At 72.5% G+C, this 49,653-nt stretch carries 41 protein-coding genes and 1 pseudogene; 25 read left to right on the plus strand and 17 right to left on the minus strand.

What is annotated here, in order from left to right:
- The first annotated feature begins 212 nt into the window (after positions 1-212).
- Positions 213-3,482 carry a molecular chaperone Hsp90 gene (locus tag ABZ851_RS36010; protein ID WP_361136726.1) on the plus strand — a complete coding sequence of 1,090 codons (3,270 nt, stop codon included), beginning with the start codon at positions 213-215 and terminating at the stop codon, positions 3,480-3,482.
- 161 nt (positions 3,483-3,643) lie between these two features.
- Positions 3,644-5,137: an FAD-dependent monooxygenase gene (locus tag ABZ851_RS36015; protein WP_361136728.1), complete on the plus strand. Its 1,494-nt coding sequence runs from the start codon at positions 3,644-3,646 to the stop codon at positions 5,135-5,137.
- Positions 5,138-5,209: 72 nt separating this feature from the next.
- On the opposite strand, the gene ABZ851_RS36020 is transcribed toward ABZ851_RS36015, so the two are convergent.
- The 5 genes from ABZ851_RS36020 to ABZ851_RS36040 form a co-directional block, all read right to left on the minus strand.
- Positions 5,210-5,392: a hypothetical protein gene (locus tag ABZ851_RS36020; RefSeq protein ID WP_361136730.1), complete on the minus strand. Its 183-nt coding sequence runs from the start codon at positions 5,390-5,392 to the stop codon at positions 5,210-5,212.
- Positions 5,393-5,475: 83 nt separating this feature from the next.
- Positions 5,476-5,622 carry an SDR family oxidoreductase gene (locus ABZ851_RS36025; RefSeq protein WP_361136732.1) on the minus strand — a complete coding sequence of 49 codons (147 nt, stop codon included), beginning with the start codon at positions 5,620-5,622 and terminating at the stop codon, positions 5,476-5,478.
- Complete coding sequence (locus ABZ851_RS36030; protein ID WP_361136734.1) at positions 5,619-5,822, minus strand: hypothetical protein; 204 nt, start codon at positions 5,820-5,822, stop codon at positions 5,619-5,621. Before ABZ851_RS36030 ends, ABZ851_RS36025 begins: the two co-directional genes overlap by 4 nt.
- 74 nt (positions 5,823-5,896) lie before the next feature.
- Positions 5,897-8,311, minus strand: coding sequence for an HAD-IC family P-type ATPase (locus ABZ851_RS36035; RefSeq protein ID WP_361136736.1), 2,415 nt, complete (start codon positions 8,309-8,311; stop codon positions 5,897-5,899).
- A gap of 68 nt (positions 8,312-8,379) precedes the next feature.
- Positions 8,380-8,652 carry a DUF2530 domain-containing protein gene (locus ABZ851_RS36040; RefSeq protein WP_336050531.1) on the minus strand — a complete coding sequence of 91 codons (273 nt, stop codon included), beginning with the start codon at positions 8,650-8,652 and terminating at the stop codon, positions 8,380-8,382.
- Between the two features lie 271 nt (positions 8,653-8,923).
- Here ABZ851_RS36040 and ABZ851_RS36045 point away from each other — a divergent pair, with 271 nt between their 5' ends.
- Positions 8,924-10,396, plus strand: coding sequence for an NCS2 family permease (locus ABZ851_RS36045; protein ID WP_361136738.1), 1,473 nt, complete (start codon positions 8,924-8,926; stop codon positions 10,394-10,396).
- On the opposite strand, the gene ABZ851_RS36050 is transcribed toward ABZ851_RS36045, so the two are convergent.
- Positions 10,389-10,592 (minus strand): hypothetical protein, encoded by a 204-nt coding sequence (locus ABZ851_RS36050; RefSeq protein WP_361136740.1) that lies wholly within the window; start codon positions 10,590-10,592, stop codon positions 10,389-10,391. The two genes, ABZ851_RS36045 and ABZ851_RS36050, sit on opposite strands and share 8 nt — an antisense overlap.
- Before the next feature lie 130 nt (positions 10,593-10,722).
- Here ABZ851_RS36050 and ABZ851_RS36055 point away from each other — a divergent pair, with 130 nt between their 5' ends.
- The 3 genes from ABZ851_RS36055 (at position 10,723) to thpR (ending at position 13,370) form a co-directional block, all read left to right on the plus strand.
- Entirely contained in the window at positions 10,723-11,187 is a 465-nt protein-coding gene (locus tag ABZ851_RS36055) for a MarR family transcriptional regulator (RefSeq protein ID WP_336050528.1), read from the plus strand.
- A 28-nt stretch (positions 11,188-11,215) separates the two neighbouring features.
- Positions 11,216-12,664, plus strand: a complete 1,449-nt coding sequence (locus ABZ851_RS36060; RefSeq protein WP_361136742.1) for an MFS transporter — start codon at positions 11,216-11,218, stop codon at positions 12,662-12,664.
- Positions 12,665-12,800: 136 nt separating this feature from the next.
- Positions 12,801-13,370, plus strand: a complete 570-nt coding sequence (thpR, locus tag ABZ851_RS36065; RefSeq protein WP_361136744.1) for an RNA 2',3'-cyclic phosphodiesterase — start codon at positions 12,801-12,803, stop codon at positions 13,368-13,370.
- A gap of 324 nt (positions 13,371-13,694) precedes the next feature.
- Here the strand turns inward: thpR and ABZ851_RS36070 are convergent, their stop codons facing one another.
- Together ABZ851_RS36070 and ABZ851_RS36075 are read right to left on the minus strand one after the other, a co-directional pair.
- Positions 13,695-14,693 (minus strand): aldo/keto reductase, encoded by a 999-nt coding sequence (locus ABZ851_RS36070; protein WP_361136746.1) that lies wholly within the window; start codon positions 14,691-14,693, stop codon positions 13,695-13,697.
- 134 nt (positions 14,694-14,827) lie between these two features.
- Positions 14,828-15,520, minus strand: a complete 693-nt coding sequence (locus tag ABZ851_RS36075; protein ID WP_361136748.1) for a GDSL-type esterase/lipase family protein — start codon at positions 15,518-15,520, stop codon at positions 14,828-14,830.
- 158 nt (positions 15,521-15,678) lie between these two features.
- Between ABZ851_RS36075 and ABZ851_RS36080 the strand changes: the two genes are divergently transcribed.
- Both ABZ851_RS36080 and ABZ851_RS36085 read left to right on the plus strand, forming a co-directional pair.
- Positions 15,679-16,674 (plus strand): hypothetical protein, encoded by a 996-nt coding sequence (locus ABZ851_RS36080; RefSeq protein ID WP_361136750.1) that lies wholly within the window; start codon positions 15,679-15,681, stop codon positions 16,672-16,674.
- 101 nt (positions 16,675-16,775) lie between these two features.
- The gene (locus ABZ851_RS36085) at positions 16,776-17,420 is read left to right on the plus strand and encodes a dihydrofolate reductase family protein (RefSeq protein WP_361136752.1); all 645 of its coding nucleotides are present in this window, start codon (positions 16,776-16,778) and stop codon (positions 17,418-17,420) included.
- A 44-nt stretch (positions 17,421-17,464) separates the two neighbouring features.
- Here the strand turns inward: ABZ851_RS36085 and ABZ851_RS36090 are convergent, their stop codons facing one another.
- On the minus strand, positions 17,465-17,911 hold the full coding sequence (locus ABZ851_RS36090) for a PPOX class F420-dependent oxidoreductase (protein ID WP_361136754.1): 447 nt from the start codon (positions 17,909-17,911) through the stop codon (positions 17,465-17,467).
- Positions 17,912-18,165: 254 nt separating this feature from the next.
- The gene (gene serC / locus ABZ851_RS36095; RefSeq protein WP_361136756.1) at positions 18,166-19,284 is read right to left on the minus strand and encodes a phosphoserine transaminase; all 1,119 of its coding nucleotides are present in this window, start codon (positions 19,282-19,284) and stop codon (positions 18,166-18,168) included.
- 553 nt (positions 19,285-19,837) lie between these two features.
- On the opposite strand from serC, the gene ABZ851_RS36100 reads away from it, so the two are divergent.
- The 3 genes from ABZ851_RS36100 to ABZ851_RS36110 all read left to right on the plus strand — a co-directional run bounded on the left by ABZ851_RS36100 (position 19,838) and on the right by ABZ851_RS36110 (position 25,854).
- Positions 19,838-21,238: an FAD-dependent oxidoreductase gene (locus ABZ851_RS36100; protein ID WP_361136758.1), complete on the plus strand. Its 1,401-nt coding sequence runs from the start codon at positions 19,838-19,840 to the stop codon at positions 21,236-21,238.
- A 162-nt stretch (positions 21,239-21,400) separates the two neighbouring features.
- The gene (locus ABZ851_RS36105) at positions 21,401-24,355 is read left to right on the plus strand and encodes an FAD-binding and (Fe-S)-binding domain-containing protein (protein WP_361136760.1); all 2,955 of its coding nucleotides are present in this window, start codon (positions 21,401-21,403) and stop codon (positions 24,353-24,355) included.
- A gap of 515 nt (positions 24,356-24,870) precedes the next feature.
- On the plus strand, positions 24,871-25,854 hold the full coding sequence (locus ABZ851_RS36110) for a LysR family transcriptional regulator (protein ID WP_361136762.1): 984 nt from the start codon (positions 24,871-24,873) through the stop codon (positions 25,852-25,854).
- Positions 25,855-25,971: 117 nt separating this feature from the next.
- Here the strand turns inward: ABZ851_RS36110 and ABZ851_RS36115 are convergent, their stop codons facing one another.
- Entirely contained in the window at positions 25,972-26,415 is a 444-nt protein-coding gene (locus ABZ851_RS36115) for a hypothetical protein (protein WP_361136764.1), read from the minus strand.
- Between the two features lie 272 nt (positions 26,416-26,687).
- The gene (locus tag ABZ851_RS36120; RefSeq protein ID WP_361136766.1) at positions 26,688-28,250 is read right to left on the minus strand and encodes an FAD-dependent oxidoreductase; all 1,563 of its coding nucleotides are present in this window, start codon (positions 28,248-28,250) and stop codon (positions 26,688-26,690) included.
- Between the two features lie 76 nt (positions 28,251-28,326).
- Between ABZ851_RS36120 and ABZ851_RS36125 the strand changes: the two genes are divergently transcribed.
- The gene (locus ABZ851_RS36125) at positions 28,327-29,055 is read left to right on the plus strand and encodes a TetR/AcrR family transcriptional regulator (RefSeq protein ID WP_361136768.1); all 729 of its coding nucleotides are present in this window, start codon (positions 28,327-28,329) and stop codon (positions 29,053-29,055) included.
- A 209-nt stretch (positions 29,056-29,264) separates the two neighbouring features.
- Here ABZ851_RS36125 and ABZ851_RS36130 read toward each other — a convergent pair.
- The 3 genes and pseudogenes from ABZ851_RS36130 to ABZ851_RS36140 all read right to left on the minus strand — a co-directional run.
- Positions 29,265-29,897, minus strand: a pseudogene (locus tag ABZ851_RS36130) (DUF5753 domain-containing protein); the annotation flags it as partial.
- An 88-nt stretch (positions 29,898-29,985) separates the two neighbouring features.
- Positions 29,986-30,837 carry a helix-turn-helix transcriptional regulator gene (locus ABZ851_RS36135; RefSeq protein WP_361136770.1) on the minus strand — a complete coding sequence of 284 codons (852 nt, stop codon included), beginning with the start codon at positions 30,835-30,837 and terminating at the stop codon, positions 29,986-29,988.
- A gap of 10 nt (positions 30,838-30,847) precedes the next feature.
- On the minus strand, positions 30,848-31,606 hold the full coding sequence (locus tag ABZ851_RS36140) for a DUF6879 family protein (protein WP_361136798.1): 759 nt from the start codon (positions 31,604-31,606) through the stop codon (positions 30,848-30,850).
- 958 nt (positions 31,607-32,564) lie between these two features.
- Here ABZ851_RS36140 and ABZ851_RS36145 point away from each other — a divergent pair.
- Positions 32,565-32,972 (plus strand): hypothetical protein, encoded by a 408-nt coding sequence (locus tag ABZ851_RS36145; RefSeq protein WP_361136772.1) that lies wholly within the window; start codon positions 32,565-32,567, stop codon positions 32,970-32,972.
- 34 nt (positions 32,973-33,006) lie between these two features.
- Here the strand turns inward: ABZ851_RS36145 and ABZ851_RS36150 are convergent, their stop codons facing one another.
- Together ABZ851_RS36150 and ABZ851_RS36155 are read right to left on the minus strand one after the other, a co-directional pair.
- Positions 33,007-33,630 carry a GPP34 family phosphoprotein gene (locus ABZ851_RS36150; protein ID WP_361136774.1) on the minus strand — a complete coding sequence of 208 codons (624 nt, stop codon included), beginning with the start codon at positions 33,628-33,630 and terminating at the stop codon, positions 33,007-33,009.
- A gap of 150 nt (positions 33,631-33,780) precedes the next feature.
- The gene (locus ABZ851_RS36155; protein WP_361136776.1) at positions 33,781-34,665 is read right to left on the minus strand and encodes a LysR family transcriptional regulator; all 885 of its coding nucleotides are present in this window, start codon (positions 34,663-34,665) and stop codon (positions 33,781-33,783) included.
- Positions 34,666-34,845: 180 nt separating this feature from the next.
- Between ABZ851_RS36155 and ABZ851_RS36160 the strand changes: the two genes are divergently transcribed.
- The 12 genes from ABZ851_RS36160 to ABZ851_RS36215 all read left to right on the plus strand — a co-directional run bounded on the left by ABZ851_RS36160 (position 34,846) and on the right by ABZ851_RS36215 (position 49,443).
- A complete protein-coding gene (locus tag ABZ851_RS36160) occupies positions 34,846-35,730 on the plus strand; it encodes an EamA family transporter (protein WP_361136800.1) in 885 nt (294 codons plus the stop codon).
- A 266-nt stretch (positions 35,731-35,996) separates the two neighbouring features.
- A complete protein-coding gene (locus ABZ851_RS36165; protein WP_361136778.1) occupies positions 35,997-36,575 on the plus strand; it encodes a Uma2 family endonuclease in 579 nt (192 codons plus the stop codon).
- Between the two features lie 185 nt (positions 36,576-36,760).
- Positions 36,761-37,663, plus strand: coding sequence for a DUF3626 domain-containing protein (locus ABZ851_RS36170; RefSeq protein WP_361136780.1), 903 nt, complete (start codon positions 36,761-36,763; stop codon positions 37,661-37,663).
- A gap of 90 nt (positions 37,664-37,753) precedes the next feature.
- Positions 37,754-38,434, plus strand: coding sequence for a DUF5701 family protein (locus ABZ851_RS36175; protein ID WP_361136782.1), 681 nt, complete (start codon positions 37,754-37,756; stop codon positions 38,432-38,434).
- Positions 38,435-38,803: 369 nt separating this feature from the next.
- The gene (locus tag ABZ851_RS36180; RefSeq protein ID WP_361136784.1) at positions 38,804-39,679 is read left to right on the plus strand and encodes a TIGR03084 family metal-binding protein; all 876 of its coding nucleotides are present in this window, start codon (positions 38,804-38,806) and stop codon (positions 39,677-39,679) included.
- Between the two features lie 119 nt (positions 39,680-39,798).
- Positions 39,799-41,484 carry an acyclic terpene utilization AtuA family protein gene (locus tag ABZ851_RS36185; protein WP_361136802.1) on the plus strand — a complete coding sequence of 562 codons (1,686 nt, stop codon included), beginning with the start codon at positions 39,799-39,801 and terminating at the stop codon, positions 41,482-41,484.
- Positions 41,481-43,079 carry a carboxyl transferase domain-containing protein gene (locus ABZ851_RS36190; RefSeq protein ID WP_361136786.1) on the plus strand — a complete coding sequence of 533 codons (1,599 nt, stop codon included), beginning with the start codon at positions 41,481-41,483 and terminating at the stop codon, positions 43,077-43,079. The genes ABZ851_RS36185 and ABZ851_RS36190 overlap by 4 nt, the downstream gene beginning before the upstream one ends.
- Before the next feature lie 7 nt (positions 43,080-43,086).
- Entirely contained in the window at positions 43,087-45,066 is a 1,980-nt protein-coding gene (locus ABZ851_RS36195) for a biotin carboxylase N-terminal domain-containing protein (RefSeq protein WP_361136788.1), read from the plus strand.
- 79 nt (positions 45,067-45,145) lie between these two features.
- Positions 45,146-46,321 (plus strand): acyl-CoA dehydrogenase family protein, encoded by a 1,176-nt coding sequence (locus ABZ851_RS36200; protein ID WP_361136790.1) that lies wholly within the window; start codon positions 45,146-45,148, stop codon positions 46,319-46,321.
- A gap of 112 nt (positions 46,322-46,433) precedes the next feature.
- Positions 46,434-48,059, plus strand: coding sequence for a 4-coumarate--CoA ligase family protein (locus ABZ851_RS36205; RefSeq protein WP_361136792.1), 1,626 nt, complete (start codon positions 46,434-46,436; stop codon positions 48,057-48,059).
- On the plus strand, positions 48,056-48,826 hold the full coding sequence (locus tag ABZ851_RS36210) for an enoyl-CoA hydratase family protein (RefSeq protein WP_361136794.1): 771 nt from the start codon (positions 48,056-48,058) through the stop codon (positions 48,824-48,826). The genes ABZ851_RS36205 and ABZ851_RS36210 overlap by 4 nt, the downstream gene beginning before the upstream one ends.
- Positions 48,814-49,443 carry a TetR/AcrR family transcriptional regulator gene (locus ABZ851_RS36215; protein ID WP_361136796.1) on the plus strand — a complete coding sequence of 210 codons (630 nt, stop codon included), beginning with the start codon at positions 48,814-48,816 and terminating at the stop codon, positions 49,441-49,443. The genes ABZ851_RS36210 and ABZ851_RS36215 overlap by 13 nt, the downstream gene beginning before the upstream one ends.
- Positions 49,444-49,653: the final 210 nt, after the last annotated feature.

Raw genomic sequence — 49,653 nt, forward strand, 5'->3', positions numbered from 1 at the left:
GGGGTGGGTGTTCGGACGTAAAGCGAAGCAGTCCGAACACCCACCCCGGAGGCCCCGAACCCGGCACCCAACGCCCAGCCGGGACCCCACCCCACACAACCCCTCCCGCCGAAGGCGAGGCCCCGCCGAAGGCGGGAAACAGGCACGGCGGGGCACCCGACAACGTGGGGCGATACCGTCGGGCCACCGACACACGCTTAGGGAGACGGACAGTGATCGCTACGTCCTTGGTGCGAGGCGCAGCCGGAGACCCGTTCGGGACGGCCCGGCTGCGGCGTGGCGTGCTGGATGCCTGGGCCACCTCGCCGGCCCGGTTCCGGGAGGATGCCAACGCCGAGGAGGACCTGGCGCTCGGCGGCTACCGCGACCGGCTCGCCGTGGAGCTGGCGCAGAACGCGGCCGATGCGGCGGCGCGGGCCGGCGTCCCCGGCCGGCTGCGGCTGACCCTGCACGCGGCGAACGGCGACGCCCCCGCCGTGCTCGTCGCGTCCAACACCGGCGCCCCGCTGGACGCCACCGGCGTCGAGTCGCTGTCGACGCTGCGGGCGTCCGCGAAGCGGGAGGCCAGTGTGTCGGCCGGTGCGGTGGGCCGGTTCGGCGTGGGCTTCGCCGCGGTGCTGTCCGTGAGCGATGAGCCGGCGCTGGTGGGCCGTACCGGCGGTGTGCGCTGGTCGCTGGCCGAGGCGCGGGCGATGGCGGAGGAGGTCGCGGCGCACAGCCCCGGACTGGGCGGTGAGTTGCGGCGGCGCGACGGCCATGTACCGCTGCTGCGGCTGCCGCTGCCCGCGGAGGGCGGAGCGCCCGAGGGGTACGACACCGCGGTCGTGCTGCCGCTGCGGGACGTCGCGGCGCAGGATCTCGCCGAACGGCTGCTGGACGCGGTCGACGCGGCGCTGCTGCTGACCCTGCCGGGGCTGTCCGAGGTCGTGATCGAGACTCCTGAGCACGTACGGGAGTTGCGGCGGAGCCAGGACGGTCCGTACGTCCTGATCGAGGACAGCGAGCGCGGTGCCACCCGCTGGCGGGTGGCGAGCGACGGCGGTCCGCTGGACCCGGCGCTGCTGGCGGACCGGCCGGTCGAGGAGCGGCTGCGGCCGTCCTGGTCGGTTACCTGGGCGGTGCCGGTGGACGGCGAGGGCGCACCGGCGCGGCCGGGAACCGCGCCGGTGGTGCATGCGCCGACGCCCACGGACGAGCAGTTGGGGCTGCCCGCGCTGCTGATCGCCTCGTTCCCGCTGGAGCCGACCCGGCGGCATGTCGCGCCGGGCCCGCTGGCGGACTTCCTGGTGGAGCGGGCGGCCGCGACCTATACGGCACTGCTGGGCGACTGGCAGCCGGTGTCCGTCGGCACGCTGGACCTGGTGCCCGGGCCGCTGGGCAAGGGCGGTCTGGACGGCGAGCTGCGCCGGCAGGTGCTGGAGCTGCTGCCGCGGGTGCGGTTCCTGCCGAGCGCGGGTGCACCCGGTGGCCGGGCCGCCGAGCCGGCGGCGCAGGGGGGCGAGTGGGACGAGGACGGCGGGGTGGACCGCTTCGTGCTGCGCCCGGTGGACGCCGAGCTGGTGGAGGGCGCGGGCGCGGCGACGGTCGGCGTGCTGGCCGAACTGTTCCCGAGCCTGCTGCCGGCCGGCCTCGAACGCCGTCCGGAGCTGCGGGCGCTGGGCGTGGCCCGGGTGGGGCTCGGCGAGATGGTGGACCGGCTGGCCGGCGTCGAACGCTCGCCCGGCTGGTGGTGGCGGCTCTACGACGCGCTGGCCGGCACCGACCCGGACCGGCTCAGCGGGCTGCCGGTCCCGCTGGCGGGCACCGCGGCCCAGGGCCCCGGCGGGGGCGGCGGCGTACGGACCACGATCGGGCCCCGCCAGGTGCTGCTGCCGCTGCCCGGCGGCGGCGACGAGGACGCCGCGGCCCGGCACCGCACGCTGGCCCGGCTCGGGCTGAAGGTCGCCCACCCCGACGCGGTGCACCCGCTGCTGGAAAAGCTGGGCGCCACCCCGGCCCAGCCCCGTGCCGTGCTGACCACGCCGCAGGTGCGCGCCGCCGTCGCGAACTCGCTGGACGCGGACGAGGACGCCTACGACGTCTTCGCCGACGGGATCGAGGGCGGGCCGGGAGCCCCGCTGGGCGCCGAGGAGCTGGCGGAGGCGGTCCTCGGCCTGGTCAGGGACGCAGGCCTCGCACCGGGCGACGAGCCGTGGCTCGGGGCGCTCGCCCTGCCCGACGAGGACGGCGAACTGGCGCCCGCGGGTGAGCTGGTGTACCCGGGCAGTGCCTTCGAGCGGGTCATCCGCGAGGGTGAACTCGCGGCCTGCGAAGGGGAGTTGGCCGAACGCTGGGGCGAGCAGCCGCTGACGGCCGTGGGCGTCATGGCCGACTTCGCGCTCGTCCGGGCCACCGATGTCGTCCTCGACCCGGACGAAATGGAACCCCGGGAAGGCGACTTCGCCGAGCCGGACGACGTCGGGCTGCTGGACGCGGTGGACGTGTGGTGCGAGGACGTCCTCGACGCCCTGCCCGAGACCCCCGTACCGCCGGTGGTGACCGAACTGGTCGCGGTGCGCGACCTCGATCTGGTCGACGACGACGCCTGGCCGGACGTGCTGGCCATGCTCTCCCGCCCGCCGCTGCGCGACGCCCTGACCGCACCGGTGCGGGTGCTGCTCCCCGACGGCACCACCGAATCCGTCCGCCCGTACACCGCCTGGTGGCTGCGCGGACACCCGGTGCTCGACGGCCGCCGGCCCGCCGGTCTGCGTTCGGCGGGCGGCGATCCGCTGCTGGCCGGGCTGTACGAGTCCGCGGACGCGGGCGAGGTCGATGCGCAGGTGCTGCGCGCGCTCGGCGTGCGCACCTCCGTCGCCGCCCTCCTGGACGAGCCGGGCGGCGCGGCGGAGCTGCTGACCCGCCTCGCGGACCCGGAGCTGCCCGTCGGCGCCGCCCAACTCCACGCGATCTACGGCCTGCTGGCGGACCTGGACCCCGAGCAGGTGACACTGCCCGACGAGCTGCGGGCCGTGCGCGACCGGGAGGTCAGGGTGGTCGACGCGGCGGACGCGGTGGTCGCCGACGCACCGGATCTGGTGCCGCTCGCCTCCGGCCTCGCCCTGCTCCCGGTGCGGCCCGCCCGCGCCGCGGAGCTGGCGGACCTGCTGCAGGTCCGGCGGCTGAGCGAGGCGGCCGGCGCCGGGGTCCGCTCCGAGGGCGTCCGCCACGAGGTGCCGGAGGCCGTCCGCGTACTGCTCGGCGCCGCCACCCCCGAGGCGTACGTGGAACACGAGGAGTTGCTGGTCGACGGCCCGGACGGTCCCACCGAGCTGGACTGGCGCCGGACGCCGGACGGCACCGTGCACGCCGCGACCCTGGAGGGCGTGGCGGCGGGCCTGGCCTGGGCAGCGGGCCAGTGGCCGCGCCGCTTCGAGGTCGCCGCCCTCCTGGAAGACCCGGAGCGGGGGGAGGAACTGGCGCGGGCGCGGTGGTTCGACTGACGGAGGGCGGCAAGGGCGCTGCCCCAGGGCACCGGGGGTTCCCAATCGGTCCGTTTCGTGCCCCTCGGGCGCCTCGTATATGACGTACCGGCACGCCTCGCTGTGAGGCGGGTCGCCCCTCCTGTGCCGGGGGGCGGCCTCACGACGTCAAGGGACCTGTGATGAGCCTGCCCGCAATCGCCACCACGGAAGTTCTGATCGCCGGAGCCGGGCCCACCGGCCTCGTGCTCGCCTGCGACCTCGCCCGCCGCGGTATCGCCTGCCGCGTCGTGGAGAGGGAGAGCCGCAGCTTTCCCGGCTCACGCGGCTCCGGCCTCCAGCCGCGCACCCTGGAGGTCTTCGACGACCTGGGCGTCATCGACGCGATACGGACGGCAGGCGGCCCCGTCCAGCGCCTCCAGAGCTGGGACGGCACCACACGTGTCGCCGAGTGGGAGATGGGGGAGCGCTCCGAGCCCTCGCCCCACGTCCCGTACGGCGAGATGTGGATGCTCCCGCAGTGGCGCACCGTCGAGATCCTCCAGGCGCGCCTCGAAGAGCTGGGCGGCAGCGTCGAGTTCGGCTGCGAGCTGACCGGCTTCGAACAGGACGCGGAGGGGGTGACGGCGCGGCTGCGCGGGCCGGACGGTACCGAGTCGGCCGTGCGGGCCGGCTATCTGGTCGCGGCCGACGGTGGACGCAGCACGGTGCGCAAGGCCCTCGGCGTGGGCTTCCCCGTCACCGACATCGTCACCGACCCGACGCTGATCGCGGACGTCCTCGTGGACGGAATCGACCGCGGGCACTGGCACGTGTGGCCCACCGCGCCGGGCGGGCGCGTCGCGCTCCGCCCGCTCGAAGGGGCGGACCTCTTCCAGCTGCTCGTCCACTTCGGCGGCGCGGGCCCGGACTTCACGCCCGACGCCACGCCCGAGGCCGTCCAGCAGCTGCTCGTGGAGCGCACCGGCCACGAGGACGTGCGGGTGCACGAGGTGCGGTGGTCCTCGGTGCTGCGCATCAAGGCCGGGGTCGCCGACCGTTTCCGCGTCGGCCGCGTCCTGCTCGCGGGCGATGCCGCGCACATTCACTCTCCTACGGGCGGTCAGGGCCTCAACACCAGCATCCAGGACGCGTACAACCTCGGCTGGAAGCTCGGCGCCGCGCTGCGCGGCGCCTCCGACGCGCTCCTCGACACCTACGAGGCCGAGCGGTGGCCGGTCGCGCAGCAGGTGCTGGCCCTCACCACCCAGGTCTTCGAGCAGGACCGCGTGGACACCGACCGCGGCTTCTCCCGGCGCGGCGGCGAGACCCTCCAGCTGGGCCTCGGCTACCGCGCGAGCCCCCTGACCCGCGAGTGCCGCGAGGGCCTGGCCGATGACGCACTGCGCGCCGGAGACCGTGCTCCTGACGCCCCCTGCGGGCCCACCCGTCTCTTCGACCTCTTCCGCGGCCCGCACGCCACGCTCCTCGCGTTCGGCGGGACCGATGCCCCGGCCTCCGAGCGCTACCAGCTGGTCCGGGTCGGCCGCCCGGGTGAGCAGGCCGACGTCATCGACGTGGACGGGCACGCACACAAGGCGTACGGGGACCGGGGACTCTTTCTCGTACGGCCCGACGGATATCTGGCGCTCGCGACGGAGGACCCGGCGAACCTGGCCTCGTACGGGGTCCGCTAGCACGGCCCGGCGGGAGACCCGACGCCCCACCCTCACTCGCGCCGGGCCGTCCGCACGATGCGGACCGCGCCGTCAGTTCGAGCGGAGCCTCTTGACCAGGCTCCAGATGACGACGATCGCGGAGAGGGCGAGGAGGGGCCACACCCACCAGTCGAGCGTGCCGTCGCCGGTGCCGCCGTAGTGGCTGCCGGTGTGGTGGTAGTGGCGGTGCGAGCTCGCCAGCACCTTGTACGGCAGGTCCCCGTGGAGTGTCATGGGGCTGGAGCGTAGTACGGCGGCAGCGACCGGGGTATCGGCCGGGCAGGTTCCCTTCGGCCCGGAGGCGGGCGGTGCTGCCGTCAGCTGCCGGGGATGCTGCCGCTGCCGTCCACGCACGGGGTCTGTCCGGTGATGAAGCCCGCGTCGTCACCGAGGAGGAAGCAGATGGCGGCGGCGATCTCCTCGGGCGAGCCGCCGCGGGCGGAGGCGTCGTGGTGTGCGGTCACGCGGACCGGAACCGCCGCTTGACGAACACCCAGCCGACGCCGAGCACGGTGCCGAGCGGGATCATCCACCACGCGCCGTCGAACGAGACGCCGGGGGAGTGGGAATCGTAGTGGCCGCCGTAATGGCTGATGTGGTGGCTGATGCTGTGGTGCGAGCGCGCCAGGATGTCGACGGCGCGGGGTCCCGGGTGGAATGTCATGGACATGGACTCTAGGGGAGGCGGGGCGGGCTGACGCGACGGGCCCACGGCGTCAGGTGGCCCGCGCCCGTTCGTCAGGCCGGGAAGCGCCGCCGTACCCAGCGCCAGGTGAACTCCAGCAGCACCGCCGCCACCAGCGCGATGGCGACGGCCGTCCACGGCATCGTCGTGCCGACCAGGCGCAGGTCGAAGAAGCGCTGCAGCCAGGGCGTGGCGAGGACCGCGAGGAAGGCCAGGCCCATCGCCAGGACCAGGGCGATCCGCCACCAGGTGTAGGGGCGGGCGATGATCGCCAGTACCCACATCGCGGCCAGGAAGAGCGTCAGGGTGGCCGCGCTGGTCTCGGCGGACAGGGACCCCGGGCCGGTGTAGTAGGCGCGGGCGAGCAGGTAGGTGGTGAAGGCGGCGAGGCCCGTGATCAGGCCCGAGGGCACGGCGTAGCGCATCACCCGGCGGACGAAGTGCGGCTGGGCGCGCTCCTTGTTGGGGGCCAGGGCGAGGAAGAACGCGGGGATGCCGATGGTCAGGGTGGAGAGCAGGGTCAGGTGCCGCGGCAGGTAGGGGTAGGGGATCTGGCAGCAGGCCACCAGGATCGCCAGCAGGACCGAGTAGACGGTCTTGGTGAGGAAGAGGGTGGCGACGCGGGTGATGTTGCCGATGACCCGGCGGCCCTCGGCGACGACCGAGGGCAGCGTGGCGAAGCTGTTGTCGAGCAGGACGATCTGGGCGACGGCGCGGGTGGCCTCGGAGCCGGAGCCCATGGCGACGCCGATGTCGGCGTCCTTGAGGGCGAGCACGTCGTTGACGCCGTCGCCGGTCATCGCGACGGTGTGACCGCGCACCTGCAGGGCGGCGACCAGCTCTCGTTTCCGCTGCGGGGTGACCCGGCCGAAGACCGCGGACTGCTCGACCGCGGCCGCCATGGCCTCGCGGTCGCCCGGCAGTTCGCGCGCGTCCACCGCACCGCCCGCGCCCGGCAGCCCCAGCTTGCCGGCCACCGCGCCCACCGACACCGCGTTGTCGCCGGAGATCACCTTGGCCGCGACGTCCTGCCCCGCGAAGTAGCGCAGGGTGTCGGGGGCGTCCGGGCGCAGCCGCTGTTCCAGGACGACCAGCGCGGCGGGCCGTACGCCCCGGGTGACCTCGGGGTCGTCCAGCTCCCGTGCGGCGCGGGCCAGCAACAGGACGCGCAGGCCCTGGGCGTTGAGGCCGTCGGTCTCGGTGAGGTGACGGTCGCCGGGCGGCAGCAGGACGTCCGGGGCGCCGAGCAGCCAGGTGCTGCTCTCGCCGCCCGGGCCGTTGAGGGCGGCGCCGCTGTATTTGCGTGCGGAGGAGAACGGCAGCGCCCTGGTGCAGCGCCAGGCGTCGTCCGCCGGATACGCCTCGATGATCGCCTGGAGGGAGGCATTGGGCCGTGGATCGGATGCGCCCAGCGCGCCCAGCACCTGTTCGAGGTGCGCCTGGTCGCCGTCGAGGGACCGCAGGCCGTGGACGTCCATCCCGCCCTCGGTCAGCGTGCCGGTCTTGTCCAGGCACACCACATCGACCCGGGCCAGTCCCTCGATCGCGGGCAGCTCCTGGACCAGGCACTTCTTGCGGCCGAGCCGGATGACACCGATCGCGAAGGCGACGGAGGTGAGCAGCACCAGGCCCTCGGGGATCATCGGCACGATGCCGGCCACCATCCGGCGGATGGCCGCGTCGCCCGGCAGGCCGAGGGTGAGCAGATGGCTGAGGACCAGGCCGGTCGCGGTCGGGATCATCATCCAGGTCACGTACTTGAGGATCCGGCTGATGCCGCTGCGCAGTTCGGAGTGGACCAGGGTGAAGCGGCTGGCCTCCTCGGCGAGCTGGGCCGCGTACGCCTGCCGGCCGACCTTGGTGGCGGTGAAGGCGCCGCTGCCCGCGACGACGAAGCTGCCGGACATCACCGGGTCGCCGGGCTTCTTCAGGACCGGATCGGCCTCGCCGGTCAGCAGCGACTCGTCGGCCTCCAGGCCGTCGCTCTCCCGCACCTCGCCGTCGACGATGACCTTGTCGCCGGGCCCGAGTTCGATGACGTCGTCGAGGACCACGCCGGAGGTGGGGATCTCGGTGGCGGTCCCGTCGCGCCGGACGGTCGGCCGTGCCTCGCCGATGACCGCCAGGCTGTCCAGGGTCTTCTTGGCGCGCAGTTCCTGGACGATGCCGATGCCGGTGTTGGCGACGATGACGAAGCCGAACAGGCCGTCCTGGATCGGGCCGACGATCAGGATGATCACGAAGAGCACGCCGATGATGGCGTTGAAGCGAGTGAGGACATTGGCGCGGACGATCTCGGCCGCCGAGCGGGAGGACCGTACGGGGACGTCGTTCACCTCGCCCCGGGCGACCCGCTCCGCGACCTCGGCGGCGGTCAGTCCGGGGGTGACCGGTTCCCGGGCGGTCCGCCGGGCCGGCGCGCGGCCCGGTCCGGAGTGCTCGGGTTCGGCGCTCGCCCGCTCCGTCATGCCCTAGACGTTACGGGCGGAAAGGGCGGTTCACCCGCCGGCTCGGGCGGGGCGGTGGGGGCGAGCGCTCAGTGCTGGTCGGCGGGCTGCCCGGCCGTCGCGGCGGAGCGCTTGATCGCGGCGTCCCGGGCCCGTACGTACCAGATGCCGACCAGTCCGAGGCCGCCGCCGGCCAGGCAGGTCCACACCCACCAGCTGTGGCCGTGGTCGGCGAACCAGCCGTAGAAGGGGAGCTGGCCGAGGAAGAGCACGAACCAGATGATGGTGCCGCCGGTGATCGTGCCGACGACGGGGCCCTCAAGAGGCGCCGGGGCCTCGCGCAGTTCGGACTTCTTCCACATGGTGGCCAGCTTACGGGGAGGGGGTGCGGGGGCCGCGGCGGCGGTGGGCAGGCCCGGAAGCCGGTGGGGTGACCTGCTCCGACCTTGCGCCACAAGGGTCTACGCGCGGAGATGGTGATCAGTGGCTTGTTTATTCATACTGAACCTTTCTGGATACGGCTGGTTCGGCTCGTTTCTTCATCCAACCCGATCCGGTTGTCTCCTTTTCCGTATGTGTCCCGGGCCCCCGGGCCCCCACGCCTGCCCAGGCCCGTCCGACTGAGGTCCCCGCATGCCCCCCTCGGCCACCACGCCGGTCGACACCCTCGAAAACCCAGGTCCCAAGCCCCCCAAGAACGGCCTGGACCGCTTCTTCAAGATTTCCGAGCGGGGGTCGACGGTCGGTCGCGAGCTTCGCGGCGGCCTGGCGACGTTCTTCGCGATGGCCTACATCATCGTGCTGAACCCGATCATTCTCGGCTCCGGAGTCGATAAGTTCGGCCACCATCTCGACAATGCCCAGCTGGTCACCGCCACCGCGCTGATGGCCGGGCTGAGCACGGTGCTGATGGGCGTCGTCGGCAACGTCCCGATCGCCGTCGCCGCGGGCCTGGGCATCAACGCCGTGGTGTCCCTGCAGCTCGCGCCCAAGATGAGCTGGCCGGACGCGATGGGCATGGTCGTGCTCGCCGGCCTGGTGCTGATGATCCTGGTCGCCTCGGGCCTGCGGCAGCGGGTGATGGACGCGATCCCCAACGGGCTGCGGCGGGCCATCGCCATCGGCATCGGCCTGTTCATCTCGCTGATCGGCCTGGTCGACGCCGGCTTCGTCACGCGTAACCCGGACGCCGCGCACACCACCGTGCCGTTGGGCCTGGGGCAGGGCGGACAGCTCAAGGGCTGGCCGGTGCTGGTCTTCGTCCTCGGCCTGGTGCTGATGTTCGTGCTGGTCGTGCGGAAGGTCAGGGGCGCGATCCTGATCGGCATGGTCAGCATGGCCGTGGTCGCGATCGTCATCAACGCGCTGGTGCAGATCCCGGACGCGTCCTGGGGTCTGGCGGTCCCCAACGTGCCGGACAAGATCATCGGCACCCCGGACTTCGGCCTGATCGGTCAGATCAGCCTCTTCGGCGGCTTCAAGGAAGTCGGAGTGCTGACCGGCTGCCTGTTCGTCTTCACCGTGCTGCTGTCCGGCTTCTTCGACGCGATGGGCACCATCATCGGCGTCGGCGAGGAGGCCGGCCTGCTGAACAACGAGACCGGCCAGCTGCCGAACATGGGCCGGATCCTCATGGTCGACGGCATCGCGGTCGCGGGCGGCGGCTTCGGCTCGGCCTCCGCCAACACCTGCTTCGTGGAGTCCACGGCCGGTGTCGGCGAGGGCGCCCGCACCGGTCTCGCGAACCTGATGACCGGTGGCCTCTTCCTGCTCGCGCTGGTCTTCGCGCCGGTGGCGACCGTCGTCCCCTCGCAGGCCGCGACGCCTGCCCTGCTGGTCGTCGGCTTCCTGATCATGGCCTCGAACGTCCGGGACATCGACTGGGGCGACTTCACCATCGGCATTCCCGCGTTCCTGACGATGGTCTCGATGCCGTTCACCTACAGCATCACCAACGGCATCGGCATCGGCGTGCTGGCCTTCATCCTGCTGCGCACCGCGACCGGCCGCTTCAAGGAAATCCCCTGGCTGCTGAACGTGGTCGGCCTCTGCTTCCTCGTCTACTTCCTGCTCGACCCGATCGAGCAGGCGCTCGGGGTCAAGTAGCGGGCCGGCGCACCCCCAGCGCCTCCGTCAGCTTCTCCGTCTTGTCGAGAGACGACTGGAAGCGCTCGTCGAAATCCTCGCGGATGAGCGTCCGGACCACATAGTCCTGGACGCTCATTCCGCGTTTTGCGGCGTGCTGCCGTATCCGGTCCAGCAGCTCCCCGTCCACGCGCAGGCTGAGCACTCGCGATCCCATGCGGAAACGGTCCCGTCCGCACGCGGTCAGGTGCGTCGCTTTCGGCCGCGTCCTCACTCGTATGGGTGAAGCCCGACGGGCAGCACCCCCAGGCTTTCCTTAGAATGGGTAATGAGTTACGCTAAAGACCATGCCGGAACTGTCCCGCCCCCAGCCTGACGGCCGGGAGACGCCCCCAGACGACGCGGCCGCGGTGAACGCTCTGCGGTCCGCCGTGATGCGCCTGTCGCGCCGCCTCAAGCACCAGCGGGTCGACGAATCGCTGAGCCCCACCGAGATGTCGGTGCTCGGCACCCTGTTCCGCTGCGGCAGCGCCACCCCCGGTGAGCTGGCCCGCAAGGAGCATGTGCAGCCGCCGTCGATGACCCGCATCGTGGCCATGCTGGAGGCCAAGGGACTGGTCCGGCTCGAAGCCCACCCCGACGACCGCCGCCAGAAGGTCGTCACGCAGACCGAGCAGGCAGAGGCGATGCTCGAAGAGAGCCGCCGCAAGCGCAACGCCTGGCTCGCCGAGCTGGCCTCCGGGCTGGACGCGGACGAGTGGGCGAAGGTGCGGGCCGCCGCGCCCGTACTGGAGAAGCTCGCACAGCTGTAGACCCCGAGGCCGAGGAGGCGAACCCACTTTGAGTACGGGATCCGGAGCACACTCCGCCCCCGCACCGAACTCCCCACACGACACGGTTTCCGACGACGCGACCGCGACCCCGCAGGGCCCCGCCGCCCCGGACGTCGCCACCGGCCCCGCCGCCACACCGCGCAAGGGCACGTTCAGCTCGCTCCGCATACGTAACTACCGCCTCTTCGCCACCGGCCAGATGGTGTCCAACACGGGCACCTGGATGCAGCGCATCGCCCAGGACTGGCTGGTGCTCAGCCTCACCGGCTCGTCCGGCGCGGTCGGCATCACCACCGCGCTGCAGTTCCTGCCGATGCTGCTCTTCGGGCTCTACGGCGGCGTCATCGCCGACCGCTTCGCCAAACGCAAGCTGCTCCTGTTCACCCAGTCCGCCATGGGCCTGACCGGCCTCGCCCTCGCCGCGCTCACCCTGAGCGGCCAGGTGCAGGTCTGGCACGTCTACCTGGTCGCCTTCGTCCTCGGCCTGGTCACCGTCCTCGACAACCCCTCCCGGCAGGCCTTCGTCTCCGAGATGGTCGGCCAGGACGAGCTGCGCAACGCCGTCAGCCTCAACTCCGCCAACTTCCAGTCCGCGCGGCTGATCGGGCCGGCCGTCGCCGGTGTCCTGATCACCGCCTTCGGCAGCGGCTGGGCCTTCCTGCTCAACGGCCTCTCGTTCATCGCCCCGCTCACCGGGCTGCTGATGATGCGGACCGCCGAACTCCACAAGGTCGACCGGGTGCCACGCAGCAAGGGCCAGCTGCGGGAGGGGCTGCGGTATGTGTCGGGGCGCCCCGACCTGCTCTGGCCCATCGTCCTGGTCGGCTTCATCGGGACCTTCGGCTTCAACTTCCCGATCTGGCTGACCGCGTTCGACTACCACGTCTACCACCAGGGAGCCGGCACCTACTCGCTGTTCAACGGGCTGATGGCGGCGGGTTCACTGATCGGCGCGCTGCTCGCCGCCCGCCGCGCCGGCTCCCGGCTGCGGCTGCTCGTCGGCGCGGCCGTCCTCTTCGGCGCCCTGGAGATCGCCGCCGCGCTCGCCCCGTCGTTCTGGGTCTTCGCGGCCCTCCTCGCCCCGATCGGCATGGTCGGTCTGACGGTCAACGTCACCGCCAATTCGAGCATCCAGATGGCCACCGACCCGCTGATGCGCGGCCGGGTGATGAGCCTGTTCATGATGGTCTTCGTGGGCGGCACCCCGCTGGGCGCACCCGTGGTCGGCTGGATCACCGACGCCTTCGGCGCCCGGATCGGCTTCCTGGCCGGCGGCCTGGTCTCCATGGTGTCCGCGGTCGTCATCGGCCTGATCCTCGCCAGGGTGGGCGGCCTGCGCCTGAAGATCGATCTGCGCCGGGGGCATCAGCACGTCGCGTTCGTTCCCCGGGTTTCCGCCGCCGGCGCCGCTGCCTCGGCTGCCTCGGCGGAGCGGAGCCTGGCTCCGGCGGCTTAGGGGCGGCGGTGACGCAGGGCCGGGGCGGTGACGTCGGACGGCGGTGCGCCGGCCCGCCAGGCCCGGCCGGCGGGCCCGCGCCCTTCCGGGCCGCGATCTGCCGGACGGCGGGAGAGCCCTGCGCCACACTGACCGCATGAGACTCTTCGCCGCCGTCCTGCCCCCCGCGCCCGCGATCGAGGAACTGGCCGCCGAGGTAGCGCGGTTGAAGAAGCTGCCGGCCGCCGACCGGCTGCGGTGGACGGGCCGGGACAGCTGGCACTTCACCCTTGCCTTCTACGGCGAGGTGCCCGAGGAGATCATCCCCGGCCTGCGAGAACGCCTGGGCCGCGCCGCCGGCCGCCGCGATTCCTACCCCCTGCGGATCGCCGGCGGCGGCCGCTTCTCGGACCGGGTGGTGTGGGCCGGGGCCGACGGCGACCGGCCCGCCATGCGCACACTCGCGGGCGCGGCATCGGCAGCGGGCCGCCGGGCGGGCGTGGCCATGGAGGAAGAGCACCGCCCGTACACCCCCCACCTCACCCTCGCCCGGAACCGCGTCCCCGGCCTGGACCTGCGCCCGTACGCGGCCGCCCTGAAGGATTTCGCCGGTGCCCCCTGGACGGTCGACGCCCTGGCCCTGGTGTGCAGCCATCCGCCCGTCCCCGGGGCGGCGGGCACCCATCCCCGCTACGAAACGGTGGGGTCCTGGCCGCTGGGCCACTGAACGGCGGCTGGGCCGCTGGGCCACTGAACGGCGGCGGGGTCGGCGAGCCGCTGAACGGCCGCCAGTCGTCGACGGGCTGCCGCCCTGCCGGGCGGTCCCGCGGCCGGGCAGCCCCGGGCCGCCGAAACGCGCGGACCGGTCCCGGTTACGCTCAAGGGGTGGACCCCAAAACCCGTAACCGGATCATGTCCGGCCTGCTCGCCGTCCTGCTCATCGTCGTAGCCGTGGCGGCGGCGCTGCACTGAGTACGCCGTGGCCGCTGCCGCGCGCCCGGCCGCCGGTCCGACCGGCCGCCGGGCGCGCGGCCCGCTCACCAGGCGAAGGTCACCAGGCGAAGGCCTCCGGGCTCGGGCCGGGCCCGGGGAAGATCTCGTCGAGCGAGGCGAGGAGTTCGTCCGGGAGGGACAGCTCGACGGCGCGCAGCGCGGAGGCGAGCTGGTCCGTGGTGCGCGGGCCGACGATCGGGCCGGTGACGCCGGGACGCGTCAGGAGCCAGGCCAGCGCGACCTCGCCGGGCTCCAGGCCGTGCTTGTCGAGCAGGTTCTCGTAGGACTCGATCTGGGCACGGATCGTCGAGTTGGCGAGCGCATCGGCCGAGCGGCCGACCGCCGAGCGGCCCGCGCCGCCCTCGCGCTCCTTGCGCAGGGCCCCGCCCAGCAGTCCGCCGTGCAGCGGGGACCACGGGATGACGCCCAGGCCGTAGCCCCGGGCGGCCGGGATGACCTCCATCTCGGCGCGCCGCTCGGCGAGGTTGTAGAGGCACTGCTCGCTGACCAGGCCCAGCGAACCGCGGCGGGCGGCCGCCTCGTTGGCGCGGGCGATGTGCCAGCCGGCGTGGTTGGACGAGCCGGCGTAGAGGATCTTGCCCTGCTGGACGAGGACGTCGATGGCCTGCCAGATCTCGTCCCAGGGGGTGTCCCGGTCGACGTGGTGGAACTGGTAGAGGTCGATGTAGTCGGTGCCCAGCCGCTTGAGGCTGGCCTCCACCGAGCGCCGGATGTTGAGCGCGGAGAGCTTGTCGTGGTTGGGCCAGACCTTGTCGCCCTCCACCCCCATGTTGGCGTAGACCTTGGTGCCCAGCACGGTCTTGTCCCGCCGGCCGCCGCCCTTGGCGAACCAACTGCCGACGATCTCCTCGGTACGGCCCTTGTCGGCGCCGAATCCGTAGACATTGGCGGTGTCGAAGAAGTTGACGCCCGCGCCCTGCGCCGCGTCCATGATGGTGTGGCTGGCGGCCTCGTCCGTCTGAGGCCCGAAGTTCATCGTCCCGAGGACGAGTCGGCTGACCTTGAGTCCGGTGCGTCCGAGCTGCGTGTACTTCATGGTGGTCCAGCCAACGCCTTGGAGTGCGCTCGACGCAAGGACCGCGCGGGGTGGCGGGCGGACTCCTCGTGCTTCCCGGGCCGGGTCGGGTGGGGCCGGGCGCTCCACGGGACGAGTGGTGCCGGTGTGGCGCCTCAGTGCGAGGACAGCACCCCGTACGCCGCCCCGACCCCCCACGCCTGATGCATCGCCCCGGCGAACGCCCCCGCGAGCAGTCGCTCCCCCCACTCCGACGGGTGCGTCCCGTCGTAGGTGGCGCGGTCGATCTCCCAGCCGTCCGGTTCGGAGGCCAGCAGCAACGGCGAGGCGGGGGTGGAGAGATCGGCGACGGTCTTGGCCAGCAGTTCGTTGAAGCGTTCGCACTCCGTGCCGAACGCGGGGTCCGCGACCGCCCGCACATTGGGTATCACCGGCATCAGCACCGCCCGCAGGTGCGGCGCCGCCGTCCGGGCCCGTGCCACGAACTCCCGTACGTTCTGAGCGGTCTGCTCGGCGTTCGTGTAGAAGCCGAGGTCGATCAGGCCGAGCGAGACCAGCAGGGTGTCGGCGTCGTACCGGCGCACCATGTCACCGATCAGCGGCGCCATGTGCAGCCAGCCCTCGCCCCAGCCGGCGAGGTGGCGGCGGGCCTCCTCGGGGAAGCCGGGGTCGGCGTAGGCGGCGGAGGTGGGGGCGTCCGTGGCCGGGTCGTGGAGCGTGTGGCGTGGTCCGACGATGCGGTACGGGCCGTCGAACGTCGCGTTCAGGTGCTGCCACATCCGGTAGCGCCACGTGAAATCGCCGGTGCTCCCAATGGTCATCGAGTCACCGACGAACATGATCCTCATCCGGCCATGATGGCCGAGACCCCCTACTGCTCGGTACGTGACGCTGGACACGCCCCGGTCCGCAGGGCGGTGACGGTGTGCCGATGTGGTGCGGCCGGCGGTGGGGCGGCCGGTGGCTTGCGGCCACGTCCGGTGGTCCCAGATGGCAGTCTGTGCCCATGCGTTCGCTTCTGTGCGCGGCCGGTGCCGCGGGAATCCTGTGGTCGGCGGCCGTGGTGCCGGCCGCCGCCGACGAGCCCGACGGCTTCACCATCGGCGATCCCCGGATCACCGAGTCCAGCGGCTTGGCCGCCAGCCGGGCGCACCCCGGGATCTACTGGACCCACAACGACAGCGACGACGGCCCCTACGTCTACGCCGTCGACGGCCGCTCCGGCCGTACGGTCGCCCGGATCACGCTGCGCGGCATCGGCAGGCCGCGCGATGTCGAGGCCATCTCGACCGGCCCGGACGGCAACATCTACGTCGGCGACATCGGCGACAACCTCGGCGGCAGCTGGAACCACGTCTGGATCTACCGCTTCCCCGAACCGGAGAAGCTGCGCGACGCGACGGTGACGGCGACCCAGTTCGATGTGAAGTACGCGGACGGGCCGCGGGACGCCGAAGCGCTGATGGTGCACCCCAGGACCGGCCGGGTCTATATCGCCAGCAAGAAGCAGGACGGCGGCGGCGCCCTCTACGCGGGCCCGCAGCGGCTCACGACCTCAAGCACCAACGTCTTCCGCAAGGTCGCGCCCGTCGATCTGTGGGTGACCGACGGTGCGTTCTCCCCCGACGGGACCCGTCTGGTGCTGCGCAGCTACTTCGGCGCCCGGATCTTCCGCTGGCAGGACGGCCGTCCGAAGGACCTCGGCAGTGTGGGCGTACCGGTCCAGCAGCAGGGCGAATCGGTCACCTTCACCCTCGACGGCCGGACCCTGATGTACGGCTCGGAGGGCAACGACAGCGAGGTCAAACCGGTCGGCCTGAGCGACGGCCAGCTGCCGGACTCGGCGAAGGACGACCCGTCGAACGGCGACGGCGCGGGCGGCCAGGGCGGCAAGGGAGGTCAGGGGACGGACCTGGACCCCGGCTTCATCAAGGGGGCGATGGTCCTCGCGGTGGCCACGGCACTGGTCGTCGGGCTGCGCAGGCTGCTGCGGCGGCGGTAGGACGGGGCTTTGTCACAGCCGCAGCGATGAGTTTGCCCGGCCCCGGCAGTCTCACTGGCATCGATGCCGACACCGGTATCGACAACGGCAGGAGGAAACACATGGCCCAGCTGCTGAGGGTCCAGAACTTCAACGTCTCGCGTGACGGGTTCGGTGCCGGTGAGCACCAGAGCTTGGAGAGACCGTTCGGCCACGCGGACCCCGGAGCCCTGTTCGCCTGGGCCGGCGCCACGGCGAGCTGGCCCATGCGCACCGACCCCGGAGGCAGTCGCGGCCTCGACGACTACCTCACGCGGGACTTCGCACGCAACATCGGCGCCGAGATCATGGGCCGCAACAAGTTCGGGCCCTATCGCGGGCCCTGGAGCGATCACGAGTGGAACGGCTGGTGGGGTGACGAGCCCCCGTTTCACACCCCGGTGTTCGTCATGACCCACCACGAGCGTCCTTCGCTCACACTCTCCGACACCACGTTCCACTTCGTCGGCGGCGACCCGGCCACGGTCCTCGAGCAGGCGCGGGAGGCCGCGCAGGGCAAGGACGTCCGGCTCGGTGGCGGGGCCACGACTATCCGGGAGTTCCTTGACGCCGACCTCGTGGACACCCTGCATGTGGCCGTCTCGCAGGTGGAACTCGGATCCGGGGTCCGCCTGTGGGAGTCCCCCGATGAACTGCTCGACCGCTTCCACCTCGACGTCGTACCCAGCCCGAGCGGCGTGACGCACCACCTGTTCTGGCGAAGGTGACACGCGGGCCCACTCGGGACGCCGGCACGGTCGCCGCGGCCGTCTCAGTGGGCCCCGGCCCGTTCCCCGAGGTCGCCCTGTTCTCCGGCCCCGCCCTCGGCCAGCCGCAGCTCGTAATGCAGCGTCCGCTCCTTCTTCAGCCGGTGCAGCAGCGGTACGAACAGCCCGTGGATCAGGGGGTATTTCCGGGTCAGCGAACGCTCGGCCCGCCGGTACTCCCGGGTCTGCGGGTCCAGCAGCCGCACCCGCGCCGGGACGGCGGGCCCGGTGGGACGTCCCCGCCAGGTGGAGGCGCAGATCTCCACCTCGGGGAAGTTCCGCATCCGTTTGGCCTTCCAGGCGCTGCCGTACGTCCGCAGATAGGCGTGATCACCGTCGACGGCGATGTTCATCGGCGTGCCGACACCGGTGCCGTCCCGCTTGTACGTGGTCAGCAGGATCGCCCCTTGCCGCTCGAAGGGGGCGAGGCCTGGGCTCGGGGGGTTCGTCATGGCTCCCATACAGGCACATCCGGCCTGTTTCGTCACCTCATGGTGCGTCCGTTCGGGCGGCTACGGGACCCTTGCTCCCTCCGTGCGGCTACACGGCCACGCGGCTTGACGGGGCGTCGGCCGGTTCGCCCTTTCCCCCGGTGAAGGCGGTGGCGAGGCGTCCGGGCTGCCGGCCGTGGACCGGGCCCCGGCAGCACACGGGCCCCGGCGGTCGCCCGCCGGGGCCCGTGGTGGTGCGGGGTGCCGTCAGCCGGTTACAGCTTGCCGATCACATGGTCGATGCAGGCCGTCAGGGCCTCGACGTCCGACGGGTCGATCGCCGGGAACATCGCGATCCGCAGCTGGTTGCGGCCGAGCTTGCGGTACGGCTCGGTGTCGACGATGCCGTTGGCGCGCAGGGCCTTGGCGACGGCCGCGGCGTCGATGTTGTCGTCGAAGTCGATGGTGCCGATGACCTGCGAGCGCTTGGCCGGGTCGGTGACGAACGGGGTGGCGTACTTGGAGTCCTCGGCCCAGCCGTAGAGGGTGCGCGAAGAGGTGGCGGTGCGGCGGACCGCCCAGTCCAGGCCGCCCTGGCCGTTGATCCACTCCAGCTGCTCATTGAGCAGGAAGAGGGTGGAGAGCGCGGGGGTGTTGTACGTCTGGTTCTTGAGGGAGTTGTCGATCGCCGTGGGCAGCGAGAAGAACTCCGGGATGTGGCGGCCGGACGCGTGGATGGCGCGGGCGCGCTCCAGGGCGGCGGGGGAGAAGGCCGCCAGCCACAGACCGCCGTCGGAGGCGAAGGACTTCTGCGGGGCGAAGTAGTAGACGTCGGTCTCGGCGATGTCCACGGGCAGGCCGCCGGCGCCGGACGTGGCGTCGACCAGGACCAGCGCGCCCTCGTCCGCGCCCGCGACCCGCTTGATGGGGGCGGCGACACCGGTCGAGGTCTCGTTGTGGGTGAAGCCGTAGACGTCCACGCCCGCTTCCGCCTGCGGGTCCGGGTGGCTGCCCGGGTCGGCGGAGAGGACGGTGGGCTCGTCCAGCCACGGCGCCAGCTTGGCGGCCTTGGCGAACTTCGAGGAGAACTCACCGAAGCTGAGGTGCTGGGACTTGCGCTCGATCAGGCCGTGCGTCGCGATGTCCCAGAACGCGGTGGAGCCGCCGTTGCCGAGCACGACCTCGTAGCCCTCGGGGAGCTGGAAGAGGTCGCGTACGCCGTCGCGCACCTTGCCGACCAGGTTCTTGACCGGGGCCTGGCGGTGGGAGGTGCCGAGAAGGGAGCTACCGGTGGCGGCGAGGGCGCCGAGCGCCTCCGTACGCACCTTGGAGGGGCCCGCGCCGAAGCGTCCGTCGGCGGGCTTGATGTCAGCGGGGATCTGGATATCAGCCACGGGGGAAGCCTAATCCGTTGTGCTGCGGGGTTCGGCGGCACGTCCAGCGGATGAGATGCCGGGTGCTCGTACGGTGGACGGTTCCGGAGGAGCCCTGGTGGGGGCTCGGGGAGCTACCCGGTGGTGGGGCGCTCGGGGCTGTCGTCCGCGTAGACGGTGGTGAGGGCGGCCGCGGCCTCGGCCATCACCCGGCGGGCCTCGGGCGGGTCGAGCACTTCGAGGGAGTCGCCGAACTGGAGCAGTTGACGGACGGCGCCGATGACCGGGTAGGCCAGCTCGATGACGGCCCAGTCGGTTTCGGTGTCGGCCGTTTCCGTTCCGGTACCGCTGTCGTCCGTCTCCCACGCAGCTCGTCGACGTCGACGGCGGCACCCGCGACGCCCAGGCCCACGCCGACGCCTACGCCCAGGCCCACTCCGACGCGCACACACTCGACCCCGCCGCCCTCCCCGCCCTGGCCCGGGGGTCCCGGGGCCCCGTCCTCGTCCCCGGTGACGACGGCTACGACGCCGAACGGTCCGGGTTCCAGCGGGCGTACCGGCACCGGCCCGCAGTGATCGTCGGCGCGGAGTACGCCGGGGACGTCGTCGCGGCGGTGCGCTTCGCCCGCGGCCAGGGCCTGCCGGTCGCCGTCCAGGCCACCGGGCACGGGCTGTCCGCGGCCACCGACGGCGGGCTGCTGATCAGTACCCGGCGGATGGCCGGGGTGCGGGTGGACGCGGCGGCCGGCACCGCGCGGGTCGAGGCGGGCGCCGTCTGGGGACAGGTCATCGAGGCGGCGGCCCCCTACGGGCTCGCGCCGCTCAACGGCTCCTCCCCGGGCGTCGGCGTCATCTCGTACACCCTCGGGGGCGGCGTCGGGGTGCTGGCCCGTACGTACGGCTTCGCCGCCGATCACGTGCGGTCCGTCGACCTCGTCACCGCCGACGCCCGGCTGCGGCACGTCACCGCGGAGACCGATCCCGGGCTGTTCCGGGCGCTGCTCGGCGGCGGCCACGGCCTGGGGGTGGTGACCGCGATGGAGTTCGGGCTGGTGCCGGTGGCGCGGCTGTACGGCGGGCAGCTGGTGTTCGGCGGCGAACGGATCGACGCGGCGCTGGCGGCGTATCTGGACTGGACCGCGACCGTCCCGGACGAGCTGGCGTCGTCGCTCGCGCTGATCGCGTACCCGGACCTCCCGCAGTTGCCCGAACCGCTGCGCGGCCGCTATCTCGCGCACCTCCGGATCGCCTATACGGGGAGCGCCGCGGAGGGTGAGCGGCTGGTGGCGCCGCTGCGGGCGGTGGGGCCGCGGGTGAGCGAGGACCTGCGCGAGATGCCGTACGCCGAGTCGCACACCATTCACCGCGATCCGAGCGATCCGCATGCCTACGACGGCGACAACGCGCTGCTCAGCGGCCTGGACGCGGCCGCGCTGCAGCGAGTGGCGGCGCTGACCGGACCGGCCGCCCCGGTCATGTGCGTGGTCCAGCTCAACCATCTCGGGGGCGCGATGGCGCAGCCGGGCGGGCCGGATGAGGCGGCCGGGTCCGTCGGCCACCGGGACGCCCGGTTCGCCCTGCGGCTGCTGTCGCCGCTGACCGAGCGGCAGGAGGGGAGCCCCGGCGCCCCCGATACGCGGTGCTCCGAAGGACGGCCCGATGCCGGCCTCGCGACCGTACGGGCGCTGCACGCCGAGGCGCTGGCGGCCGTCGCACCCTGGCGGCTCGGCCGGAGCGTGAACTTCCTCCTCGGCGGGCACGGGGAGCGGCCGGACGCCGCGGAGGTGGCGCGCAGTGTGCACGACGCCGACGCGCACCGGCGGCTGGCCGGGCTCAAGGCCCGCCATGACCCGCAGAACGTCTTTCGTTTCCACCCGGCCGGGGCGGCCACGGGGAGCGGCCGGACGCCGGTCGCCGCTCCCCTCCCGGCTGACGGCCGCCTCTCCGGCTGGCGGCCGTCCCTCTCCGGTTGACGGCTGCCACTCCGGTTGACGGCCGTCCCTCTCCGGTTGAGGTCCGCGACTCGTCCTGCCCCCCAGCCCGCGGCTCGGCCTCGCCCGCCGCCCGCGGCTCGCCCCCCGACGATCGGCCCCGCCGACCGCCCATGAACCCGCCCCAGTGGGCAGGCTGGAGACATGGCTGATCGCACGGAGACGGAGAAGCGGAACCTGGAGAAGGAGTTGGCGGCCGCGGTGCGGGGGGAGGTCTCGTTCGCCGCGGCCGACCGGGCGCTGATGACGATGGACGCGTCCAATTACCGGCGGGTGCCCAGGGCGGTGGTCGCGCCCCGGGACGCCGAGGATGTCGCGGCGGCGCTGCGGGTGTGCCGGGAGCACGGGGTGCCGGTGGTGCCGCGCGGCGGCGGGACCAGCATCGCCGGGCAGGCGACCGGCGTCGGGGTGGTGCTGGACTTCACCCGGCACATGCGGCGCATCGTCTCGCTCGACCCCGCCGCCCGCACCGCCGTCGTCCAGCCCGGCGTCATCCTGGACGACCTGCGGGCGGCGGCCGGCGCACACGGACTGACCTTCGGCCCCGACCCCTCCACCCACAGCCGCTGCACCCTCGGCGGCATGATCGGCAACAACTCCTGCGGCTCGCACTCGGTGGCCTGGGGCACCACCGCCGACAGCGTCCGCGCACTGGAGCTGCTGACCTACGGCGGTGAGCAGGTGCGGGCCGGCCGCGGGACGGACCGCACCGGCGCCCCCACCGGCCTCCCACCGCGGCTGCGGGACGGCACCAAGGCGCTGGTCGACGCGGAGTTGGCCCTGCTGCGCACCGGCTACCCCGACCTCCCGCGCCGGATCTCCGGCTACGCCCTGGACGCACTGCTGCCGGAAGCGGGCACCGACCTCGCCCGCGCCCTCACCGGCAGCGAAGGCACCCTCGGCGTGCTGACCGAGGCGACCGTACGGCTCGTGGAGACCCCGGCCGCGCGGGCCCTGGCCGTCCTCGGCTACCCCGACGAGAGCGCCGCCGCCGAGGCGGCGCACACCCTTCTGCCGCACAAGCCGATGACCGTCGAGGGGATGGCCGCCGACTTGGTGGGCGACGTGGCCGGGCTGCCCAAGGGCGGCGCCTGGCTGTTCGTCGAGATGGGCGGCGCGAGTCCCGGCGAGGCGGCGGCACGGGCCGAGGCGCTGTGCCGGGCGGCGGCCGCGGACGGCGCCACCGACCACACCCTCGTCACCGACCCGGCCGGCCAGCGCGCCCTGTGGCGGATCCGCGAGGACGCCTCCGGCACCGCGACCCGGCTGCCCGACGGCTCCGAGGCCTGGCCCGGCTGGGAGGACTGCGCCGTCCCGCCCGCCCGGCTCGGCCCGTATCTGCGGGACTTCCGCGCCCTGCTGACCGAGCACGGCCTGCGCGGCACGCCCTACGGCCACTTCGGCGACGGCTGCATCCACATCCGCATCGACTTCGACCTGCTGACCGCCCCCGGCATCCGCCGCTTCCGGGAGTTCTCCTACGACCTGGGTGAACTGGTGGTGGCACACGGCGGCTCGCTCTCCGGCGAGCACGGCGACGGCCAGGCCCGCGCCGAACTGCTCCCGAAGATGTACGGCCCGGAACTCGTCGGCGTCTTCGAGCGGTTCAAGTCGCTCTGGGACCCGGCCGCCGGGCTCAACCCCGGCATGCTGGTCCGTCCCGCCCGGCTCGATGAGAACCTGCGCTTCGAGCTGCTGCCCAAGCGCCCGGTCCCGGTCGAGTTCGGCTACCCGCACGACAACGGGGACTTCTCCGCGGCCGTACGGCGCTGCGTCGGCGTCGCCAAGTGCCGTAATGCCGCGACCGGTCCGGGCTCGACGGACGTGATGTGCCCGTCCTTCCGGGCCACGGGGGAGGAGCAGCACTCCACCCGCGGCCGGGCCCGGCTGCTGCACGAGATGCTGGCGGGCGAGGTGATCACGGACGGCTGGCAGTCGCCGGAGGTACGCGACGCCCTCGACCTGTGCCTGTCCTGCAAGGGCTGCCGCAGCGACTGCCCCGTAGGGGTCGACATGGCCACCTACAAGGCGGAGTTCCTGCACCACCACTACGAGGGCCGGCTGCGCCCCGCCGCCCACTACTCCATGGGCCGCCTCCCCCAGTGGCTGCGCGCCGCGGCCCCCGCCGCCCCCGCGCTCAACGCCCTCGCCCGTACACCGCTGGCCGCCGTCGCCAAACGCCTGGGCGGGATCGCGCCCGAGCGGCCGATCCCCCGGCTGGCCACGGAGACCTTCACCCGCTGGTGGTGGCGCCGGCGCAAGCCGGGGGCCAGGGCCGGGGCCCCGGCCGGCGGCCGCACGGTCATCCTGTGGCCCGACACCTTCACCAACCACCTCTCCCCGGAGGTCGGCCGGTCCGCCGTACGCGTCCTGGAGGCGGCCGGACTGCGCCCGCTCCTGCCGCCCACCGCCCCGCTGCGCCGGCCCGGCGGCACCCTCCCCCAGCCCAGCCTGCCCGGCCTGCGCCGCCACCGCCCCCTGTGCTGCGGCCTGACCTATGTCTCCACCGGCCAGCTCGACCGGGCCCGCGCGGAGATGCGCCGCACGGTCGAGATCCTGAGCCCCCTCCTCCGTGACGGCCACCCCCTGGTCGTCCTCGAACCCAGCTGCGCCGCCGCCCTCCGCACGGACCTCCCGGAACTGCTGTCCGACGACCCCCGGGCCGCCCGACTGGCCGGCTCCGTACGGACCTTCGCGCAGGCCCTGGAGGAGCTGGCCCCCGACTGGCAGCCCCCGCGCATCGACCGCCCCGTAGCCGGCCAGACCCACTGCCACCAGCACGCGGTCCTCGGCGACGCCGCCGACCGCCGCCTGCGGGAGCGCGCGGGCCTCACCGGCCGGTTGACCGGCGGCTGCTGCGGCCTGGCCGGCAACTTCGGCTTCGAGGCCGGCCATTACGACGTCTCGGTGGCGTGCGCCGAGGACCAGCTGCTGCCCGCGGTAAGGGAAGCCCCCGAGGGGACGGAGGTCCTTGCGGACGGGTTCTCCTGCCGCACCCAGCTCGATCAGCTCGGCGACCACCCGGGCCGCCATCTGGCAGAGGTGCTGGCGGAGGCTCTGGAGGAAGCGGCGTTGGGGGAGGAGGACGAGGGCACCTGAGGTGACGGTGAGACGCCGGGGCGGGGGCCGAGCCCGGGGCCGGGGCCGGGGCGGGGACCGGCGGGGCCTGGGGCGCGGTCCCGGCAACTGGCGAGACGGCGCGGACGGCTGCCGGACGGCGCGGAGCCGACGGCTGCTCGACGGCGCGGGACGCAGCGGCGCGCGGGGCGGACGGCTGCCGGACGGCGCGGGGCACAGCGGCGCCGGACGGAGCGGAGCGTGACGGAGCGGCTCTCCCCTGTCGAACCGCTCCGTCCGTCTCCTTCGGCGAGCCGGGCGGCCCGCCGGAACGGGTGGTCAGTTCCGTCAACGGTGTTGCGGGGGCGGACGTTCCCCGTTCCCCGCCGGTGACGTTTCCATCCTCCGCCAGCGGACGTTCCCGGCTCCCGCCGACCGCGTCGGCTCAGCGCCGGCCCGTCCCCCGATTCCGCAACCTCTCGATCCTCCGACACCACGGCCGTCCGGCGGAACCCTGAGCCTGATGAGGGTTCACGACCGATTGATAACGTCCTCGCATGACGGAGCACAGTCAGGGCGCGGACGACCCGGGAGCACCCGGGCCCGCCGACACTCCGTGGACGGCCTCCCGGCAGGCCCCGAGCGTCCAGCAGCTGGAGTCCTTCCTGATCCTGGCGGAGGAGCTGCACTTCGGCCGGGCAGCGGCCCGGCTGTTCGTCACGCAGCCCGCGCTCAGCCGCCAACTGCGGGCGCTCGAAGAACGGCTGGACGTCATCCTGCTGCGGCGATCCCGTCGTCATGTCGAGATCACCCCGGCAGGAGCGGCACTGCTGCCCAAGGCGCGCGCCGTGGTGGAGGCGATGGCCGGGCTCTGCCGGGCCGCCGACTGCCACTCCCGGCAGATCGAGGGCCGACTGGTGATCGGTTCCATCGGGGCCGAGGCCGCGATGCCGTACACCCGGGCCGTCCTCGACGAACTGCACGCCTGCCATCCGCGGCTGCGGACCAGCGTCCGCGGCCTCGATCTCGCGACCCACTTCGAGGCGCTGGAGCGCGGCGAGGTCGATGTGCTGTTCCTGCGCCCGCCGGTGCCGCCCGGCATCGAGACCCTGACCATGGCCACCGAACCCCGGGTGGCATGCCTTCCGGCCGACGACCCCCTGGCCGGCCGGGACGAGGTGACGCTGGCCGAACTGGCCGGGCGTCCCGTCGTGGACGTCCCGTCCCCGTGCCCCCGGACGTGGTGGCGCTTCTGGGCGGCCGACCCCCGTCCGGACGGCTCTCCCGTGCGGTACGGACCGGTGGTTCCCGATATGGAGGCGCTGCTGCTCGCCGTCTCCCGGGGCCAGGCCATGGCCTTCCTCCCCGCCGCCGCCCGCCGCCTCTTCCCCCGCCCCGGCATCAGCTACGTCGCGGTGCCGGACCTGCCCCCGGGCACCGCGGCCCTGGCCTGGGCGGCAAGGAACCGCACCCTGCCCACGGTCGCCGCCATCCGCCGCGCCGCCGCGACGGTACTGCGGAACGCACCGACGGACCCGTAGGGGCGATCCCGTAAGGGCGGTGCCGTAAGGGCGGTGCCGTAAGGGCGGTGCCGTAAGGAGGGTGTCGTGAGGAGGGTGTCGTGAGGGCGATGTTGTGAAGAGCGGCGTGGGCTCCCGCTACCGGGCGGCGAACGCCGACCGCATCCGCCTGCCGTTCACGAGCACGACGACACCGAGCAAGAGCATTCCGCACACGCCCTGTTCGGCCCTCAGCCACACCGGGAAGGCGCCGGGCAGCGCGACGATGACCGCGATGGCCACCAGCATGATGCCGGACGCCAGCCGCAGCCGCAGATAGGACCGGCTGTGGCCACGTCCCGCCCGCACCGCGAACGAGACCATGAGCAGGGAGGTCGCGACGACGATGGACGCGCGCACCCACACTGCGTCGGTCACCAGGTCGGCGTGGTGGCGCAGCAGGATGACGGCGAGCAGCGTGAGCCCGCTGAGCAAGGCGTAACCGCCGACGAGCAGCGTGGCGCTGCGCAGCGCCCGCCGGAGGCGCGGATGGCGCCAGTCTCCGTTGGTCGGTTCGACGGCGTGCGGCATCGGGGTGGTCATGCTGATCCTCTCTGATCCGGGCGCAGGGCTGCTTGCGGCCGGGCGGACGGCCCGCAACGGGCCTTGCGATGGCGGGCGCATGTCGCGCGGACGGCCGGTTCCATGGTCGTCCCCGCCCGCCGTCACTCCCTCGTTCCCGCGGACGAGACGCGGCCCCGGCCGTTCTCGGGGGCTTCCCGGGGCCGCCCCGGAGTGGGATCCCCGATGTCTTTGGAAGGAGGCCCGCACGGAGGCCCGATGCAGGCCCGGATGCAGGCCCGGATGAGGCCCCTTCAGGCACCCTGCCCCGGCTCCTGCCCCTTGCCCCACAGCCGTTCCAGGACGGGTCCGAGCCGTTCGGGCGCGCTCTCCTGGGCCCGCCAGCCGATGAAGCCGTCGGGACGCACCAGAAGGGCACCGCCTGCCGGAATCTCGGGCATGGCGACGCTGTGCACCGGCAGTCCAAGCCGCCCGGCGGCCTCGTCCCAGGCCCGGTCCCCGGGGCCGGTCAGCAGGCTGAACCGGGAGCGGACCAGGTCGAGGGTCGAGAGCCCTTCGCCGATCCAGTGGTGCGGCAGCCGCGAGCCGGGGGAGCCATCCAGGACGAGGGCGATCTCCTCGGTGGAGGGCAGCTCCGGCTCGGGGTCGATGACCGCGGCCGAGGCGTAGCGGTAACCGGCGTGCACGACAGGCGCGTTGACCACTCCGGCGGCCGCCCGCGCACGGGCTGCCGCCGGCCCGTGCCCCCAGTGCAGCCCGGGGTCGGACAGCCGCAGCACCGCCTGGTCCAGGGCGAGCCGGGCCACCGGACGGCGTTCGGCGTCATAGCTGTCGAGCAGCGCGGCGCCGGCCGTGCCGCGGAGCACCAGGGCCAGTTTCCACGCCAGATTGTGGGCGTCGGCGAACCCGGTGTTCAGCCCGAAGGCACCCAGCGGGGGTACGACATGCGCGGCGTCGCCGATCAGGAACACCCGGCCCTCGCAGAAGCGGTCGGCGAGCAGGCCGCGCATCCGCCAGTGCAGAGTGCTGACGATCTCGACGTCGAGACCGGGGGCGCCCAGGGCGGTCCGGATCAGGTCCGGGGTGGGCTCCTGGGAGCGGGAGGTGTGGAAGACCCACTCCTTGGCCCCGTCGATGGTGACGAGCATGCCGGTGGCCTTGGGGTGGGTGATGTCGCACAGGACGAACGACCGTCCACCCAGCAGCGGTTCGAGGTCGGCGCGGAAGAGGATGTTGGCGTTCGGCTCGCCCAGGTCTCCGGGGCCGGAGGCGGCGATGCCGAGGGCTTGCCGCACCGCACTGCGGGCCCCGTCCGCGGCGATGAGGTAGTCGGCGGCGACCGTCCGGCCGTCCGAGAGCCGCGCCCTGACCCCCGTGCCGTCCTGGGTGAAGGATTCCAGGGCGACACCGAATTCGACGACCGCGCCGCGCTCCCGGGCGGCCGGCAACAGGACGGCGTCGAGGCGGTTCTGCGGGCAGGCGCCGCGCAGCGTCCCGGGGGTCCAGGGCGCGTCCGCGGTGGCCAGGTTCCGGACCTGGCCGGGTGGCTTGGACGACAGATCAGCCGCCGCCAGGGTCTCCGCGCTGATCTTGCCCAGGCTGCCGGCTGAGGCGTCGACGGCCACCGCGTTCACCGCATCGGCCAGTTGGACCTCGCGCAACAGCTCCACGGTCCGCCCGCCCAGCCCGGTGGCACGCGGGTGGATCCGGAGGCCGTCCTCCCGCTCGACCAGATGCACCCGGACGCCGTGATGCGCCAGGAACACAGCCGCACTCAGCCCGACCGAACCCCCACCAATGATGAGGACTTCGGCCCGCGCATCCATCGTCGCGTCGCCTGCCCGTAATTCCGCCATCCGTCATCCCCTCTCCGAATGGGAACAGTGTTCCCGGCAATGGGTACACCGTAGCCACAAGGTTAGAATGAGCACCATGGCAGACGAGAAAAACGGCCCTGAGCTGCTGGTATGGAGCCGGGAGCCGCGGGCCCCCAGGCGGCCGGCGATGACGATCGGGCGGATCGTCGAGGTCTCACTGGCCCTCGCGGACACCGAAGGCTTGGAAGCGCTGTCCATGCGGCGGGTCGCGACCGCGCTCGGCTCCGGCACCACCTCGCTCTACCGCTATGTGGCGAGCCGGGACGAGCTGCTGGAGCTGATGATCGACGCGGCCCAGGGCGAGGACGTGCCGCCGCCGCTCTCCGGTGACTGGCGCGCCGACCTGCGGGCGGCCGCCTGCCGGCACCGCGCCGTCCTGCTGCGGCACCCCTGGCTGAGCGGGGTGATGTCCACCCGCCCGGCGCTCGGCCCCAACATGCTGCGCCAGATCGACACCGCCCTGGGCGCCGCCTCCGCCCTGACCGACGACATCTCACTGGCCTCGAATGCCGTCGACGTCGTCATGCAGTACGTCTTCGGCGCGGTCTCCCGTGAACTCGCCGAACAGGAGGCGCAGCGCCGCACCGGCCAGACCGAGGAACAGTGGCGGAACAGCGTCGGCACCTACGTCCAGGAGGTCATCGCCGCCGGCCACCACCCCCAGTTCGCCCGCCGCGTCCTGGAGGTCCGGGACCACACCTTCCAGGAAATCTTCGACTTCGGCCTCGACTCCCTCCTCGACGGCATCACCATCCGGGCGAACGGCCCCGACGCGCGGCCCTGACCCAGCCAGGGTGTGGCGCCCCCGCCTCCCCTACGGGAAGTCGTCCGCCGACGTCAGGGGTGTCCAGAACCCCACCACCTGACCTCAAGACGGGCGACTCGGCGGTCCGCTGAGGCGGTCGCCGAACCCCCGGCGGGCACGAGCACACGCAAACGATGGAAGTGCTCCGGACCAGCTCTTGGTCGGGGCGCTTGCCGTCGATCGAGGCCTCAGCGCAATGCCTCAAGCGCCTTCAAAATGAGCGCCCGCGCCTCTGCGCCATACACGGCCATGTTGCCCAGTTGCTCGAACACCTTGAGGTACAGGGCGATTTCGGAGGACTGGGTGATCCTCACGTTCGCCGACACCAGCTCGACCGAGACGAGACCGTCGTCGTAAACGTGAAACGTCTCCTGCGGCAGCTGGGCCCGCTCGCGTGCCGTCGGGATGACCCCGAGCGAGACGGACGACAGGCTGTCGGCCGTAAGCAGATAGTCCAGCTGGTCAGCCATCGCCTGGGTGTTTCCGAACCGGTGGTACAGCACCGCTTCTTCGACGAGCAGAACGAATCGGCGTCCCGGCTCATGGATGATGCGAGAGCGCTCGACGCGGTCCCTCGCGGCCTCCGCGCTGTCGTCGAAGGGAAGATTTTCCTGCAATTCTGCGACGACTGCGCGCAGCACTGCGGCCGCGTACCCCTCGGTCTGCAACAGGCCGGGGACGAGGGTGGAGGAATAGATGCGGAACAGCCGGGTCTCTTCGAATAACTGGACCAAACTTTTCTGGAGAGGCGCCAGCCCGTCGCGTACCTGATGGCGCCACTCGGTGTACGTCGACTTGGAGTTCGGTGACTGCGGCATTACGCGCATCCTTACGTATCCATTAGTTGGCGTCATTGGGGAACAGTGGGGCCGACAGGCGTCTTCCGTGAGCACTCTGAATGGCGGGGAGTCAGTTTGCATTGAGGGCTCGGCGGGCCCCGTGTATGACGTTCTGCGCCTTGGTGCCGTAGACCGCAGATCTCTGAAGTGAGTCCCATACCTTCATGTACGTGGCGATGGTCTGGGCGTCGTCCAGCCACAGTTCCGCGTGCCAGTCCTCAACGATCGCGATCCGTTCATCCAGTACCCAAAAGCCGTTTGCCGGCGGGATTCTCAGCGGGGCATTGAACGGCACAATCCCCAGTTCGACAGTGTCCAGGCCAATAACGCCCGCGAGACGGTCGAGTTGAGCGGCGAGCACCGAGGGCGGACACACCAGAGCGTGTAGGACGGCTTCCCACATGATGATCCGGTATTTCTTCCCCGCCTTGTAAAGGCCTTCTTGTCTTTGCAGGCGTGCTCGAACCGCCTCCTCGGTATCGCGGGGAGACTCGTGCAGGTTGGCGTAGCGTGTGAAGATGTGTCGCGCGTAGTCGGCTGTCTGAAGTTGTCCCACGATCATGGCCCCTTGCCATGCATGAAAGACCGAAGTTCGCAGGTGTTCCGCGTTGTGGGTGTCCTGTACAGCTCTGTGGCCCGAGGCGAGTTGACGGCGCCATGAGCGCACCTGGGATTCCAGGGCGGCCAACCGGGAGGTCAATTCCCCGGCAGCTTCCGGTTGGCTGGTGGCCTCTGCCCAGGCTTGCAGGTCATCGGCGGTGGCGGTCTGCCGCCCGTTCTCCAGTTTGCTGATCTTGGAGTGTGGCCAGTGCAGCCGTTCGGCAAGTTGGGCTCCGGTGAGCCGACCTTTGGGGCATGAGAGACGCAGTTCCCTGAGTCGGTCACCCAGGGCTTCGCGCGCCTGCTGGAAGTCAGTACTCACCGGGCCATTGTCACCGTTGTGCTGTGACTGCCGATTCCGCGAACTGCTGGTACGGGATGGCGTAGTGCCAGGCGGCGTCACGTGCCTGGGCATAGCGGTTGACGGCGGCCGGTTCGGTGATCAGCTCGACGTCGACCAGGTTGTCCGAGTCGTCGAAGTTGAGCAGAGCGACGAGCCGGGAGTCGAAGATCCAGAAGTCTTCTTCCGGCAGCTGGAGTTGCTTGGCGTCGGCACGGGAGAGGTTGCGAATGTCTTCGCCGACGGCGCTGTTCCGCTTCGCGTTGTCGAGCAGGTAGAGCTGCCCGTCCGTCGGAGGGTTGTCGACGATGCGGACTCGCTCGAAACGCTTCCCGAGCGCGGACTGCTCCCGCCGCTTGTCGCACCATTCCGTGTCGACGCCCTCCCACACCACGGCCTCGCCACGGGTGAACTGGGCGTAAGTTTCGGTGTTTTCGTCGCTCGCATAGCGACGCCGAGTCTCCAACCGCCACGCCGTGTGCTTGAAGGTGGTGAAGAGTCGACCGAATTCGGCCAGGTCGATGATGCGTGGCACGCGGGTGGCCTCCTTCGGGCCGAAGTCAACCAGCAACGTACGTGGTAAGACGATCGCCGTCTCGCCCTCGGACAGGTGTTGGAGCTGCGTGATGTCGGCCTGGTCGGTGAGCGGCGGGCCGTGCACGATGATCTCACCCGTGTCCAGATCCTCATGGACGGAAGGGCATCCGTCGCCGCCGCTTCCGGTGCCGTTGAAGCGCAGTCGCCTCATGATCGTGTCCCTTCGTTCGGACTGACTCGTCCAGCATTCAGGGGCTCGAAGCCCGGCGGTACAGGGTGCTCCCGGCTGCGTAAGAAGAATAGAGAAAGCCCGCGCACGGCATGCGAAACTTCGAGAAACTTTCCTGGCGGCGCCAGCTGGCTTCTCCCTAACGTCCCGTCCATGACCACACAGGACAGGCGGCACTGGACTGGCACCTCCGAGGCGGCCCAACTCCTACCAGGTGCGTCGGCCACCGGCGGGATCATCCTGCCGACGCGTCGAGGCAACGACGTGGCGTCCGAGCTGCCGCTCGCGGATCTGACACGTCCCCAGGTGCATCGCCGCTGTCCCGAGTGCGCTGACCTTCAGCGCGGCCGGAAGCAGGCCGCAGCCGCCCGGGACGTCAGCAGGGTTCAACGTCCTCATCGCCCGCCACCGCGCGCGGCACCAGCCGAAGCCGTGAAGCGGCGGGAGAGCTGCAAGCCGTACCGCTTACGGGGGCGAACCCGTCATGGATCCGGGCGGCTCGTAGCTGACGCGATCGCTGGAGCGGCTGCTCGGCGGGCCGGCGTTCCGTCGGGCCCGCGGCGAACTGTGAAGACTCCCGCCCCGGCCGCCATTCCCTGGCAGGACACGGCCGGAGCGGGTGGGCCCACGAGGGGCCCTCGCAAGGGCACGACGGCGCGCGGACCGACCGCGCGGCGACTTCGCACCCGAGGAGAGCACCATGCGATACCGCCTCGATCCGGTCAAGTACGGCGGCGATGAGGACGACAACCAGGGCGGCAACCCCAACGGGGGCTGCGGCGACGGCGAAGGCTGCGGCCGTCAGTAGCCCCGTGGCCGGGCGGCCCTCGTCCCGTAACCGGGGTGTGGGTCGCCCGTTCGGACCAGCGCAGACAAGACCAGCGCAGACGCGACCAGTGCAGGCAAGACCAGTGCACGTAAGGCGTTCGCAGTAGGGAGAGAGATGCCCGGACCCCACCACCACGCCTATGTCTGGCTCGGCAGCGGCGATGTGCTCGTGAAGCCGGGTGACGCTCACCGGCGCCCCAGCCATCCGGAGTTCCGTTCCGCTCAGGTGATGCCGCTGGAGTGCGCGAACTGGCTGCTGAAGCCGGCCTCCCGGATCGAGGCGACGTTCGACGAGCCGAAGGAGGGGGCCAGCTGGTATGCGGATCAACTCGCCCGGTACGCCGGGCTTTTCGTCGGCTCGTACCCGGAGGGCTTGTCGCACGAGGAGACCGTGCGGGCGCTGTCGGCCGGTGAGGACCGGGTCGGCGGGTGGTGGGTGACCGGCGGCCGTTTTCTCTCGCTCAACCTGATCGCGTGCAGTCCGCATCGGGTGCGTAGGGATTATGAGTGTCCGGGGCTGTAGGCCGGCTGACCGGCTGCGGGCGTTCGTGCGGTCGTCATCCGCCCGGCCCCCGCCAGATGTTGCTGAAGGCCTCGTCGTCGATGGCTCGTCGCTGGCGTTCGAATTCCAGCTCGTTCACGGCGTCGGTGACGGTGGCGAGCACGGTCTCCACCGCGGTGTCGGCCACGTTCACAGGTTCCTCTTCCGCCGTCCGCTCGCCGCGGATTCCGAGGGCCGCCGCGAGGTCGGCGAGGACGGGTTCGCCCGCGGTCCAGCGGCTCGCTGCCCCGCGGCGTGCGGGCGTGTCGGCCAGGGTCATCCCGCCGCCGGAACGGAAGGGGATCCAGCGGTTGCGGGGCTGCCGGGTGAGCTCTCCTTCCGCCTCGAAGGCGGTCAGGTAGGCCGTGGACAGGCCGCGGCCTCGGCGCCACAGCCAGTCGTCGACCGACTCGTACGGCGGTTGCTGGTCGAGTGACGATGCGGCCTCGTCCATGAGGCGGTCGGCCACGGCCGGCCGGTAGCCCGGGACGATGCGGTCGCCGTCCAGGCTGACGGCCTGCGCCTCCAGGAGGTCGATCAGCTCGGCGCCCGCGAGCGCGAGCGACAGATTGCCGCGCTCCAGAGGGCGACTGGATTCCGAGTCCAGGGCGACGAACAACAGGTCCCGCGGTGTGGTCATGAAGGGCTCCACGTCAGGGCATCGGGAGCGTGGGTCGGTCTTTCCGCCAGCCGGTGAGCGTTCCTCCTGCTCCTACGAGCTTATGGAGCGAAGGCGGTGGCTGCATCCCACGATGATCCGGGATGCGGGCCGCAGAGGCCAGGCGTCGTCTCAGCCGGTGCTCGGTGCCGTGCCGCCCGTCCTCCTCCCCATGACCTCGTGGGCCAGTCTGACCAGGTCCGGGATCCGCGGATGCCCCGGGCCGTCGCGCCAGGCGATGACCACCGGGACGGCCGGGGCGTCGGTCAGCGGGACGTACGCCATGGACGGGTGGGGGTGCATTTCGGCGGTGGCGGAGGTGGTGACGCCCACGGCGCGGCCGCCGGTGATGGCGGCCAGCCAGTCGTCGGTGTTGCCGATGGTGATCGTGGAGGCGGGGCGGGCCCCTGCGGGCCACAGGTCGAGGGTGGTGGTGCCGGAGACGGTGTTGAGGGCGATGGTGCGGTCGGTCAGCTCGGTGAGGGAGAGGGCGGTGTGGTGGGCCAGCGGGTCGTCGGCGGGGAGCCCGGCGACCCTGGGCTCGGTGGTGAGCTGGTCGGTGATCAGGCCGGGGGCGCGGACCTCGCCGCGCAGCAGGGCCGCGTCCACATCGCCGCGGGCGAGACCGGCCGTGCGGTCGTCGATGCGGAGGAGTTCGAGCGGGGTCGCCGGGTGCTCCTCGTGCCAGCGGCGCAGCAGCACGGTGGTGTCCGTACCGGCGGCCGACCAGGCGTGGCCCAGGCGCAGCGGCCAGGCGGTGTGCGGTGCGTGGCCGAGGGCCCGGTCGAAGGCGGTGACCGCGATCGCGGCCTGGTCGCGGAAGGAGAGGCCGTCGGGGGTGAGCGCGAGGTGGTGGGTGGTGCGGTCGACGAGGCGGAGGCCCAGTTCCGCTTCCAGCTGGCGCAGGGTGCGGGAGACGGCTGGCTGGGTCAGGTGCAGGCGCTCGGCGGCACGGGTGATGCTCAGGGTGTCGGCGATGGCGAGAAAGCAGCGGAAATGACGCAGCTCGATGCTCATGCGTGGGGAGCATAACAACAGGGGAAAAGGCATTTCACGGTCCGGAAGAAGGCCCCGTAGCGTGGTGGCGTGAACGCATCGTCCGAGAGCCCCGATGGCCGTATCCCCGCCGCTCCCGTCCACACCGTCTCCGCCGGCGACGACGGGGGGATTTTGCACCCCGTGCCGCCCTCGCCCGAGGTGCTGACGGCGGAGGCCCAGGCCGGGGCCGCCGGGGCGTCGGGTACGCGCGGGCGGCTCGTGTCGGTGGCGCTGGTCATCGGCGGGATCGTCTCGCTGCAGTTCGGCTCGTCGGTGGCGGTGCTGCTCTTCCCGCGGGCCGGTGCGCTGGGCGTGGTCACCCTGCGGCTGGTCGTCGCCTCGCTGGTGCTGCTGGTCGTCTGCCGTCCCAAGGTGCGCGGCCACTCGCGGGGCGACTGGGCCACGGTGCTCGCCTTCGGCGTCGCACTGGCCGGGATGAACTCGCTCTTCTACCAGGCGATCGACCGCATCCCGCTGGGAGCCGCGGTGACCCTGGAGTTCCTTGGGCCGCTGATCCTGTCGGTGGCGACCTCACGCCGGATGCTCAGCCTGGTGTGGGCGGCGCTGGCGCTCGGTGGCGTGGTGCTGCTGGGGCGCGAGGGTTTCGACGGACTCAACCTCACCGGCGCGGCGTGCGCGCTGGCGGCCGGTGGCCTGTGGGCCGCCTACATCCTGCTGTCCGCCCGTACGGGGCAGCGCTTCCCGCAGGCGGACGGGCTGGCGCTGGCGATGACCGTCGCGGCGCTGCTCAGCCTGCCGTTCGGCATCGCCGGCGCGGGCGCCGCCCTGCTGAACCCGGTCACGCTGGGGCTGGGCGCCGCCGTCGCCCTGATGTCGTCCGTCATGCCCTACACCCTGGAACTCCTCGCCCTGCGCAAGCTCCCGGCCTCCGGCTTCGCCGTGATGATGAGCCTGGAGCCGGCCGCCGCGGCCACCGCCGGGTTCCTCGTCCTGCACCAGGCGCTGGGCTGGGCCGAGGTGCTGGCGATCGGGCTGGTCGTGGTCGCGAGTGTGGGGGCGGTACGGAGCGCGGCGGCGCACTGAGTGCGGGGACCGACTCGCGCTGAGCGGCGGGCGAGCTCGCACTCAGCTCGGGCCGTGCGCCGCGCCACTTCCTGATCGGGTGTGGGGCGGTGCCTGTACTCCCCGGCCGGTCCGCAAAAGCGGTGGGACGAAACAGCCGGACCGGCAGAGTTCAGGGACACCTGCACCAAGGTCAGGTGCAAGACCTGACGCCTCTCGCCTGCCTGCGGGGGCGACATCCGCCCCTCAGCCGGGCCACACTGGCCTTAGCCAAGGAGGTGAGAGGAATGAGCGTTGCAGCCGCCGACCACCAGGGCCCCTGGACCCTTGACGATGTCCTGGCCCTGCCCGAGGACACCCGTTCCCGCATCGAGCTCGTCGGAGGCAGCCTGGTGATGAGCCCCAGCCCCGGCGTCCCCCACCAGCGGGCCTCCCGCCGCCTGGCCGCCCTCCTGGAAGCGGCCGCCGACGCCGCGGGCGCCCCCGTGGAGATCCTGGAGGCCATCAACCTCGTCGTGCCCGACGGCCTGCTGATCCCCGACATCGCCGTCTGTGACGCTGCTGCCGCAGCCGACGCCGGCCTCACCGTGCCCGCGCACGACGTGCTCCTCGTCGTGGAAATCGCCTCGCCCTCCACCCGGGTCACCGACCGCAAAATGAAGCCGGCTCTCTACGCCGCGGCGGGTATCGCCCACTACTGGCGCTTGGAGCTGGAGCCCGCACCGCGCCTCTACCTCGGCGAGCTGGAGAACGGCGGCTACCTCGACCGCCTCGTTCAGGCCGCGGAGACGACCGCCGTCGAACGTCCCTTCCCGATCGACATCGACCCCGGTGTCCTCGCTCACCGCCGTGCGCCTGAGCAGTAGGGGGCACGGCGGTGTAGGCGGCTCGACGACCTGGGCGGACCACTGGACTGCCGCCACCGGATTTCCCCGCTCGGGGTGACCGGCTCCGGAGCGGTTCCCTCCGTGACAGCCCGTCAAGCGCCTCCGCTCAGCCCAGGCGCGGAACCCTGTGTACGCGGGCCGGTCAGCTCGGGGACACTCCGGGCATGAGCTTCGACGCCATCCGGACACCGCAGGAGCGGGCTCTTGGCCATGTGGCCGGGCTGGCGGCCGGTCCGCCGCTGGATCCGATGCTGCGGGTGACCCTCAACTTCCATCCGGACCGTCTGACGCGCGGCAAGCCGATCCTTGACTCCCTGGCCGAGTGCGGTGCCTATGTCTCACAGTTCGTCACCCAAACGAGCAACGGCGGCCTGACCGCCTACCCCGGTGGGGACCGGTGGCGGTGGGAGAGCCGGATCTTCAACGGCGCCTACGACAATGCCGCTGCCGGTGAGCGGCCCGTCTATGGGGCGTTGAACTTCGGCCGGAATCCCGTCGGCGCCGCGCCGCGCTTCGGCTCCTCCCACTTCCGGCTCACCGCCCGGACGCTGGAGCGGACGACGTTCTGCTATCCGGACAGCTGCCTGGAGCCCTCGGACTTCGGTACCGCGGAGCGCATGGGGCTCATCGAGCTGGCCCTGACCGGCCATCGGGACGCCCTCGACGACTGCATCGAAGCGCAGGTGCACGGACCGGTGCGGCTCGATCGCGACGTCGAGGCCCTGGTCCTGGACCGCTGCTACCGGGGCACGGCCGTCGAGGACGCTGCCGGCCGTCTTCCGTGCCCTGTGGAATGGCACCCCGGCTTCCGGCTCACGGTCGAGGAGCTTCGCCGGCATCCCGCCTACCGGGGCCAGGAGTTCATCGAACTGGGCGCGCAGATCGCCGTCGGTGACGTGCTCGATCCGCGCCTCGTGGGAGACGCCGCCAGAAGCGGTCGTCATGACCCGCAGGCGGTCAAGAAGGTGTGGCACTACCTGGCGCGGTTCGGAGCACCTTGGCAGGTGACCGGCGAGGCGGAGCACCGGGAGCGGGAAGAGGAGGCTCCGCTCGGTGGCGTGCGCTGACCGCTTATCGAGCGCACCAGAGGCGGGAACGTTCCGGCGGGGTCGTTTCGTTGGTCCCGGGTCCGTCCTCGCTGCTTTCCTAGGAGCATCGTGCACGAATCTACGCCCGTTTCCTCCACCACTCTCCCCGTGTTCCCGGCCCTGAGCGCACAGGCCGAGCGACTGATCGAGCTGGGGGTGCACGAGTTGGCAGGGCTGTCCACCGCCGGTCTTCGGGCCTTCGCCCAGGCCGCTGAATGCCGTGCGGGCGACGGGGATGCCCTGCTCGCCGTCCACCCGGATCAGGCCCCTGCCTCTGCCCTCGCGCCGTTGCTCCGCCGTGACGGCAAGCCGGGCTTCGTCGTCAGTGACATGCCCGACGTCGACCTCTTTGCCTCGCTCGACACGATCGCGCTGCCTGATGCCCCGCTCTACCTCCTCACCGGCCTCGACCGCGGCGACCAGATGGCCAACTGGAGTCCGGACGAGGCGTTGCCCGCCCTCACGGCGAAGGCCCGCACCCCGTTGCTGCTCACCGAGGGCATCCACTGGGTGCTGCAGCAGCCCGCGGTCCTGGAGCGCAACCACTGCTTCATGACCATCGGGTCCCGGCTGCGCAAAGCCAACGGCGCGCTGGACTCCCGCACGCCGGCCCTCTGGATCAGTAATGGCACGGGGCGGGACGGCCGCGAGCGGCGCAATGCCCCCAAGGTGGGCTGGTGCTGGGCGGGCAACCGGCACACCTGGCTCGGCTTCGCCTCCGCAGCGGGCCGCCGGGGCCGGGACCTGTAAAGCCGCCGGGCCCAGGACCCGTGAGCCGCCGGGTCCAGGACCTGTGAGGAGTCGTGATCAGGCGGGGTGAATGCTGCGGAGCCGGATGGCCGGTCCGTGCAGCTGAAGCCCCGCCAGGCAGCCGGCCGGTGTCTTGTCGTGGCGGGTGGCCAGGCCACGCCATGCGCCGTGGCTCGAAGGCATCGATGGATCAGAAAATCATGCAGGCGTGCTTGATTGTTTCTGTCGGCGCTGCCACGCTCGGAGCGCACCGCACCCGCACCACACCACACCCGCACCACCGACGGGCCGCCGCCCTGTGCCGCGGCCGTCGTCGCATGCCAACACGCCCTGCCGTTACGGCAGTCGCGTCGATGAGGGGAGTGTCGCGTGTCCGATCCCGGCGCCGTACTGGCCGATCTCAGGGCGGAGAGTGAGGAGTTGGACGCGCTGGTCGCCGGGCTGCCGGCGGAGCGCTGGGCGGCTTCGACCCCCGCCGAGGGGTGGACCGTCGCCCATCAGATCGCCCATCTCGCCTGGACCGACCGGCAGGCCCTGCTCTCGGCCACCGACCCGGAGGGGTTCGCGCGGGCCGCGCGGGAGGCGCTGGCCTCGCCGCTGACCTTTGTCGACGAGGCTGCCGAGGAGGGGGCGAAGGTGCCGCCCGACGCCTTGCTGGCCGGCTGGCGCGACGGTCGCGAAGAGCTGCTGCGGGCGCTCGCCGCCCGTCCGGCGGGCGAGAAGCTGCCCTGGTACGGCCCGCCGATGAGCGTCGCCTCGATGGCCACCGCCCGGCTGATGGAGACCTGGGCGCACGGCCAGGACGTGGCCGACGCGCTGGGGGCCGGCCGCCGGCCCACCGCCCGGCTGCGGCATATCGCCCGGATCGGGGTCCGGACCCGTGACTTCGCCTATGCGACGCATCAACTCACGCCGCCCGACGAGGAGTTCCGGGTCGAGCTGCGGGGGCCGGACGGCGCGGTGTGGGAGTACGGCCCCGCGGACGCCGGGCAGCGGGTGACCGGGGACGCGCTGGAGTTCTGTCTGCTGGTGACCCAGCGGGCGCACCGCGCCGACCTGCCGTCCCTGCGGGCCGAAGGGGCGGACGCGGAACGGTGGCTGGGGATCGCCCAGGCCTTCGCGGGCCCGCCGGGCAAGGGCCGGGAGCCGTCCGGGGAGGTCAACCAGGACCCGTCCGGGAAGGGCGGCCAAGACCCGTCCGGGCAGGCCAGCCGGGAGCCGTCCGGGAAGGGCGGCACCCCGTGAGCGACGCCACCCCCACACACGGCACGCCCCCCACGGCAAACACCCCGCCCCCCACGGCAAACACCCCGCCCCCGGCGTCGCCCCCCTCCCCCCTCGGCGCCGACCCCGCCACCCTCCGTATCGGCAACGCCTCCGGCTTCTACGGCGACCGCTTCGATGCGCTGCGCGAGATGCTGACCGGCGGCCCCCTGGACGTCCTGACCGGCGACTACCTCGCCGAGCTGACCATGCTGATCCTCGGCCGGGACCGTCTGAAGGACCCCGCGCGCGGCTACGCCAAGACCTTCCTGCGGCAGTTGGAGGACGGGCTCGGGCTGGCCGTCGAGCGCGGGGTGCGGATCGTCGCCAACGCGGGCGGGCTGAATCCGGCCGGACTCGCCGACGCCGTACGGGAGTTGGCGGACAAGGTCGGGGTGTCCGTCAGCGTGGCGCATGTGGAGGGCGATGATCTGCTGGCGCGCGGGGGGTGGGGCGAAGGGGTGCTGACCGCCAACGCCTACCTGGGCGGCGGAGGGATCGCGGCGTGTCTGCGGGCCGGTGCGGAGGTGGTGGTGACCGGGCGGGTCACCGATGCCGCGCTGGTCAGCGGCGCGGCCCAGGCACACTTCGGCTGGCGGCCCGGGGACTGGGACCAGCTGGCCGGGGCGGTGGCCGCCGGGCACGTCCTCGAATGCGGCGCCCAGGCCACCGGCGGCAACTACTCCTTCTTCGGCGCCCATGACCTGCTGCGGCCCGGCTTCCCGCTGGCCGAGATCGCCGCCGACGGCAGCGCGGTGATCACCAAGCACCCGGGGACCGGCGGCGCGGTCACCACCGGCACGGTCACCGCCCAACTGCTGTACGAGACGTCCGGCGCCCGCTACGCCGGACCCGATGTGACGGCGCGGCTGGACACCGTGCGGCTGGTGGAGGAGGGGCCGGACCGGGTCCGGATCAGCGGGGTGCGCGGCGAGGCGCCGCCGCCGGCCCTCAAGACCGGGCTGACCCGCCTCGGCGGCTGGCGCAACGAGGTCACCTTCGTCCTGACCGGGCTGGACGTGACGGCCAAGGCCGTGCTGGTCCGCCGGCAGATGGAGGCGGCCTTCGACGCGGCGGGCAACCGGCCGGCCGAGGTGCGCTGGACGCTGGCCCGCACCGACCACGCGGACGCCGAGGTCCAGGAGGAGGCGAGCGCACTGCTGCGACTGGTGGTGCGGGACGCCGACCAGGACGCGGTGGGACGGGTGGTCAGCGGCGCCGCGGTCGAGCTGGCGCTGGCCAGCTACCCCGGCTTCCATGTCACCGCGCCACCCGGCAGGGGAACCCCGTACGGGGTCTTCGAGGCGGTGGCGGTGGACGCGGCCGGGGTACCGCAGGTGGCCGTACTGGCGGACGGCACCCGGGTCGCCATCCCACCCGCGTCCGCCACCTCCGCTACCCAGGAGGTGGAAAGACTGCCCGATCCGGAGCTTCCCGAGCCGCTGCCCGCCGGGGCCACCCGGCGCGCGCCCCTCGGCCTGGTCGCCGGTGCCCGCAGCGGCGACAAGGGCGGCTCGGCGAACGTCGGGGTGTGGGCCCGTACCGACCGGGCCTGGCGCTGGCTGGCACACGAGCTGACCGTCGAGCGCTTCCGGCAGTTGCTGCCGGAGACCGCCGAGCTGCCGGTCGACCGGCACGTACTGCCGAATCTGCGCGCGCTCAACTTCGTCGTCGACGGGCTGCTCGGCGAGGGCGTCGCGGCCCAGGCCCGGTTCGACCCGCAGGCCAAGGCCGTGGGGGAGTGGCTGCGCGCGCGACACATGGACATACCGGAGGTGTTGTTGTGACCGTGCTCGCAACCGGGCTCGACACGGCGGGCGCCGAGTACGCGGAGCGCCGGGAGACGATGCTCGCGAAGCTCGCCGAGGTCGAGGCCGAACACGCCAAGGCGACCGCGGGCGGCGGGGAGAAGTACGTCGCCCGGCACCGGGGGCGCGGCAAGCTGCTCGCCCGGGAGCGGATCGAGCTGCTGCTCGACCCCGATACCCCGTTCCTGGAGCTGTCGCCGCTCGCGGCCTGGGGCAGCGACTATCAGGTGGGCGCCTCGCTGGTCACCGGCATCGGCACCGTCGCCGGTGTGGAGTGCCTGATCACCGCCAACGACCCGACGGTGCGCGGCGGCGCCAGCAACCCCTGGTCGCTGAAGAAGGCGCTGCGGGCCAATGAGATCGCCTTCGCCAACCGGCTGCCGGTGATCTCGCTGGTCGAATCCGGCGGCGCCGATCTGCCCAGCCAGAAGGAGATCTTCATCCCGGGCGGGGCGCTGTTCCGCGACCTCACCCGGCTGTCGGCGGCCGGCCTCCCCACCGTCGCCGTGGTCTTCGGCAACTCCACCGCGGGCGGCGCCTACGTCCCCGGCATGTCCGACCACGTGATCATGGTCAAGGAGCGGGCGAAGGTGTTCCTCGGCGGGCCGCCGCTGGTGAAGATGGCGACCGGCGAGGAGAGCGACGACGAGTCGCTGGGCGGCGCCGAGATGCACGCCCGCACCTCCGGGCTCGCGGACTACTTCGCGGTGGACGAGCCGGACGCGCTGCGCCAGGCCCGGCGGGTGGTCGCCCGCCTCAACTGGCGTAAACCACAGCCCGATCCGGGGCCCGCGGCGCCCCCCGCGTACGACGAGGAAGAGCTGCTGGGCATCGTCCCCGGTGACCTCAAGGCGCCCTTCGACCCCCGCGAGGTCATCGCCCGGATCGTCGACGGCTCGGACTTCGACGAGTTCAAACCGCTCTACGGGCCGAGCCTGGCGACCGGCTGGGCCGAGCTGCACGGCTACCCGGTCGGCATCCTCGCCAACGCCCAGGGCGTGCTCTTCAGCGCGGAGTCCCAGAAGGCCGCCCAGTTCATCCAGCTGGCCAACCAGCGCGACATCCCCCTCCTCTTCCTCCACAACACCACCGGCTACATGGTCGGCAAGGAGTACGAGCAGGGCGGCATCATCAAACACGGCGCCATGATGATCAACGCGGTGTCGAACTCGAAGGTCCCGCACCTGTCCGTCCTCATGGGCGCCTCGTACGGCGCCGGCCACTACGGCATGTGCGGCCGCGCCTTCGACCCCCGTTTCCTGTTCGCCTGGCCGAGCGCCAAATCCGCCGTCATGGGACCGCAGCAACTGGCCGGGGTGCTCTCGATCGTCGCCCGCGCCTCGGCCGCGGCCAAGGGACAGCCCTACGACGACGAGGCGGACGCCGGGCTGCGCGCCATGGTCGAGCAGCAGATCGAGTCGGAGTCGCTGCCGATGTTCCTGTCGGGGCGGCTCTACGACGACGGTGTCATCGACCCGCGCGACACCCGGACCGTCCTCGGCCTGTGTCTGTCCGCCCTCCACAACGCGCCGGTCGAGGGCGCGCGGGGCGGCTTCGGCGTCTTCCGGATGTGAGGCAGAAGTGATCCGTTCCCTCCTTGTCGCCAACCGCGGCGAAATAGCCCGGCGGGTCTTCCGCACCTGCCGTGAACTGGGCGTCTCCACCGTCGCCGTGCACTCGGACGCGGACGCGGACGCCCCGCACGTCCGCGAGGCGGACACCGCCGTACGGCTCCCGGGCGACGCCCCGGCCGACACCTATCTGCGCGGCGACCTGCTGGTGCGGGCCGCGCGGTCCGCGGGCGCCGACGCGGTCCACCCCGGCTACGGCTTCCTCTCCGAGAACGCCGCCTTCGCCGCCGCGGTGACCGAAGCGGGCCTGGCCTGGATCGGCCCGCCGCCCGCCGCCATCGAGGCCATGGCGTCCAAGACGCGGGCCAAGGAGCTGATGGCCGGGGCCGGGGTGCCGCTGCTCGCCCCCCTCGACCCCGCGGCGGCCACCGAGGCCGATCTGCCGCTGCTGGTGAAGGCGGCGGCGGGCGGCGGCGGCCGCGGAATGCGTCTGGTCACCGAACTCGCCGTATTGGACGAGGAGTTGACGGCAGCGAAGGCCGAAGCGGCGTCCGCGTTCGGCGACGGGGAGGTGTTCGTCGAGCCCTACGTGGTGGGCGGCCGCCATGTCGAGGTGCAGATCCTCGCCGACGCGCACGGAACCGTCTGGACGCTCGGCACCCGCGACTGCTCCCTCCAGCGCCGCCACCAGAAGGTCATCGAGGAGGCCCCGGCCCCCGCACTCTCCGACGCACTGCGCACCACCCTCCATCAAGCGGCGGAACAGGCCGCCCACGCCATCGGCTACCGGGGCGCCGGCACCGTGGAGTTCCTGGTCTCGGCGGACGGACGTGCGTACTTCCTGGAGATGAACACCCGCCTCCAGGTCGAACACCCGGTCACCGAGGCCGTCCACGGCCTCGACCTCGTCGCCCTCCAGCTGAGCATCGCCGAGGGCCACCCCCTCGACGCCGAACCGCCGCGTCCGCACGGCCACGCCGTCGAGGCGCGGCTGTACGCGGAGGACCCGGCGGCCGGCTGGCAGCCGCAGACCGGCACCCTGCACCGCCTGGAACTGCCCGACGGCGTCCGCCTGGACTCCGGGGTGACCGACGGCGACACCATCGGCGTCCACTACGACCCGATGCTCGCCAAGGTCATCGCCTGGGCACCCACCCGGGACGCGGCCGTACGGAAACTCGCCGGCGCCCTGGAGCGGGCCCGTATCCACGGCCCGGTCACCAACCGCGACCTGCTCGTACGCTCCCTGCGCCACCCGGAGTTCACCGACCCCGCGGCGCTGGACACCGGCTTCTACGACCGCAACCTCCCCGCACTGACCGAGCCCGCCGACGCCGGGGCCGGCCTCTTCGCCCTCGCCGCGGCCCTCGCCGACGCCCACGGCCGCTCCCGCTTCGGGGGCTTCCGCAACGTCCCCTCCGGACCGCAGACCAAGACCTACGCCTGCGCGGGCACCGGCACCGCCACCTCCGGCACCGCCACCGGCACCGCGTACGAGATCCGCTACCGGCTGGGCCGCGACGGGCTGTCGGCCGAGGACTTCCCCGGCGTCCGGCTGCTCGCCCTGGGGCCGGACGAGGTGGTGCTCGAAGCCGACGGCCTGCGGCGGCCGTTCACGGTCGCCCGCTACGGCGACCGGGTCCACGTCGACGCGCCCCCCGCCCCCGGCGCGCCCACCGCCGCGCCCGCCTCCTGCGCCTTCACCGCCCTGCCCCGCTTCCCCGACCCCACGGCCCGTACGGAGCCCGGCTCGCTGCTGGCGCCGATGCCCGGCACGGTCGTACGGATCGCGGAAGGCCTCACCGAGGGCGACCGCGTCGAGACGGGCCAACCCCTGCTCTGGCTGGAGGCGATGAAGATGGAACACAAGATCACCGCTCCGGCCCCCGGCACCCTCACCGCACTGCCCGTCCGCACCGGACAACAGGTCGAGGTGGGGGCGCTGCTGGCGGTCGTGGCCGAGGCGTCCGAGATGACCGCGACGGGCTGACCCACCGCACCGCACCGCCCCCCCCGCACCTCCCCGCACCTCCCCCTTTCCCCTCACCCGCCGCACACAAGGAGCCGCCATGAGCACCGCCATGAGCAACCCTGTGATCGAGACCGAGGAACAGCGTGCCCTGCGCGACGCCGTCGCCGCGCTCGGCAAGCGCTACGGCCGCGACTACGTCACCCGCGTCGTGGCCGAGGGCACGCACACCGACGAACTGTGGGCCGAGGCCGCCAAGCTGGGCTACCTCGGCGTCAACCTCCCCGAGGAGTACGGCGGGGGAGGCGGCGGCATCGTCGAACTCTCCCTCGTCCTGGAGGAGCTGGGGGCGGCAGGCTGTCCGCTGCTGATGCTGGTCGTCTCGCCCGCCATCTGCGGCACGGTCATCGCCCGGTCCGGCACCGAGGAACAGAAGCGGACCTGGCTGCCCGGCCTCGCCGACGGCTCCCGCAAGATGGCCTTCGGCATCACCGAGCCGGACGCCGGCTCCAACTCGCACCGCATCACGACCACCGCACGCAGGGAAGGGACGGACTGGGTCCTCAACGGCCGCAAGGTCTTCATCTCGGGCGTCGACATCGCCGACGCGACCCTGATCGTCGGCCGTACCGAGGACGCCCGCACCGGCCGCCTCAAGCCCTGCCTGTTCATCGTGCCGCGCGAGACCCCCGGCTTCCGCCGCAGCCCGATCGCGATGGAACTCGCCGCCCCGGAGAAGCAGTTCGAACTGACCCTGGACGAGGTCCGGCTGCCCGCCGAGGCGCTGGTCGGCGACGAGGACGCCGGACTCCTCCAGCTCTTCGCGGGGCTCAACCCGGAGCGGATCATGACCGCCGCCTTCGCCCTGGGAATGGGCCGCTACGCCCTCGGCCGGGCCCTCGACTACGCCCGTACCCGCCAGGTGTGGAAGGAGCCCATCGGCGCCCACCAGGCCCTCGCCCACCCCCTCGCCCAGGCCCATATCGAGCTGGAACTCGCCCGGTTGATGATGCAGAAGGCGGCCCACCTCTACGACGCGGGCGACGACATGGGCGCGGGCGAGGCCGCCAACATGGCCAAGTACGCGGCGGCCGAGGCCGCCGTCCACGCCGTCGACCAGGCCGTCCACACCCTCGGCGGCAACGGCCTCACCCAGGAGTACGGCCTCGCCTCCCTGATCACCGCCGCCCGGGTGGCACGAATCGCCCCGGTCAGCCGAGAAATGATCCTCAACTACATCTCACACCAGTCACTGGGCCTGCCCAAGTCGTACTGAGTGCGCCATGCTGCTCCCCGTGCCGGCCGGCCGACAGCTGTAGACCGGCCGACCGGGCGGATTCGTCGCCTCCCCGCCCCGCCGTACCCACCCTTGAGGGAAAGGCCCCGGCATGGTGTCCCACGCGTCCCGCACGTCCCACACTGCCCCCGCATCCCACGTCTTCCGCAGCGAGTACGCCGACGTCGCGCCCGTGGAGCTGCCGATCCACGAGGCCGTCCTCGGGCGGGCGGTGGAGTACGGCGACCGGCCCGCCCTGATCGACGGGCTCGACGGCACCACCCTCGGCTACGACCGGCTGGACCACTTCAGCCGCCGGCTCGCGGCCGCCCTTGCCGCTGCCGGGGTCCGCAAGGGCGAGGTGCTGGCCCTGCACAGCCCGAACAGCGTGCTCTTCCCCGTCGTCTTCTACGCCGCCTCGCGCTGCGGGGCGGCGGTCACCACCGTTCATCCGCTGGCCACCGAGGGCGAGTTCGCCAAGCAGCTGGGCGACTCCGGGGCCCGCTGGATCGTGACCGTAGCGGCGCTGCTGGACACCGCGCGCGCCGCCGCACAGCAGGCCGGCGGGATCGCCGAGATCCTGGTCTGCGACCGGGCCGAGGGCCACCGCTCCGTCCAGGACCTCGTCGCCTGCACCGACCCGGAACCGTCCGTCACCCTCGACCCGGCCGACGACCTGGCCGTCCTGCCCTACTCCTCCGGCACCACGGGCACCCCCAAGGGCGTGATGCTCACCCACCGCAGCATCGCCACCAACCTCGCCCAGCTCACCCCGCTGGTCTCCAGCGGCCCGGACGACCGGGTGCTGGCGGTGCTGCCCTTCTTCCACATCTACGGGCTGACCGCCCTGATGAACGCACCCCTGCGCAACGGCGCCACCGTCGTGGTGCTGCCCCGCTTCGACCTGCGGCAGTTCCTCGCCGCGATCGAGAAACACCGCATCACGGCCGTCTACGTCGCGCCCCCGATCGTCCTCGCCCTCGCCAAACACCCGCTGGTCGCCGACTACGACCTGACCTCCCTGCGCTACCTCGTCTCCGCCGCCGCGCCCCTGGACGCCGAGCTGGCGGCGGCCTGCTCCCGGCGGCTCGGTCTGCCGCCGGTCCTGCAGGCGTACGGCATGACCGAGTTGTCGCCGGGCACGCACTGCGTCCCCCTCGACGCGCCGAACCCGCCGCCCGGCGCCGTCGGCAAGCTGATCCCCAACACCGAGATGCGCCTGGTGTCCCTGGCGACCGGCGAGGACGTGCCGCCGGGGGAGAGCGGCGAGATCCTGATCCGCGGCCCGCAGGTGATGAAGGGCTATCTGGGACGGCCCGCCGAAACCGACGCGATGATCGACCCCGAGGGCTGGCTGCACACCGGCGACGTCGGGCGGGCGGACGACGACGGCTGGCTGTATGTCGTCGACCGCGTCAAGGAGTTGATCAAATACAAGGGCTACCAGGTCGCCCCCGCCGATCTCGAAGCGCTGCTGCTCGGGCATGACGCCATCGCCGACGCGGCGGTCATCGGCGTCGTGGACGCGGACGGCAACGAGGTGCCCAAGGCGTTCGTGGTCCGGCAGCGGGGGGCCAGCCTGAGCGAGGACGAGGTCATCGCGTACGTTGCCGATCAGGTCGCCCCCTACAAGAAAGTGCGCCGCGTGGAATTCCTGGAGAGCGTGCCGCGCGCCACCACCGGAAAGATCCTGCGGCGCGAACTGCGCGCCAGGGAAAGGAGCTCGACGCCCCGATGACCGACGCACCCGCCACGACCCTGGTCCCGCGCTCCCACGAGCACGGCATCACCACCCTCACCCTGGACTCCCCGCACAACCGCAACGCGCTCTCCACCCGCCTGGTCGCCGAACTCGGCCAGGCCCTCGCCGACGCCGCCGCCGACGACGCCACCCGCGCCGTCGTGCTCACCCACACCGGCGGCACGTTCTGCGCCGGCGCGGACCTCTCCGAGGCCACCTCGGGCTCGGCGAAGGACGGGCCGCTCGGCCTGGCCCGGCTGCTGCGCAGCATCGTGGCGCTGCCCAAACCGGTGGTCGCCCGGGTCACCGGACACGTCCGGGCCGGGGGCCTGGGCCTGCTCGGCGCCTGTGACATCTCCGCGGCGGGCCCGGACACCACCTTCGCGTTCACCGAGGCCCGCCTCGGCCTCGCCCCCGCCGTCATCTCCCTGCCGCTGCTGCCGCGCCTGGACCCGCGCGCCGCGGGCCGCTACTACCTGACCGGCGAGAAGTTCGGCGCGGCGGAGGCGGCCAGGATCGGCCTGGTCACCCTCGCGGCCGACGATGTCGACACCGGCCTCGCGCCCGTACTGGACGGGCTGCGCAAGGGCTCACCACAGGGCCTGGCCGAGTCGAAGAAGCTGGTCACCGCCGAGGTGCTGGCCGCCTTCGACCGCGACACCGAAGCGCTCGCCGAACAGTCCGCGCGGCTCTTCGGCTCCGCCGAGGCCCGCGAGGGCATGACCGCCTTCCTGGAACGGCGGGCCCCGGCATGGGCGCGGTGACCCCGGCCCGCGGCCCCAAACAGCCCCAGCAGGAACGCAGCCGCGCCACCCGCCTCAAACTGCTGGAGGCCGCCGTCTCCTGCCTCGCCGAGCGCGGCTGGAGCGGCAGCACGGTCTCCGTGGTCGCCGAGCGCGCCGGCGTCTCGCGGGGTGCGGCGCAGCACCACTTCCGCACCCGCGAAGACCTCTTCACGGCGGCCGTCGAACACGTCGCCGAGAAGCGGCAGGGCGCGGTCAAGGCCGTCGCCCGCAATCTGCCGCCGGCCGGCTCCGTGGCCCGCACCTGGATCATCGTCGAGGAGCTGGTCGGCCTCTACACGGGCCCGCTGTTCCGCGCCGCGCTCCACCTGTGGGTCGCCGCCTCCGACGAGGAGCAGCTACGCGACCGGGTCACCGCCCTGGAGGCCAAGGTCGGCCGCGAGGCGCACCGCACGGCGGTGGCCCTGCTCGACGCCGACGAGGCGGTGCCCGGCGTCCGGGAAACCGTCCAGGGCCTGCTCGACATGGCCCGCGGCCTGGGCCTCGCGAATCTCCTCACGGACGACACGGCCCGTCGTGACCGGGTGGTCGAGCAATGGGCCAAGCTGATCGACGCGGAGCTGTCGGGTTCTCCGTAGGGGGTGCCGGTCCGCTGCGCTTTGCCTGCGCCGTTTTTGGCTTTCCCGCCGTGGCGCCTGCGCCTGGCGGCGGGCGGGTCCGCTGCGCGGGGCGGGTCCGCTGCGCGGGGCTGTTGGGGTGCGGTGACGGGCCTGCGCGGGTGGGGTGCCGGACTGCTTCGCTTTACGTCCGGCACCCCACCCGCTCCGGCCCGTCCCCTCCCGTGGGGG

Source organism: Streptomyces sp. NPDC047049 (genome assembly GCF_040643995.1).
GTDB lineage: Bacteria > Actinomycetota > Actinomycetes > Streptomycetales > Streptomycetaceae > Streptomyces > Streptomyces mooreae.

What these genes read in the sequence shown, in the direction of transcription:
- ABZ851_RS36015 (WP_361136728.1), top strand. Translation starts at nt 3,644, where the DNA reads ATGAGCCTGCCCGCAATCGCCACCACGGAAGTTCTGATCGCCGGAGCC.
- ABZ851_RS36020 (WP_361136730.1), bottom strand. Translation starts at nt 5,392, where the DNA reads ATGACACTCCACGGGGACCTGCCGTACAAGGTGCTGGCGAGCTCGCAC.
- ABZ851_RS36030 (WP_361136734.1), bottom strand. Translation starts at nt 5,822, where the DNA reads ATGACATTCCACCCGGGACCCCGCGCCGTCGACATCCTGGCGCGCTCG.
- ABZ851_RS36035 (WP_361136736.1), bottom strand. Translation starts at nt 8,311, where the DNA reads ATGACGGAGCGGGCGAGCGCCGAACCCGAGCACTCCGGACCGGGCCGC.
- ABZ851_RS36040 (WP_336050531.1), bottom strand. Translation starts at nt 8,652, where the DNA reads ATGTGGAAGAAGTCCGAACTGCGCGAGGCCCCGGCGCCTCTTGAGGGC.
- ABZ851_RS36045 (WP_361136738.1), top strand. Translation starts at nt 8,924, where the DNA reads ATGCCCCCCTCGGCCACCACGCCGGTCGACACCCTCGAAAACCCAGGT.
- ABZ851_RS36050 (WP_361136740.1), bottom strand. Translation starts at nt 10,592, where the DNA reads ATGGGATCGCGAGTGCTCAGCCTGCGCGTGGACGGGGAGCTGCTGGAC.
- ABZ851_RS36055 (WP_336050528.1), top strand. Translation starts at nt 10,723, where the DNA reads ATGCCGGAACTGTCCCGCCCCCAGCCTGACGGCCGGGAGACGCCCCCA.
- thpR (WP_361136744.1), top strand. Translation starts at nt 12,801, where the DNA reads ATGAGACTCTTCGCCGCCGTCCTGCCCCCCGCGCCCGCGATCGAGGAA.
- ABZ851_RS36070 (WP_361136746.1), bottom strand. Translation starts at nt 14,693, where the DNA reads ATGAAGTACACGCAGCTCGGACGCACCGGACTCAAGGTCAGCCGACTC.
- ABZ851_RS36075 (WP_361136748.1), bottom strand. Translation starts at nt 15,520, where the DNA reads ATGAGGATCATGTTCGTCGGTGACTCGATGACCATTGGGAGCACCGGC.
- ABZ851_RS36080 (WP_361136750.1), top strand. Translation starts at nt 15,679, where the DNA reads ATGCGTTCGCTTCTGTGCGCGGCCGGTGCCGCGGGAATCCTGTGGTCG.
- ABZ851_RS36085 (WP_361136752.1), top strand. Translation starts at nt 16,776, where the DNA reads ATGGCCCAGCTGCTGAGGGTCCAGAACTTCAACGTCTCGCGTGACGGG.
- ABZ851_RS36090 (WP_361136754.1), bottom strand. Translation starts at nt 17,911, where the DNA reads ATGACGAACCCCCCGAGCCCAGGCCTCGCCCCCTTCGAGCGGCAAGGG.
- ABZ851_RS36105 (WP_361136760.1), top strand. Translation starts at nt 21,401, where the DNA reads ATGGCTGATCGCACGGAGACGGAGAAGCGGAACCTGGAGAAGGAGTTG.
- ABZ851_RS36110 (WP_361136762.1), top strand. Translation starts at nt 24,871, where the DNA reads ATGACGGAGCACAGTCAGGGCGCGGACGACCCGGGAGCACCCGGGCCC.
- ABZ851_RS36115 (WP_361136764.1), bottom strand. Translation starts at nt 26,415, where the DNA reads ATGACCACCCCGATGCCGCACGCCGTCGAACCGACCAACGGAGACTGG.
- ABZ851_RS36120 (WP_361136766.1), bottom strand. Translation starts at nt 28,250, where the DNA reads ATGGCGGAATTACGGGCAGGCGACGCGACGATGGATGCGCGGGCCGAA.
- ABZ851_RS36125 (WP_361136768.1), top strand. Translation starts at nt 28,327, where the DNA reads ATGGCAGACGAGAAAAACGGCCCTGAGCTGCTGGTATGGAGCCGGGAG.
- ABZ851_RS36145 (WP_361136772.1), top strand. Translation starts at nt 32,565, where the DNA reads ATGCCCGGACCCCACCACCACGCCTATGTCTGGCTCGGCAGCGGCGAT.
- ABZ851_RS36150 (WP_361136774.1), bottom strand. Translation starts at nt 33,630, where the DNA reads ATGACCACACCGCGGGACCTGTTGTTCGTCGCCCTGGACTCGGAATCC.
- ABZ851_RS36155 (WP_361136776.1), bottom strand. Translation starts at nt 34,665, where the DNA reads ATGAGCATCGAGCTGCGTCATTTCCGCTGCTTTCTCGCCATCGCCGAC.
- ABZ851_RS36165 (WP_361136778.1), top strand. Translation starts at nt 35,997, where the DNA reads ATGAGCGTTGCAGCCGCCGACCACCAGGGCCCCTGGACCCTTGACGAT.
- ABZ851_RS36170 (WP_361136780.1), top strand. Translation starts at nt 36,761, where the DNA reads ATGAGCTTCGACGCCATCCGGACACCGCAGGAGCGGGCTCTTGGCCAT.
- ABZ851_RS36200 (WP_361136790.1), top strand. Translation starts at nt 45,146, where the DNA reads ATGAGCACCGCCATGAGCAACCCTGTGATCGAGACCGAGGAACAGCGT.
- ABZ851_RS36205 (WP_361136792.1), top strand. Translation starts at nt 46,434, where the DNA reads ATGGTGTCCCACGCGTCCCGCACGTCCCACACTGCCCCCGCATCCCAC.
- ABZ851_RS36210 (WP_361136794.1), top strand. Translation starts at nt 48,056, where the DNA reads ATGACCGACGCACCCGCCACGACCCTGGTCCCGCGCTCCCACGAGCAC.
- ABZ851_RS36215 (WP_361136796.1), top strand. Translation starts at nt 48,814, where the DNA reads ATGGGCGCGGTGACCCCGGCCCGCGGCCCCAAACAGCCCCAGCAGGAA.